This is a genomic window from Aquitalea sp. FJL05, assembly GCF_003852595.1.
GTDB classification, from domain to species: domain Bacteria; phylum Pseudomonadota; class Gammaproteobacteria; order Burkholderiales; family Chromobacteriaceae; genus Aquitalea; species Aquitalea aquatilis.
In genome coordinates, this window is the sequence record NZ_QAJS01000009.1 from 422,464 (window position 1) to 479,076 (window position 56,613).

At 61.1% G+C, this 56,613-nt stretch carries 52 protein-coding genes (2 of these 52 cut by a window edge); 30 read left to right on the top strand and 22 right to left on the bottom strand.

Going from position 1 to position 56,613, the window contains the following annotated elements; translation table 11 throughout:
• Window positions 1-979 carry the 3' end of a fimbria/pilus outer membrane usher protein gene (locus tag DBR44_RS10040; protein WP_233578455.1) on the top strand. The gene continues 1,550 nt to the left of window position 1, outside the view, so the window shows 979 of its 2,529 coding nt (coding positions 1,551-2,529); its start codon lies beyond the left edge, outside the window; its stop codon occupies window positions 977-979.
• Window positions 980-1,048: 69 nt separating this feature from the next.
• Complete coding sequence (locus DBR44_RS10045; protein WP_124643927.1) at window positions 1,049-2,011, top strand: fimbrial protein; 963 nt, start codon at window positions 1,049-1,051, stop codon at window positions 2,009-2,011.
• A 108-nt stretch (window positions 2,012-2,119) separates the two neighbouring features.
• Here DBR44_RS10045 and DBR44_RS10050 read toward each other — a convergent pair whose 3' ends face one another.
• Both DBR44_RS10050 and DBR44_RS10055 read right to left on the bottom strand, forming a co-directional pair.
• Window positions 2,120-2,410, bottom strand: a complete 291-nt coding sequence (locus tag DBR44_RS10050) for a hypothetical protein (protein WP_124643928.1) — start codon at window positions 2,408-2,410, stop codon at window positions 2,120-2,122.
• Between the two features lie 271 nt (window positions 2,411-2,681).
• On the bottom strand, window positions 2,682-3,149 hold the full coding sequence (locus DBR44_RS10055; protein ID WP_124643929.1) for a MarR family winged helix-turn-helix transcriptional regulator: 468 nt from the start codon (window positions 3,147-3,149) through the stop codon (window positions 2,682-2,684).
• A 33-nt stretch (window positions 3,150-3,182) separates the two neighbouring features.
• On the opposite strand from DBR44_RS10055, the gene DBR44_RS10060 reads away from it, so the two are divergent.
• Window positions 3,183-3,920, top strand: coding sequence for a siderophore-interacting protein (locus DBR44_RS10060; protein ID WP_124643930.1), 738 nt, complete (start codon window positions 3,183-3,185; stop codon window positions 3,918-3,920).
• A 67-nt stretch (window positions 3,921-3,987) separates the two neighbouring features.
• Here the strand turns inward: DBR44_RS10060 and msrB are convergent, their stop codons facing one another.
• From msrB to DBR44_RS10080, 4 genes are all read right to left on the bottom strand, one after another.
• A complete protein-coding gene (msrB, locus tag DBR44_RS10065; RefSeq protein ID WP_124643931.1) occupies window positions 3,988-4,386 on the bottom strand; it encodes a peptide-methionine (R)-S-oxide reductase MsrB in 399 nt (132 codons plus the stop codon).
• A 67-nt stretch (window positions 4,387-4,453) separates the two neighbouring features.
• On the bottom strand, window positions 4,454-5,089 hold the full coding sequence (locus DBR44_RS10070) for a histidine phosphatase family protein (protein WP_124643932.1): 636 nt from the start codon (window positions 5,087-5,089) through the stop codon (window positions 4,454-4,456).
• Between the two features lie 29 nt (window positions 5,090-5,118).
• Window positions 5,119-6,486, bottom strand: a complete 1,368-nt coding sequence (locus DBR44_RS10075) for a deoxyguanosinetriphosphate triphosphohydrolase (RefSeq protein ID WP_124643933.1) — start codon at window positions 6,484-6,486, stop codon at window positions 5,119-5,121.
• 90 nt (window positions 6,487-6,576) lie between these two features.
• Window positions 6,577-7,746 (bottom strand): sorbosone dehydrogenase family protein, encoded by a 1,170-nt coding sequence (locus tag DBR44_RS10080; RefSeq protein ID WP_158613590.1) that lies wholly within the window; start codon window positions 7,744-7,746, stop codon window positions 6,577-6,579.
• Between the two features lie 197 nt (window positions 7,747-7,943).
• Here DBR44_RS10080 and DBR44_RS10085 point away from each other — a divergent pair, with 197 nt between their 5' ends.
• Window positions 7,944-8,489, top strand: a complete 546-nt coding sequence (locus DBR44_RS10085) for a hypothetical protein (RefSeq protein WP_124643935.1) — start codon at window positions 7,944-7,946, stop codon at window positions 8,487-8,489.
• A 13-nt stretch (window positions 8,490-8,502) separates the two neighbouring features.
• On the opposite strand, the gene DBR44_RS10090 is transcribed toward DBR44_RS10085, so the two are convergent.
• Complete coding sequence (locus DBR44_RS10090; protein WP_124643936.1) at window positions 8,503-9,141, bottom strand: hypothetical protein; 639 nt, start codon at window positions 9,139-9,141, stop codon at window positions 8,503-8,505.
• A gap of 562 nt (window positions 9,142-9,703) precedes the next feature.
• On the opposite strand from DBR44_RS10090, the gene pflB reads away from it, so the two are divergent.
• The 4 genes from pflB (at window position 9,704) to DBR44_RS10110 (ending at window position 13,934) form a co-directional block, all read left to right on the top strand.
• Complete coding sequence (gene pflB / locus DBR44_RS10095; protein WP_124643937.1) at window positions 9,704-11,962, top strand: formate C-acetyltransferase; 2,259 nt, start codon at window positions 9,704-9,706, stop codon at window positions 11,960-11,962.
• A gap of 64 nt (window positions 11,963-12,026) precedes the next feature.
• Window positions 12,027-12,800 (top strand): pyruvate formate-lyase-activating protein, encoded by a 774-nt coding sequence (gene pflA, locus DBR44_RS10100; RefSeq protein WP_124643938.1) that lies wholly within the window; start codon window positions 12,027-12,029, stop codon window positions 12,798-12,800.
• A gap of 127 nt (window positions 12,801-12,927) precedes the next feature.
• Complete coding sequence (locus tag DBR44_RS10105; protein WP_124643939.1) at window positions 12,928-13,197, top strand: hypothetical protein; 270 nt, start codon at window positions 12,928-12,930, stop codon at window positions 13,195-13,197.
• Window positions 13,198-13,358: 161 nt separating this feature from the next.
• Complete coding sequence (locus DBR44_RS10110) at window positions 13,359-13,934, top strand: lysophospholipid acyltransferase family protein (protein WP_124643940.1); 576 nt, start codon at window positions 13,359-13,361, stop codon at window positions 13,932-13,934.
• Window positions 13,935-14,004: 70 nt separating this feature from the next.
• On the opposite strand, the gene DBR44_RS10115 is transcribed toward DBR44_RS10110, so the two are convergent.
• The 4 genes from DBR44_RS10115 to DBR44_RS10130 all read right to left on the bottom strand — a co-directional run bounded on the left by DBR44_RS10115 (window position 14,005) and on the right by DBR44_RS10130 (window position 16,579).
• Complete coding sequence (locus DBR44_RS10115) at window positions 14,005-14,760, bottom strand: hypothetical protein (protein ID WP_124643941.1); 756 nt, start codon at window positions 14,758-14,760, stop codon at window positions 14,005-14,007.
• A gap of 79 nt (window positions 14,761-14,839) precedes the next feature.
• The gene (locus tag DBR44_RS10120) at window positions 14,840-15,394 is read right to left on the bottom strand and encodes a DUF1415 domain-containing protein (RefSeq protein ID WP_124643942.1); all 555 of its coding nucleotides are present in this window, start codon (window positions 15,392-15,394) and stop codon (window positions 14,840-14,842) included.
• Between the two features lie 137 nt (window positions 15,395-15,531).
• Complete coding sequence (locus DBR44_RS10125) at window positions 15,532-15,735, bottom strand: cold-shock protein (RefSeq protein WP_045845074.1); 204 nt, start codon at window positions 15,733-15,735, stop codon at window positions 15,532-15,534.
• Between the two features lie 226 nt (window positions 15,736-15,961).
• Entirely contained in the window at window positions 15,962-16,579 is a 618-nt protein-coding gene (locus tag DBR44_RS10130) for an HD family hydrolase (RefSeq protein ID WP_233578458.1), read from the bottom strand.
• A 139-nt stretch (window positions 16,580-16,718) separates the two neighbouring features.
• On the opposite strand from DBR44_RS10130, the gene DBR44_RS10135 reads away from it, so the two are divergent.
• Window positions 16,719-17,819, top strand: coding sequence for an HD domain-containing phosphohydrolase (locus DBR44_RS10135; protein WP_124643943.1), 1,101 nt, complete (start codon window positions 16,719-16,721; stop codon window positions 17,817-17,819).
• On the opposite strand, the gene DBR44_RS10140 is transcribed toward DBR44_RS10135, so the two are convergent.
• Window positions 17,816-18,676, bottom strand: coding sequence for a dienelactone hydrolase family protein (locus DBR44_RS10140; RefSeq protein ID WP_124643944.1), 861 nt, complete (start codon window positions 18,674-18,676; stop codon window positions 17,816-17,818). The two genes, DBR44_RS10135 and DBR44_RS10140, sit on opposite strands and share 4 nt — an antisense overlap.
• Window positions 18,677-18,842: 166 nt before the next feature.
• On the opposite strand from DBR44_RS10140, the gene DBR44_RS10145 reads away from it, so the two are divergent.
• On the top strand, window positions 18,843-19,991 hold the full coding sequence (locus DBR44_RS10145; RefSeq protein WP_124643945.1) for an HD-GYP domain-containing protein: 1,149 nt from the start codon (window positions 18,843-18,845) through the stop codon (window positions 19,989-19,991).
• Window positions 19,992-20,000: 9 nt separating this feature from the next.
• Here the strand turns inward: DBR44_RS10145 and DBR44_RS10150 are convergent, their stop codons facing one another.
• Complete coding sequence (locus DBR44_RS10150; RefSeq protein WP_124643946.1) at window positions 20,001-20,597, bottom strand: hypothetical protein; 597 nt, start codon at window positions 20,595-20,597, stop codon at window positions 20,001-20,003.
• 167 nt (window positions 20,598-20,764) lie between these two features.
• Here DBR44_RS10150 and DBR44_RS10155 point away from each other — a divergent pair, with 167 nt between their 5' ends.
• The 3 genes from DBR44_RS10155 to DBR44_RS10165 all read left to right on the top strand — a co-directional run bounded on the left by DBR44_RS10155 (window position 20,765) and on the right by DBR44_RS10165 (window position 24,358).
• Window positions 20,765-21,076, top strand: coding sequence for a pyrimidine/purine nucleoside phosphorylase (locus DBR44_RS10155; protein ID WP_124643947.1), 312 nt, complete (start codon window positions 20,765-20,767; stop codon window positions 21,074-21,076).
• Between the two features lie 527 nt (window positions 21,077-21,603).
• Window positions 21,604-23,193 carry an EAL domain-containing protein gene (locus DBR44_RS19755; RefSeq protein WP_233578460.1) on the top strand — a complete coding sequence of 530 codons (1,590 nt, stop codon included), beginning with the start codon at window positions 21,604-21,606 and terminating at the stop codon, window positions 23,191-23,193.
• A gap of 325 nt (window positions 23,194-23,518) precedes the next feature.
• Window positions 23,519-24,358: a hypothetical protein gene (locus DBR44_RS10165; protein ID WP_124643948.1), complete on the top strand. Its 840-nt coding sequence runs from the start codon at window positions 23,519-23,521 to the stop codon at window positions 24,356-24,358.
• Here the strand turns inward: DBR44_RS10165 and DBR44_RS10170 are convergent, their stop codons facing one another.
• Together DBR44_RS10170 and DBR44_RS10175 are read right to left on the bottom strand one after the other, a co-directional pair.
• On the bottom strand, window positions 24,359-25,156 hold the full coding sequence (locus DBR44_RS10170) for a response regulator (RefSeq protein WP_124643949.1): 798 nt from the start codon (window positions 25,154-25,156) through the stop codon (window positions 24,359-24,361).
• A 108-nt stretch (window positions 25,157-25,264) separates the two neighbouring features.
• A complete protein-coding gene (locus DBR44_RS10175) occupies window positions 25,265-26,266 on the bottom strand; it encodes a class 1 fructose-bisphosphatase (protein ID WP_103523166.1) in 1,002 nt (333 codons plus the stop codon).
• A 145-nt stretch (window positions 26,267-26,411) separates the two neighbouring features.
• Here DBR44_RS10175 and DBR44_RS10180 point away from each other — a divergent pair, with 145 nt between their 5' ends.
• Window positions 26,412-27,179: an ABC transporter substrate-binding protein gene (locus tag DBR44_RS10180; protein WP_158613591.1), complete on the top strand. Its 768-nt coding sequence runs from the start codon at window positions 26,412-26,414 to the stop codon at window positions 27,177-27,179.
• A 17-nt stretch (window positions 27,180-27,196) separates the two neighbouring features.
• Here DBR44_RS10180 and gcvA read toward each other — a convergent pair whose 3' ends face one another.
• Window positions 27,197-28,141, bottom strand: a complete 945-nt coding sequence (gene gcvA / locus DBR44_RS10185) for a transcriptional regulator GcvA (protein WP_124643951.1) — start codon at window positions 28,139-28,141, stop codon at window positions 27,197-27,199.
• A 180-nt stretch (window positions 28,142-28,321) separates the two neighbouring features.
• On the opposite strand from gcvA, the gene acnB reads away from it, so the two are divergent.
• Complete coding sequence (gene acnB / locus DBR44_RS10190; protein ID WP_124643952.1) at window positions 28,322-30,916, top strand: bifunctional aconitate hydratase 2/2-methylisocitrate dehydratase; 2,595 nt, start codon at window positions 28,322-28,324, stop codon at window positions 30,914-30,916.
• A gap of 201 nt (window positions 30,917-31,117) precedes the next feature.
• Window positions 31,118-34,300 carry a DNA translocase FtsK gene (locus DBR44_RS19760; RefSeq protein ID WP_233578463.1) on the top strand — a complete coding sequence of 1,061 codons (3,183 nt, stop codon included), beginning with the start codon at window positions 31,118-31,120 and terminating at the stop codon, window positions 34,298-34,300.
• Between the two features lie 61 nt (window positions 34,301-34,361).
• On the opposite strand, the gene DBR44_RS19940 is transcribed toward DBR44_RS19760, so the two are convergent.
• On the bottom strand, window positions 34,362-34,493 hold the full coding sequence (locus DBR44_RS19940; RefSeq protein ID WP_255424583.1) for a hypothetical protein: 132 nt from the start codon (window positions 34,491-34,493) through the stop codon (window positions 34,362-34,364).
• Window positions 34,494-34,715: 222 nt separating this feature from the next.
• Here DBR44_RS19940 and DBR44_RS10200 point away from each other — a divergent pair, with 222 nt between their 5' ends.
• Entirely contained in the window at window positions 34,716-37,583 is a 2,868-nt protein-coding gene (locus DBR44_RS10200) for a PAS domain S-box protein (RefSeq protein WP_124643953.1), read from the top strand.
• Here the strand turns inward: DBR44_RS10200 and DBR44_RS10205 are convergent.
• Entirely contained in the window at window positions 37,580-38,785 is a 1,206-nt protein-coding gene (locus DBR44_RS10205; protein WP_124643954.1) for a VWA domain-containing protein, read from the bottom strand. The two genes, DBR44_RS10200 and DBR44_RS10205, sit on opposite strands and share 4 nt — an antisense overlap.
• A gap of 106 nt (window positions 38,786-38,891) precedes the next feature.
• Between DBR44_RS10205 and DBR44_RS10210 the strand changes: the two genes are divergently transcribed.
• The 9 genes from DBR44_RS10210 to DBR44_RS10250 all read left to right on the top strand — a co-directional run bounded on the left by DBR44_RS10210 (window position 38,892) and on the right by DBR44_RS10250 (window position 50,365).
• Complete coding sequence (locus DBR44_RS10210; RefSeq protein WP_124643955.1) at window positions 38,892-40,322, top strand: coniferyl aldehyde dehydrogenase; 1,431 nt, start codon at window positions 38,892-38,894, stop codon at window positions 40,320-40,322.
• Window position 40,323: 1 nt separating this feature from the next.
• Window positions 40,324-40,839, top strand: a complete 516-nt coding sequence (locus DBR44_RS10215) for a hypothetical protein (protein ID WP_124643956.1) — start codon at window positions 40,324-40,326, stop codon at window positions 40,837-40,839.
• A gap of 8 nt (window positions 40,840-40,847) precedes the next feature.
• The gene (locus tag DBR44_RS10220; protein ID WP_124643957.1) at window positions 40,848-42,440 is read left to right on the top strand and encodes a GMC family oxidoreductase; all 1,593 of its coding nucleotides are present in this window, start codon (window positions 40,848-40,850) and stop codon (window positions 42,438-42,440) included.
• A gap of 152 nt (window positions 42,441-42,592) precedes the next feature.
• Window positions 42,593-43,915 carry a TolC family protein gene (locus DBR44_RS10225; protein WP_124643958.1) on the top strand — a complete coding sequence of 441 codons (1,323 nt, stop codon included), beginning with the start codon at window positions 42,593-42,595 and terminating at the stop codon, window positions 43,913-43,915.
• Window position 43,916: 1 nt separating this feature from the next.
• Entirely contained in the window at window positions 43,917-44,828 is a 912-nt protein-coding gene (locus DBR44_RS10230; protein ID WP_124643959.1) for an HlyD family secretion protein, read from the top strand.
• Window positions 44,829-44,830: 2 nt separating this feature from the next.
• On the top strand, window positions 44,831-46,774 hold the full coding sequence (locus tag DBR44_RS10235; RefSeq protein ID WP_124643960.1) for an ATP-binding cassette domain-containing protein: 1,944 nt from the start codon (window positions 44,831-44,833) through the stop codon (window positions 46,772-46,774).
• Entirely contained in the window at window positions 46,771-47,925 is a 1,155-nt protein-coding gene (locus tag DBR44_RS10240; RefSeq protein ID WP_124643961.1) for an ABC transporter permease, read from the top strand. The genes DBR44_RS10235 and DBR44_RS10240 overlap by 4 nt, the downstream gene beginning before the upstream one ends.
• Complete coding sequence (locus DBR44_RS10245; RefSeq protein WP_124643962.1) at window positions 47,922-49,082, top strand: ABC transporter permease; 1,161 nt, start codon at window positions 47,922-47,924, stop codon at window positions 49,080-49,082. The genes DBR44_RS10240 and DBR44_RS10245 overlap by 4 nt, the downstream gene beginning before the upstream one ends.
• Window positions 49,083-49,267: 185 nt before the next feature.
• Window positions 49,268-50,365, top strand: coding sequence for an NAD(P)-dependent alcohol dehydrogenase (locus tag DBR44_RS10250; RefSeq protein WP_124643963.1), 1,098 nt, complete (start codon window positions 49,268-49,270; stop codon window positions 50,363-50,365).
• 85 nt (window positions 50,366-50,450) lie between these two features.
• Here the strand turns inward: DBR44_RS10250 and DBR44_RS10255 are convergent, their stop codons facing one another.
• Genes DBR44_RS10255 through DBR44_RS10270 form a run of 4 tightly spaced genes read right to left on the bottom strand, consistent with a single transcriptional unit; the run spans window position 50,451 to window position 53,890 of the window.
• Complete coding sequence (locus tag DBR44_RS10255; protein ID WP_124643964.1) at window positions 50,451-51,098, bottom strand: TetR/AcrR family transcriptional regulator; 648 nt, start codon at window positions 51,096-51,098, stop codon at window positions 50,451-50,453.
• A 60-nt stretch (window positions 51,099-51,158) separates the two neighbouring features.
• Window positions 51,159-52,007, bottom strand: coding sequence for a mechanosensitive ion channel domain-containing protein (locus tag DBR44_RS10260; RefSeq protein WP_124643965.1), 849 nt, complete (start codon window positions 52,005-52,007; stop codon window positions 51,159-51,161).
• Window positions 52,008-52,023: 16 nt separating this feature from the next.
• On the bottom strand, window positions 52,024-53,634 hold the full coding sequence (locus DBR44_RS10265; protein WP_124643966.1) for a peptide chain release factor 3: 1,611 nt from the start codon (window positions 53,632-53,634) through the stop codon (window positions 52,024-52,026).
• 37 nt (window positions 53,635-53,671) lie between these two features.
• Window positions 53,672-53,890, bottom strand: a complete 219-nt coding sequence (locus DBR44_RS10270) for a hypothetical protein (protein WP_124643967.1) — start codon at window positions 53,888-53,890, stop codon at window positions 53,672-53,674.
• Here DBR44_RS10270 and DBR44_RS10275 point away from each other — a divergent pair.
• The 4 genes from DBR44_RS10275 to nusB form a co-directional block, all read left to right on the top strand.
• Entirely contained in the window at window positions 53,889-54,512 is a 624-nt protein-coding gene (locus tag DBR44_RS10275) for a riboflavin synthase subunit alpha (RefSeq protein ID WP_124643968.1), read from the top strand. The two genes, DBR44_RS10270 and DBR44_RS10275, sit on opposite strands and share 2 nt — an antisense overlap.
• A 169-nt stretch (window positions 54,513-54,681) precedes the next feature.
• The gene (ribBA, locus tag DBR44_RS10280; protein WP_124643969.1) at window positions 54,682-55,788 is read left to right on the top strand and encodes a bifunctional 3,4-dihydroxy-2-butanone-4-phosphate synthase/GTP cyclohydrolase II; all 1,107 of its coding nucleotides are present in this window, start codon (window positions 54,682-54,684) and stop codon (window positions 55,786-55,788) included.
• A gap of 96 nt (window positions 55,789-55,884) precedes the next feature.
• Window positions 55,885-56,352 (top strand): 6,7-dimethyl-8-ribityllumazine synthase, encoded by a 468-nt coding sequence (gene ribH / locus DBR44_RS10285; protein WP_103523180.1) that lies wholly within the window; start codon window positions 55,885-55,887, stop codon window positions 56,350-56,352.
• Window positions 56,353-56,401: 49 nt separating this feature from the next.
• On the top strand, window positions 56,402-56,613 hold the start of the coding sequence (gene nusB / locus DBR44_RS10290) for a transcription antitermination factor NusB (protein WP_059287032.1). The gene runs 235 nt beyond the window's last position; the window shows 212 of its 447 coding nt (coding positions 1-212); the start codon lies at window positions 56,402-56,404; the stop codon falls past the right edge of the window.

Sequence of the window (56,613 nt, forward strand, 5' to 3'; positions counted from 1 at the left end):
CACTCAGGATTACTGGAACCAGCCCGGGCGTGACCTGCTTTACCAGGCCGGCTATTCCAATAGCTACAAATGGGGCAGCTTCAGCGTGTCGGCTGGTCGCAGCAAGGACTCGCAGAACAACAACACCACCCAGTACATGCTCAGCGTATCGATTCCGCTGGGCAAGCAGCCCACTTCACCCTTGCTCACCGCCAGCCTCACCCGCGACAGCAAACACAATGGCAGCGAGCAGCTGTCGCTGAGCGGCTCGGCCGGCGAAATGCGCAATATCAGCTACAACGCCTATGCCAGCGCCAACCAGTTCAACGGCAAGGACAGCAGCACCGGCGGTGGTGGCAATCTGCAATATGCCACCTCGGTCGCTACCTTCTCGGCAGGGGCCAGCAGCATGGGCAACACCTCACAGCAATCGCTGGGGGTGAGCGGTGCGCTGGTGTTCCACCCCGGTGGGGTGACGGCAGCGCAGTCACTGGGCGAATCCATCGCGGTGATCGAAGCGCCTGGCGCGGAAGGTGCCATGGTCAATAACGTCAATGGCGTGCAGGTTAACCGCAAGGGCTATGCCGTGGTCACCAACCTGATGCCGTATCGGCAAAACGACATCACGCTCGACCCCAAGGGCATGAGTGAAGACGTGGAATTGCAGGAAACCTCCAGCAAGCTGGCACCGCGCTCCGGTGCCATCGCCATGGTGAAATTCCCCACCCAGCAGGGCAAGCCGATGATTGTCCGTTTGCGGCAGAGCAATGGCGACAATCTGCCGGTGGGCGCCAGCGTGCAGCAGGCCGACGGTACCGAGCTGGCCATGGTGGGGCAGGGTGGTCGCACCTTCCTGCGTGGTCAGGAAGGCAAGGCCCTGCGCGTGAGCTGGGGCGCACAGGCCCGACAGCAGTGCAGCTTCAGCTACACCAGTCCGGTGCAAGACGCCGGCGTCCGCAAGAACAAGGGCTATCTGCAGACAGAAGCGGTATGCCAGTAGTCACCCGACGGATCGGGCAGCCAGCCTTGAGGCATGGCATACGGCGATCCGTCCTTTACTGAAATGGTTATGAATATGCGCAAGTACCTGCAACAGACATTCGCGGCTCTGGGTTTGCTGCTGTTATTGCTGCCCAATGCCAGCCACGCGCTGGGTTGCTGGTTGAACCAGTCCGGTGGGCCGCTGAGCAGCACATTGACGCTGCCGAATAATGTGTATATCTCCTCGACTGCAGCCACCGGAACGGTCATCTGGCAGTCTCCGCTGCAAAGCATCTCGGTGTACTGCTCGCAGAGTGTGGGAGAGAACGTCTATTTCTGGGTCAACCCGACAAACCAGACGCTGGCGGCAGGCGTGCAGATCGGCATCATTTTCAATGGCGTCACCTATACCCAGACCAGTGGCGCCATCAATACCGGTATTTACATACCCAGTGGCGGGCAGGTCACCAGCAATCTGCAGTACTCCATCGTGATATTGAAGTCGTCCAATTCACCCAGCAGCGGTGTGGTCAACATCAATAGCTACCCGGTATTCCAGCTGGATGGCAAGGGCGGTCTGAATAATGTGCCGATTAATTTTAATCAGTTGCTGAACGGCAGTGTCACCTTTACTCCGGGTGGGACCTGCGCGCTGAGCGCTGCTGATGTCAACCGCAGCATCACCCTGCCCAATGCCTCGACCTTCAACTTCCCCGGCGTGGGCAGCACCTTTGGCCGGACCTATTTCACCATTACCGCCAGTAATTGTTCGACTGGCGTGCGTACTGCCACCTTCAATTTTTCCGGTACGCCCGACAGCAATATTGGCACCGAGTTTGCCAATAACGGTACGGCGAAAGGGGTGGCGGTCAATATGGCATCGGCTGGTGATGGGCTGAATATCGGTGCCAACTCCACCAACAATACCCGGGTGGTGAATGTGCAATCGCAGATGGCGCAACTGCCGGTTTATGTTGAGTACTACCGGACGGCAACCATGGTGCCCGGGACAGTACAGTCCATTGTCAGCGTCACCATGTTGTATCAATAGCGCGCAGGCCGGCGCTCTTGCCGGGCCGTGCAATATGAAAAAACCAGCAGCTGAAATCAGGCTGCTGGTTTTTTGCATTCTGGCGGACCGCCGCCGGGCAGGGCGGTTTCAGTTGTAGACGATATTGACGATGCCACTACCCGTTGCCGTGCCTTGCACTTTGCTCAGGGTCAGCGACTGGGTGTTGTCCATGCCGGAGCAGGACGGGCCGGAAGCTTGCTGGCGAGCTGCCTGATACAGGCGTGGCTGGCTGGCATAAGCCATGAGGGTGGCAGCAGGAATGGCGCAGGTGCTCTTGGTGATCTGCCCGGAAAAATCGATACGGCCGCCGTTGTCGGCACTGGCAACATTTGCTTGCAGGCAGGCCAGGGCAATCATCACGCCAATAATTTTCTTCATCACACACCTCCTGCACTCATCCGGGGTGGCCTATTTTGAATCGCAAAATGTGATTTAAAATAAAGCCATTCATTTGTAAGTAATTGTGCTTGCAGTGTAGAAGTGGCGCGCTTGAAAATCAATACTGGCAATAGTTGATTTATTTAAAACAAAAATCATCAAATAGGCGAATGGGTCGGGGAAGAGGGCTGGACAGCCAGCCGGCCACCGCCAGGCCTTGTCTGGCGGGGCTATCGGCAGCCGCTTGGCCACCGTCGCAGAGGGGGAGTGGCTAGTCGGGCTGGTCGAGATTGCTTTTGACCTGTTGCAATAACTGCAACAGCTCGCTGCGTTGCTGTGGACTGATGCCGTCCATGGCCTTGGCTGCCAGTTGGCGACCCTGCTGGCGCAAGGTGCTGTGCAGTGCCTGGCCGTCTGCCGTCAGCGTCAGGCGTACCGTGCGGCGGTCGCGCTCGTCGGCATGGGCTTGCAGTAGTCCGGCTTCCTTCAGGCGGGCAATCAGCCGGGTGAGCTGCGCCTTGTCACGGCCCGAGTGCAGGGCCAGGTCACTCTGGCTGGCTCCCGGATGACGGGAGAAATAACCCAGCACCTTGCCTTCCATATGCGTCAGGCCCAGCTCGTCTGCACGAATGGCAGCAAACTGGAGCGCGCGATATTGATGCATCAGCGTGTGAATGGATTCGAAAATCTGCTCGGCGGTGTCGTCAACTTGGTTGACAAGGTCAACTTTATTTTGCATATTAGGTGATATTGTCAATTAATTGGAGTGACTATGTCTAGCATTTTGCCGCAACACCGCATTGAACGGGTCAGATATGAACTGATCAAGCGCAAGGTAACGGTGAGCAAGGTCGAGCGCCCTGGCGACGGCTTTGCCCGTATCCGCTTTAGCGGGGAGGACCTGGCCGGTTTCCAGTCCCAGTCTTTTGATGACCACATCAAGTTCATCTTCAGCAATGCGCAGGGCGAAACCATACTGCGCGATTACACCCCCAGCCACTGGGATGCGGCGCAGGGTGTACTGGTGCTGGAGTTCGCCCTGCATGGCGATGGTGCAGCCGCCACTTGGGCGGCACAGGCTGTCGTGGGCATGAGTGCCATGATCGCTGGCCCCAAGGGCTCGATGATCATTCCCCAGCAGCAAGACTGGCACCTGCTGCTGGGCGACGATTCCGCCTTGCCGGCCATTCGCCGCCGCTTGTCCGAGCTGCCGGCATCCGCCCGTGCCGATGTCTTGCTGCTGCGCCCGTCCGGGCTGGCAGCTTGGTCCGTGCCGCGCCAGCAAGAATGGCAGCTGCAGCAAGTGACAGACCCAGCTGCTTTGCTGGCCGCCCTGCGCCACTGGCAAGCGCCTGCTGGCAATGGCTTTGCCTGGTGCGCCGGCGAGGGTGGGCTGATGCGTCAGGTGAGAAACATTCTGCTGGAAGAAAAAGCCCTGCCACGCGAAGGTGTACGAGTGGCCGCCTATTGGCGGCAGGGCGAGGCGGACTTTCACGAACGGCTGGTCTGAGACTAGCCCGTGGCATGGGCTACCGCCTGGCGTTGATGTGCCAAGCCCGGCAGCCCAGTTCCTGCATTCATGGCTTGGGGGTAAAGCTCAGGCATACCGAATTGATGCAGTAGCGTTCGCCGGTGGGTTCCGGGCCGTCGGGGAATACATGGCCCAGATGTGCATCGCACTGCGCGCAGCGTACTTCCACGCGAATCATGCCGTGCGAGGTATCGCGCAAACGGGTAATGCGGTCGCCAGCGGCTTCTTCCCAGAAGCTGGGCCAGCCGCAGCCAGCGTCAAATTTACTGTCTGAGTGGAATAACAGACTGCCACAGCAGATGCAGTGATAGTCGCCGTGCTCGGTGCGCTGGTAGTGTTCACCGCTGAAAGGGCGTTCGGTCCCGCCCTGGCGGGCGACGCGGTATTGCTCGGGGCTGAGGCGGGCGCGCCACTCGGCGTCGTTGTGCTGTTTGGGCGTGCTCATGGTATTTCCTTTGGCGGGGTGGCGTCAGTCTGTCGTGGCGTGCTGGCGAATCTGTCGCTGGTCTGCTTCAGACTTCATCCAGGCTGTTATCCAGATGTGCCTGATCAGCCCATTTTTCAATGTGCCAGTTGCCGTCCTGGTAGCTGACCCAGTTCAGCGCGGCATTGGGAATGGGGAAGTCGCGCGCGCCACTCAGGCCTTTGCCGCTGGCGGTGCGGTAAACCATTTCCAGCACGCCGCCATGGCTGACCACCAGGATCTGTTGCCCTACATATTGCTCTGCCAACTGCTGCATGCACTGCATGATGCGCTGCTGGAAGGTGTGCAGGCTTTCACCGCCTTGCAGGTCGAAATGCAGGTCACGCTCCTGATGCAGCCGGTAAACGTGCGGGATATGTTCGCGCGCTTCATCGAAGGTACGGCCCTGGAATGCGCCGTAATGCCGCTCCTTGAGGGCAGCATGGGTGTGCGGCGGTAGCGCCAGTTGCCGGCTGATGGCGGCGGCGGTCTGGCGGGCGCGGGTCAGCTCGCTGACATGCAGGGCGGCAAACTGCAGTTGCTGATGCTGCAAGGCGGCAGCCAGCTTTTCGGCCTGGGCCATGCCTTGCTGGTTGAGCGGAATGTCGAGGTGGCCTTGCAGGCGGCGTTCGCGGTTCCAGTCGGTTTCGCCGTGGCGAATCAGGCAGAAGCGGGTCAGGGGCATGGGTGGGCTCGCTGGCGGATTGTGGTGTGTCACAGGATGCCGACGCCGGAGATTTCCCGCGCCAGATTGGCGGCGTAGTTGTCCGTCATGCCGCCGACGAAGTCCAGTACCTTCATATAGGCCTGGTACAGGTTGTCATCCGGCTTGATGTGCTGTTCCAGCAAGCCCATCGCCAGGTGCTGGCGCGGCGAGAGCTGCTCGGCCCCCTTGTTGATGTAGGCATGCACGGCGGGGACCAGCACATCCAGTATGGTGGCCATGCAGGGGTAGGAGGCCAGCTCGGTCACCAGCTTGGTGCGGTGGCGGTAGACCTTGTTGCTGGCCAGCTCCTTGGCCTGGATCAGCGCTTCCTGCACCTCGGAGTCGGTCAGGTTGATCAGGTCTTTGGCGGGGAATTCACCAGCCAGCAGCGAGTTGTGATGCAGCATGAATTTTTGGGCCACTTCCGCCACGCAGCGCCCGATGGCGATGCCGCGCAGGGTGGCGCATTTCTGCTTGACGTCGTGGATGTCCCATACCCGCTCGTATTCGGTGAAGCGGGCAAACAGGCGCTCGAATTCGTGTACGTCCAGAATGCCGATTTCCACGGCGTCTTCCAGATCGAGAATGGCATAGCAGATGTCGTCGGCCGCCTCCATCAGGTAGGACAGCGGATGGCGGCCCCATTCCAGCGGGCCCTTGCGCGGCAGGCGTAGTTCTTCGGCGATGCGCTCGAAGTAGGGCAGTTCGGTGCGGTAGATGTTGAACTTGTCACGCGCCAGTGCCTTGGGGGCATCCGCTGTCCACGGATACTTGATCAGGGCACCCAGTGCGGCCGCAGTCAGCCGCATGCCGCCCTCGTGGCTGTACATTTCCAGCGTAGCCAGCATGCGCAGGCCGTGGGCATTGCCTTCGTAGGTCTGCACATCGCGCTGCTGGGCGGCATCCAGCGTCTGCAGGAAGTGGGCATTGCGACTGTCGCGGAACCAGTCGCGCAGTGCGTCTTCGCCGGTATGGCCGAAGGGCGGGTTGCCGATATCGTGCGCGAGGCAGGCTACTTGCACCACCGCGCCAATGTCGAATGGACCATAACCGGCAGGCATCACGCCGGCATGCTGCATCATCACCCCCACGCGGTTGCCCAGGCTGCGTCCCACGCTGGCCACTTCCACGCTGTGGGTCAGGCGGTTATGGGTGTGGTCGTTCTGTGCCAGCGGGTGGACCTGGGTTTTGCGGCCCAGCCGGCGAAAGGCGCTGGAAAATACCACCCGGTCGTGGTCGATGTGAAAATCGCTGCGCAGGCCGGCGCTGCCTTCGTCGGTGGCGGGGGTGTGGGTTGGCCTGATTTCACCCTGTACTACCTTGAAACGCTGGGTGGACAGCAAGGCTGTCCATTGCTGCTGCTGAGTCTGGGTCATGGCCGGCCTGCAAAAACGTGATGGATTGATGATAGGGGCTTTGGTGCGGTGCGGGAAGCCGCTGGCCCGGCAATTTCATGCGCTGCTTGTTTACTGCGCGGCATACAGGCGGATGACCTGGCCGTGCCGGTCATCGGTCAGATAGAGCGCTCCATCGTCCCCGGCACGCATTTCGACCGGCCCGCCCGGGCCTTTGCTGTCCTTCCAGTTGCTGATCAGCTCCAGTGGCTTGCCCTTGGGCAGGCCTTGCTTGTCTACCGGATAAGCCATCAACCGGTGGCCGTGCTGGCGGTAGCCATGAAAGCCGACAATCAGCCAGCCGGCAAAACGCGGCGGGGCCTGCGGCGATAGCCACCATGTCAGCCCCAGTGGCGCGGCATGGGCGGGCAGCAACAAATAGGGTGGCTGCGTAGTGCGGCAGTTGTAGCTGGGAAACTCCGGCGCGGCCACCTGCTTGTCGTAGCAGAAGGGCCAGCCATAGTGCTTGCCGGCCTGCAGCAGATTCAGCTCGTCGTGTGGCAATTCGTTGTCATTGGGCAGTTGTAGTTTCAGCTGAATGGCGTCGCGGCTGTTTTCAGCTTGCAAGACAATGCCACTGGCCGGATGCACACCCAAGGCCATGCTGTTGCGCAGGCCTCTGGCAAAGACGCCCAGATCGCTGACCTTGCCGTCTTTGTCCAGGTGATAACGCCAGACGACGCCGGCTTGGTCCTGCTCACTTTCCGGGCAGCGCTGCGCCGCCTGTTCGGCCGGGCTGGCGCTTTCGCAATTGTCCGATGAACTACCAATATTGACGTACAGATCGCCATTGCCGGCCAGGGCAAAGGTGGTGAGCGGGTGGCGCTGGCGCAGTGGCAGGGTGGCAACGGTTTCGCGCTCATCCGGCCGCTCGACTGTGAAGCGGACGATGCGGCCCACTTCGCCGACATAGATCTTGCCATCCGGCCCCTGTACTACCCCGTGCGGGCGGTCAAAGCCCTTGGCCACTACGCTTTGCTGCCAGCCGTTTGCGCTGGCGGCAAGTTGCAGCACCCGGCCTTGCGCGGCATCCCAGCGCACCATCTCCGTTACCAGCAAGTTGCCATTGGGCAAGATGGTCAGGCCGCGCGGCATTTTCAGGCCACGGGCAATCACTTCTGCGCACAGGCCGGGCAGGGCTTGCATGCCGGCGGCAGGTGGTCGGGCACACTGGGCGCTGGCCTGTGCTGACAGATAAAGCAGTAGCAGGGCGCTCAGGCTGGCGAGGCGGAGCTTGGGCATGGTATGACCTTTCACTGGTGCCGGGGCATGTCTGATTACAGGCGCTGCGCATTGTCTGGATGTCATGGCCGCTGCCTGTTTGCCGATTCTGACATGTCTGGCTGCGCGACGGGGTGTGCAATGGCGAGATAGGGCTTGCCGTGATTGTATTTGTAAATGATAATCATTGTTATTAACTGACGGTAAGGAGGCGTGTCATGCTGTGGTCCATCATTCAGCTTGCCGGAGTAGTCATCATGCTGCTGACGCGGCTGGCCTACCGTCCATTATTACAGCAGCGCACCTGCATGGTGGTGGGGCAGTGCATTTTGCGCTGGCCAGTGCTGGCTGGCATGCTGTTTGTGCCCTTGCTGGCCGCCGGCACCGGCTGGCAACGCTGGTGGCCGCTGGAACTGCCGCCGCTGGCGGCACCCGCCGGCAGTTTGTTGCTGGCTTACGCCTGCTGGTTGTTCTGGCGCAGCCAGCACGATCTGTTGCTGCAACCGGCTGGAGCCGCGCAGTGTCAGGGGGGTGTTTATCAACGCATCCGCCATCCGCTGTATGCCGCGCTGTGGCTGGCTGCGCTGGCTCAGTGGTTGCTGTTGCAGGACGGGGTGGCTGCCAGCGGCATGCTGGCCTTGCTGCTGAGCTATCGGGGCAGCGTGCGGCGTGAGGAGGGGGAAATGCTGCAGCGTGCGGGCAATGCCTATCGCCTGTACATGCAGAAAACCGGCCGCTTGTGGCCGCGCGGGCTGGCCGCCTGAGCGGCCACGGCACTTAGCGCTGGCCGGCCAGATTGCCCAGCATGGTGTTGATTTCTGCCGGACGGTATAGCGGTGGGCCACTGCGGTAAACGCTGAGTTTGCCCTGTTCGATCAGACCCACTTCCAGCTGTTTGCTGGCGGGGTCAAGCAGCAGATAGGCCATGTCCTCTCCCCCCTGATGCGGTTTGTTACCGCTGACAAACAATAGCTGGTCCTTGCCTAGCGGGCTGCTGACCTGCATGTTCTGCAGGAATACCGGCATCTTCTCACCCAGTAGCCGGCGGAGTGCTTCGGCTACCGCGCCTTTTTGATACAGGCCGATGTCCGCCGGATAACTGCCCACTTTTGCTTCCAGTTGCGGCCATTGCACGGCATTGGCCGATTTCCCCATCCCTTGTTGCACGGCAGATACCGCAAGGCCCAAGGCCGGATTGTCGGCCACCAGCTGGGCGGCCTGTTGCTTGGCCTCACCAGCAGCGGCACTCGCTTGTTGGCGCAGTGCTGCCAGCGGTGCGCTGGCTTCGTCCAGCTTGGCATGGGCGGTACTGATGGCGGCGGAAGCGGCTTGCTGCGCGGCATCGTTTTGCTGCTGGGTGCAGGCGCTGATCGCGAACAGGCTGGCGAGCAGGGTGGCAAGGTGAAATTTGTTCATGGTTATTCCTGATACTGTACTCATTTACAGAGCATTGTGCTGCTGCTTGGTTCCCGCCGTGGGCTTTTCCTTGCTGGCATGGGATAGGGGAGGTTGTCTGTTGTGACGCTGGATGGATAAGTGTTGTCGGGTCGGGTTTTGTTGATGAGTTTGGTAGTAAAACTACGCAATGCAGGCGGTCGCCTTGGTGGTTGAGATTGATATGTGAAATTCAATGTTTGAAAACGAACATTTTCTGATTTGTAATCATGAGTGCCTTCCTGTTGGATACTGGTAATTATCACGATATTTTGTGCTATAAACGGGTGCGGTTGCTGCGATGCATGCTGCAGTAATGCTTGAATGTTGACTGAGTTTGTTTTTTATCTTGTTGAAAAATATAAATAAAATTGCTTTGCCGGGTGTGGTGTTGCCAGATGGTAGATGACGCTTGCTGGTAGAATGTCCGGCTTCGCTGATCTGCCATGGCGGAGTTTGATTTACATCAATAAGCCGTTTTCGATAGTGAATGTAGTATTGTTTCTGTAGGGACAAGTTTCGGACTTCAATTCAGGAGGTAGTCATGGAAGCGATTGCTCACAATGCCGTACAGGCGGACCCGTGGCGGGGCTTTGCTGCCGGCAACTGGCAAAACCATGTCGATGTACGTCTGTTCATTCAGCTGAATTATCGGCCCTTTACCGGCGATGCCACTTTCCTGGCGGGTGCCAGCGAACGCACCCGCAAGCTGTGGGATGTGCTGGGTGAGCTGCTGCGTCAGGAGCGGGAAAAGGGTGTGCTGGATGTATCGGCTGATCGTGCTACCTCCATCACCGCGCATGACGCCGGTTATATCGACCAGTCGCTGGAACTGATTGTCGGCCTGCAAACCGACGCACCGCTGAAGCGCGCCATCATGCCCAATGGTGGCTTGCGCATGGTGGAAAGCGGATTGGCGGCTTATGGCTTCGAGCTGGACCCGGTAATCAAGGAAATCTGGGGCAAATACCGCAAGAGCCATAATCAGGGTGTGTTCGACACCTATACCCCCGATATTCTGGCGGCACGCAAGTCCGGCATCATTACCGGTCTGCCGGATGCCTATGGCCGCGGCCGCATCATCGGTGACTATCGCCGTGTAGCGCTGTATGGCACTGATTTTCTGCGCAAGGAGCGCCAGCAGCTGTTCCACGAGCTGGACGATGCCGTGTTCACCGAAGACGTGCTGCGCCAGCGTGAAGAGTTGTCCGAACAGTTCCGTGCGCTGGACGAGTTGCGCCAGATGGCGGCCAAGTATGGCTATGATATCAGCCGTCCGGCGGTCAATGCCCGCGAGGCGGTGCAGTGGACCTACTTTGCCTACCTGGCTGCAGTGAAAGAGCAAAATGGCGCGGCCATGTCGCTGGGCCGTATCGCCACCTTCCTCGACATCTATATCGAGCGTGACCTGGCCGCTGGTGTGCTGAGCGAGGAGCAGGCGCAAGAGCTGATTGATGATCTGGTGATCAAGTTGCGCATCGTGCGCTTCCTGCGCACCCCGGAATACGACCAGCTATTCTCCGGCGATCCGACCTGGGTGACCGAGTCCATCGGCGGCATGGGCGAAGATGGCCGTACCCTGGTGTCGAAAAACAGCTTCCGCTTCCTCAATACCCTGTACAACCTGGGGCCGGCACCAGAGCCGAACCTGACCGTGCTGTGGTCGACCAGCCTGCCACAGGGCTTCAAGGATTTCTGTGCTCAGGTTTCCATCGATACCAGCTCGATCCAGTACGAAAACGATGACAATATGCGCCCACTGTGGGGCGATGATTACGGTATCGCCTGCTGCGTATCGGCCATGCGCATCGGCAAGCAGATGCAGTTCTTTGGTGCGCGCGCCAATCTGGCCAAGGCCATGCTGTATGCCATCAATGGTGGCGTGGACGAAAAGAGCGGGGCGGTAGTGGCCTCCGGCTTTGAGCCCATCACGGCCGATGTGCTGGATTTTGACGAAGTCATGGCCAAGTTCGACAAGATGATGGACTGGCTGGCCTCGACCTATGTCAAGGCGCTCAACTGCATTCACTACATGCATGACAAGTACGCTTACGAGCGTATCGAAATGGCGCTGCATGACCGCGACATCCTGCGCACCATGGCCTGCGGCATTGCCGGCCTGTCGGTGGCGGCGGATTCGATGTCCGCCATCAAGCATGCCCGTGTCCACGTCATCCGCAACGAAGCCGGCCTGGCGGTGGATTATCGCATCGAGGGCGACTACCCGGCCTATGGCAACAACGATGATCGCGTCGACAGCATGGCAGTGTGGCTGACCGAAACCTTCATGAACAAGATCAAGGCTCAGCCGTGTTTCTACCGGAATGCCACGCCGACCCAGTCGGTGCTGACCATCACCTCCAATGTGGTGTACGGCAAGAAAACCGGCAATACCCCGTGCGGTCGCCGCGCCGGTGAGCCGTTTGCGCCGGGTGCCAATCCGATGAATGGCCGCGATGTGCATGGTTTCGTGGCTGCCGGTGCCTCGGTGGCCAAGCTGCCTTACTCCGCAGCGCTCGATGGCATCAGTTGGACGGCATCGGCTACTCCGGATGCGCTGGGGCACACCGCGCAAGATCGCATCGCCAATCTGTCGCATTGCCTGGATGGCTTTGCTGCTGCTGGTGGTTTTCATGTCAATGTCAATGTCTTCCGTCGCGAGACATTGCTGGATGCCATGGAGCACCCCGAGCTGTATCCGCAGCTGACGATTCGTGTGTCTGGTTACGCAGTCAACTTCGTCAAGCTCACCCGCGAGCAGCAACTGGATGTGATTAATCGCACCTTCCACGCCAGCCTGTAATCGCGCTGTCAGCCCGCTCGCCGACCACGGTCGCCGGGCGGGTTTTTCATGTCAGGAATGAATCATGTCTCAGCAGCACAGTGTTACGGCTCCATTCAGTCAGGGCCAGCTTTCCGGTTATGTGCACTCGACCGAGAGCGGTGCCGGCGTGGATGGCCCTGGCATGCGTTTTGTCTTCTTCATGTCCGGCTGCCAGTTCCGCTGTCAGTATTGCCATAACCCCGACACCTGGAAGCTGCATGCCGGTCGGCAGCTGACACTGGATGAGGCGCTGGCCGAGTTGGCTCCCTATGCTGGCTTTCTCAAGTTTGCCGGCGGCGTCACCATCTCCGGTGGAGAGCCCTTGATGCAGCCGGAGTTTGTTGGCGCGCTGTTCCATGCCATCAAACAGCGCTTTGGCCTGCATACTGCGCTGGATACCCAGGGCTTCCTGCATGAAAGTGTCAGTGACGACTGGTTGGCGGATGTGGATCTGGTGCTGCTGGATATCAAGCACAGCGATCCGCAGCGCTACCAGCTGATTACCGGCCAGCCGCTGCAGCCGACGCTGGATTTTGCCCAGCGGCTGAAGCGCCTTGGCAAGCCGATATGGCTGCGTTACGTGCTGGTGCCCGGTCTGACCGATGATCTGGACGATATCGCCCGGCTGGCTGACTATGCGGCCAGCTTGGGTGGCATGGTGCAGCGGGTGGAGGTGCTGCCATTTCACCAGATGGGCGCTGATAAATGGGCGCAGCTGGGGCTGGATTATCCTTTGGCGGATACCCCGGTGCCGACGGCGGCCCTGGTCGCTGCCGCACGCGAACAGTTTGCTGCACGTGGTCTGGTGGTGTGTTGATCCTGCCATGCGCCTTGATTGAAAGGCGCTGGCTATCTTTCCGAAACGTCTGATAGGTATTGTTTTACGGCTGCGGATAATACGACGGGTGAGTCATTGACCAACCCAGAGAAGATTGTCCGAAGTGATGAATAATGAATTTTCCAAAGCCGGCAAATATGGCGCAAACCTCTCGGCCCGGGTTATTAGCGAGCAGATCAGCACCCTGATCGACCGCCTGTCCAAGAAGGGTCAATGCATCGTGATCTGGGAAAAGGAGCGTCTGCTGTTCTGCTCCATGGATAGCCGCAATGCCCAGCGCTATCTGGCCAAGCCCACCTGTCTGGGCGTATACGATGCCGATGTCACCTTCTGGGATGTGCAAAAAGACCTGAAAGAAATATTGCAACGCGCCTAGCCTGCCGCTATTGGCGGCCTGCAGGCCGGCAAACAGCGTGATTCTGATTTACCCGCGTGGCCATATCCGGTACAGTCCGCGTTTTCCATCGTCAAGGCAGGCCTCTGACCGGAGGGCTGTCCGCCATCCGTAGCGCGGGTCCTGCCCTTATGCCGGACTCCATGCACTACACCATTTTCGATACTCCGCTCTTGCGCAGTTTCATGCGCGCTCTGTCCATTTTGCTGCTGCGCTTGCGTGGCTGGCGCATTGAGGGCAACTTTCCCGATCTGCCCAAATACGTATTGATTGCGGCACCGCATACCAGCAACTGGGATTTCCCGCTGACGCTGGGGGTTTGTTTCGCCTTGCGCGCCAAGCTGTACTGGATGGGCAAGCACACCTTGTTCTGGGGGCCACTGGGGCCGGTCATGCGCTGGTTGGGTGGTATTCCGGTCATGCGTAGCCGCAATAACTCGCTGGTACAGCAGATGGTGACGGTATACCAGCAGTCGGAGCAGCTGGTGGTGGCCATTCCGCCGGAAGGTACCCGCCAGCGGGTGAAAGAATGGAAAACCGGCTTCTATCACATTGCCTGCGGTGCGCAGGTGCCGATTGTGCTGGCTTATATGGATTATGAGCGCAAGGAGTGCGGCTTCGGGCCGGTGTTTTACCCCAGCGGGGACATCGCAGCTGACATACCGCGCATTCAGGCTTTTTATCGCGACAAGGTGGGCAAGCACCCGGATCAGCACTGATCTCAACCGCTGCGGAACCACGCCCGCCGGCTTTGTCCGGCGGGTTTTTTATTGTGGCGGCGTCAAGACTTCAGGGCGTGGCGGTGGGAATGGCGCTGCTGACTGCGGATACCGGCAGGAACTGCAGGAAGGGGCCGGCTACCAGGGACTGACCAAAATCGATGGCGCTGCGCCGCAGTTTTTCATCGGACAGTTCGGCCAGTAATTCCAGCCGCGCCATGATCTTGGCCATCTCGCGCTCAAACGAGAGGTTGCGTTGCTGGCTGTTTATCTCATTGGCCAGCAGCAAGGGGCTGCCGTCGGCATTCTGGCGGCGACCCAGCAGCCAGGAAGCGACTTCGACATTGTAGGCGGCGTTGGCCAGTTGTTGCGCGTCCAGGCCGTGCACCAGATAGAGTTCGGTGCGGCCGCCGTAGACGTCAATCAGCATGCTGCCCAGGCCAAAAATCAGCGTACCGGCGCGATCGCCACTGAATTGCGGGTCGAAGGCGGTAGTCAGTGCTGCGGTCGAGCGAACCTGTCCCAGTGCCGGCAGCTTGCTGTTGTTGCGGATGGCTGTCATGACCTGAGCGATGGCGGCGTCCCTGCTGGCGGCACCACTTTTCTGCCACTGGGATGGATTACGGCGATAGAGCTTGTCCAGCAAGGTGTGCAGGCTGGCCAGATTGTCGCGCATGGCCAGATTGGCAATGCGGTTGGCGGCGCTTTGCCCCAGCTCGGCCGAGCTGAAGCTGTCGCCCTGTACCGGTTTGCGTACCGGGGTGCTGCCACAGTGTGTTAGCAGCAGGCAGGCGAGCAGCGACAGGGCACAACGCAACATCTTCATAGTGACCTCGGTGGAGGGGGGATGTGTTGTTGTACCCTGTGACTGGCAGATGAGCAATAAGGCCCGGCTGCCTGGCCTGTCAGTGCTTGGGTGCGAACAGGGCTTGCCAGCCTTCGATGCCGAGCTTGGTGACGGTTTCGATATTGCGCTCGAAAATGGCCTCTGCTTCGGGGAATGCCTCGACAGCGCGATCGATGCTGGCTTCGCGGATCAGGTGCTGGGTGGGCCAGGGCGAGCGGTTGGTGTAGTTGCCAATATCATTGATGCCGGTGCCGCCAAACTGGAATTTGGGGTGGAAGCTGGCCACCTGCAGTACGCCGTCCAGTTCCAGTTCTTCGACGATGGCATCCGCGATGTCCTGGAATTCGTTGAAATCCAGAAAACGCTGCAGCACATAAGGATGAATCAGCAGCGTGGTGTCGATTTCATCCGGGCTGCTGTCAGCCAGCAGACGCAGCTCCTTGGCCAATTCTTCGGCCAGCTGGGCCGGTTCGGTGGCATCGCTGACCACGAAGCGGACCTGGTTCTTGACGTAGACCGATTTGGCAAAAGGGCAGAGGTTGAGGCCGATGACGGCTTTTTCCAGCCATTCGCGCGTGCTGGCGATGGCTTCGTCGTGGGTAGGCGTTTGCATGGAGACTGACTCTGGAATGACGGGATAGGAGTGAATGTTAAGGCATGCCGCGAGGCGGTGCACGCGATGTCTGGCGCGCTAAAACAAAAAAACCCGGACGAGTCCGGGTTTTCATCAGCGAGTAATCTTTAAGAAGATTACAGCGGCTGGATGTTGGAGGCCTGTTTGCCCTTCGGGCCATCAACGATGTCGAAGCTTACGCGCTGGTTTTCAGCCAGGGTGCGGAAGCCTTTAGCATTGATTTGGGAGAAGTGAGCGAATACGTCATCGCCACCTTCATCCGGAGTGATGAAGCCAAAACCTTTGGAGTCGTTGAACCACTTAACGGTACCGGTTGCCATTTTGTTTATCCTCAAAACGAGCAAGTTGATAAAACGCATGAAGTTCAAGGGAAATGGCGACTGAGGTACGGACTAAATGCCACTACGACAACTACACATCCACAACTTGAGCATCCTGCAGGCAGGCATACTGCCCATTGTTGCGAATGTTGGCAAGTATTTTCTGCGGCCAATGCGACCTGTTTGTAATGATACCCGGCGAAAAACATTGTATTGATTGTGGTTTCTATCCACGGGCTGTGTCAGCGGAGGCGAAGAAACCCTGCTGTTCCGCAGCGTCCAGTGCCTGTAGCAGCCACTCGCCGGCCAGCGGGCAACCATCGCTTACCTTGCTGACGGCCATGGCGAGCACCTGCTGTTTGCTGATGCCGTTTTCACGCCAGCTTTGGCCCTGGCGACTCAGGTTGAGCAGAATGGGCATCAGCCGGTCCATGGCGCGGGCAAAGCGGGCCTCGGCAGTCTGGCGGGCTTCAAATTCCTGCCACAGCGCTACCAGTCCGTTGGCCTGATCTTGCGGCAGCAGGCCGCAGATGCGGCGGATGGCGGCCAGTTCTTCTGCTTCGCGCGCCGCGCTGTCGGTCTCGGCATAGACGATGACATCGCCCGTGTCGATTTCGCCCAGGTCGTGAATCAGCAGCATGCGAATCACTTTGTCGACATCCAGCGGCACCGGCGCGTGCTGCGCCATGCTCAGCGCCAGCAGCGCGGCCTGCCAGCTGTGCTCAGCCGAATTTTCATAACGTTCCAGCCCCAGAGGTTTGGTTTTGCGCAACACGGATTTGAGCTTGTCGACTTCCAGAATGAAATCGATCTGTTTTTGCAATACGGCAAAAGAGGGGTTCACGGTGGCGACTCCGGCAAAGGATGAGCAGGGGGCGCTCATCATACGCCTGTGGTTTGGGCTTGCGCAGATGGATTGTGCCCGCTGGACGCTGTTTGATGATTTATAGTGCAATCACATCAGGCCACCATGTGAGCATGTCATGAGCGATGAAGTGCAACTGCAGTTTGTGCGGGAAGACGCGGAAGGCTTTCAGGACTTCCGCGACGTGCTGTCCGACTATGCACCGCAAATCGAGAAACTGGCTTCTCAGCTGGGGCAGAATCCGTCCTCGCCCGAGCTGGTGGGCGATCTCTTCCGTTTGATACATACCATCAAGGGCGATGCCGGGCTGTGCCGGGTGATGTTCGTGGTGCCGTTTGCTCATGCGCTGGAGGGCTTGCTGGCCCGGCTGCGCAGTGGCGAGCTGCTGTATCAGGAGGTGATGGGCGACGTGCTGCTGCTGGTGCTGGATCGCATCGAGCTGGTCATGGCGCAGATCGCCAGTGCGCGTCCGGTGGATGAGGGGCAGATGCATACCTTGCTGGAGGCCCTGTGTTCGCTGGAAAGCCTGCCACTGCCCTCGGTGCTGGCGACTTGTTCGCGGCTGGTGGCTGCCATGGTGGGCGTACAGGGCAAGAGTGAAGCGCCGGCGGTGGCCGAGGGCGCGAGGTCGGTTTTACAGTCGCGCCAGCAGGACATGTTGCTGTTTCGCACCCTGGCGCTGCAGCTGGAACAGCGCATGCCGGAGTTTCTCGGCCGCAGTGAGCGCAATCTCAAGCTGGCGCTGGAGTTGAATCGTCAGGCCGGTGGCTGGGTGGATGCCGAGCAGCTGGAGGCTGCGGTATACATGCACGATGTCGGCATGATGTTCTTGCCGGAGGCTGTATGGCTGAAACTGGGGCAGATCAATGACAACGAGCGCCGGCTGATGGCCTTGCACCCGGCCTGGGTGGCCGGCTTGCTGGGGCGCATGCCGGGTTGGGAAGAGGCGGCGCTGATGGTGCTGCAACACCACGAAACGCCGGATGGTGAAGGTTATCCTTATGGCTTGGCCAGTGGTGAAATCAGCCAGGGCGCGCGCATTCTGGCCTTGGTGGACGCGTTTGAGGCGGTGATGCTCAAGCATGCTCATCGTGGGCAACGCCGCTCCATGTTGCGGGCTGCGGCGGAGCTGAATGCGGCGGATGACCAGTTTGAACGGGCCTGGCTTGACCCGTTCAATCAGGTGATTCGCCGCATGCTGGAGCAGTCTCCCGCCTAGTCGGTACCGGCCGGCTTGCTGGCCTGCATGCCATGGCTGTCCAGCCAGGCTTGCAGTCGCTGCCAGCCATCTTGTGCTGCGGCCGCCTGGTAGGAAGAGCGGTAATCGGCGTTGAAAGCATGGCCGGCTGTTGGATACACCACAATTTGCGAGCCACTTTGCCCTTGCTGCAAGGCTTGCCGCATGCGCTCAACGCTGTCTTGCGGGATGCTGTTGTCTTGCCCTCCGTACAGGCCCAGAACCGGCACGGTCAGGCGGGCCGCCAGGTCGGTCGGCTGGGCTGGCGTCAGTGCATCATGTGTGCCTTCCAGTTTGCCATACCAGGCGATGCCGGCTTTCACGTGCGGATTGTGGCTGGCATATAGCCAACTGATGCGCCCACCCCAGCAAAAACCGGTGATGGCGACGCGGCTGGCATCACCGCCATGCGCGACGGCCCAGCCCAGTGTGGCGTCAAGATCCTGCATCACCTGTGCGTCGGGCACCTTGCTGACGATGTCCTTGATGATGCTGGCAATGTCCGGGCTTGCCGCCGGATTGCCCTGGCGAAAATACAGCTCGGGCGCCACTGCCAGATAGCCCAGCTTGGCCAGGCGGCGACAGATATCGCGAATGTGCTCGTGCACGCCGAAAATTTCCTGCACCACCAGCACAACCGGCAGGCTGCTGCTGGCGGCGGGGCGAGCGAAATAAACGGGGAGAATGCCATCGTCCAGCGGAATGCCGGCGAGGCCGCTATCCAGCGCCCGGCTGTCGGTGGCGATGCTGCCGGCCCTCACCGGCTGTACGGCCAGTGCAAAACCGGCGGCCAGCGCGCCCTGAATGAAAGCGCGGCGCGGCGGGTTGAAAGTATCCATGCGGGCATGCTCCGGTGAGTCCTGTCGACTACTGCAGTCAGGACTTGTGGTTTGCTGCGGGCTTGGCGACAATGCCGCTCCAGCGTCCGCCTGCGTCGTGGTTTGTCGGCGTTAAGGGCGTTGTTTGACTAAACTGCAGTCTAGATTCGGTTACCCAATTTTCCTCATGTCCCAGCCGCCATCCAAGATAAAGCTTCCCGGCAGTTTTCTGCGCGTGGGAGAGCAGCTTACCGTAGATGTATACGCCAAAAACGGCTTTCTGCTGCTGAAAAAAGGCCACTATGTGCTGACACCCGAACAGCGCGAGCGGCTGATGGATGTGGCACACGGGGACGTAGAGGAAGTGGCGGTCAGGCTGGAGCGGGAGCGGCTGGACCGGGCGGCGCAGCGCGAACGTGAAGCCGTTAGCATGACCCCCAAAAATCCGCTGGTGGAAGTCGGCTTCATGGCGGGGCGGCTGGAAGCCTTGATCTTGCATGGCCTAGCGGTGCCGGGGCTGGCCGGTCGGCTGGAAGAAATGGCCGAAGAGCTGTTGTTACTCACGCAGCGTTTTCGCGATGGCATGTTGGCCTCGCTGTTTCTGGTGCCTGTCCGCTCGCATAGCCTGAAGGTGGCTACGCTGCTGGCACTCCTGGGGCGGCGGCTGGGGCTGGAACCAGCCCGGCTGCATAGCCTGGTGTGCGCTGGTTTGTCGATGAATGTGGCCATTAGCCAGCTATTAAACCAGTTGGGGGTGCAGCGGCAGGCCCTGACGCTGAGCCAGCAGGAGGAGATCTATGCCCACCCGGTAATGGGGTCGGCCATTCTGCGCGAGGCGGGCGTGGTGGATGAGCACTGGCATTTGCTGGTGCAGACCCATCACGAACAGGACGATGGCCAGGGTTACCCTGCGGGCTTGCGTGGGGAGGAGATTCATCCGGATGCCCGTTTGCTGGCGCTGGTCGATAATCTGTGTGAGCACTTGCAACAGGATGCGGTGTTGCCATCACTGGTGATGGCCAGCCTGTTTCGCGGCGAGCTGGGGCAATTTGCGCCGTCGCTGGTGACCTTGTTGATCAAGGAAATGGGTATTTACCCGCCAGGCACATTCGTGCGGCTGGCCAGCAATGAAATTGCCGTGGTGACGCATAGTGGTGACAAAGCCAACCAGCCGCGGGTGGCAGCTTTGCGCAAGCTGGACGGCCCGCCCTATGCGGATGTGCTGCTGCGCGATACTCGCCAGTCTGGCTATCGCGTACTCGAGGCAGTGGCTGCCGCCAGTGCCGCCGTCAAGCCGGCCTATCTGACCCGCTTGTGGACTTCGCGACTGGGCTGATCTGGTATTTCAGGGTGCGCTCGTGCCTGTGTTGGCGGCGGCAGGCAGTTGCAAGGGCTTGATCTCCACGCGGCTCAGGTCTTGTACTTTCCATACCCGGTGCATGTGGCCGAAATCACGTTTCTGCTGATTGCTCAGCTTCATTTCTGGCCGCAGTGACAAGTCCAGAAACACCTCTCCCAGATAGACACTGCTGCCGGCACTGATGTCGAAGCCGGCATGAATCGGCATGCTGACCGAGTGCCACTGGCTGCTCCAGCCGGATTCTTCTATCCAGTTGCCCCAGGCGTCGGCCACCTGATAATGCCCCGGCGGCAAGGCAAACAATTGCAGACGACCGTCGACCGGGCTCATGCCTTCCTCGCCGAAGACGGTATCGGTATTCATGCTGGCGCGGCCATTGGCCACGGTCTGGCCCTGGCTGTCGACGATGTGCATGCCGGTATTGGCCGAGTCCTGGTCAAATGCGCGGGCGGTGAGCGATACGATGGCATAGCCATAGCCGGGGGGAGGGGTGATGCTGCCCTGCAGTCTGTCGGCCATGGTGGTGCAGGCGGACAGCAGACAGGCAGCAAGCAGCAGGCAGCTGCGCGAGAGGATGGCCATGGTTCCTGGCTCCTGAGTATGGGTTGGACTGGCGCTCAGTATGTCATGCGGCACGGTGTTGTTGCGGTTGGTAGCGACGCATTCATGCATCTTGCCGTCAGGGCGGATTCGGGTATGCTAGCCGATCATTTTATCGTTGATAACAAAAACACGAGCAAAGGATACCCATGGAACAGTTCGATAATGTCAGCGTGGCCAAGCGTGCCAATGTTTATTTTGACGGCAAATGTGTCAGCCACAGCATCACCCTGGCCGATGGCACCCGCAAGTCGGTAGGCGTGATTCTGCCGTCCAAGCTGCTGTTCAATACCGGTGCGCCGGAAATCATGGAGTTGCTGGAAGGGCAGTGCCGCATCACGCTGGCCGGCAGCAACGAAGCGGTAAGCTATCAGGGTGGCCAGAGCTTTAATGTGCCAGGTGACAGCTCCTTCCAGATTGAAGTGCTGGAAACCCTGCACTACGTGTGTCATTTCGGCTGAGCCGTGACGGTGGCATGAGGCAGCAGCTGCCTCGCTGGAAATGATTCGGCTATGCCGGCAGTCCTCGACTGCCGGCATTTTTGTTGCTGTGGCCCTGGGGCAGAGCGGTGTCGTCGTAGCGCTGCGCTGCAGTTGTAAGTGCTCAGTCGAGAATACTCGTCATATTTCACAGTTATACTGGGCGACGTGCTATTGCTTGGCGCGCATTGCTCAGGGGTGCCAACTACCAGGTCGTCGGGGATGCGCCGTGATGGTGTTTTTGTCGCGCAGCTGGCAGGCTGCGGTCTGTCTGATGTGTATTGTCGGGCAGCTTGCCGCGGACGCCGGTGCAGGATGACAGGACTTAAGCAAGCTGTTGTAAGCAAAACTATGCTTTTCCTGCCTTATCCGAAAGGATATCCTTGCAAGCCTTGTCCCGCTTGGGTTGGGGATAATAAGAGCTATGATGACAATAACCAGGCCAGGCGCTGTTAACCGGCGACCTGCCGTGATCAACCAGCCATGGGCATGGTGACTGGAACAAGTGGATGCTTAAAAAAGTCAGGACGCTATGGTCGCGTTACGCATTGTCACCCAAACCGGCGGTTGTTTATTCCGCTGTGCTTGCGTCATGCCTGCTGACTGGCTGGCTGCTGTCGCTGCTGGCGACCTGGCAGCAAGACCGCACCGCACTGCATGAACGGGTAGCCCTGCTGACGCAGCAACTGGAGCAGCAGATTGGCCTGGCCAATGGCGCGCTGGGCCGTATCGACGCCGTACCGGTTAGTGCTGCATGTGATCTGCCGCGTCAGATGCTGGCCTCGGTGGTGCAGTCCACTCCGCATGCCCGCTACGCCCTGCGTGTGGGGGCAGATGGCACGGCATGTACTTCCGATTTGTCGCGGCAAGATGTTCCACTGTTGCCGAGCGATGGCCGGGTGCTGTTGCTGAATGGCAGTCACGATGGCAAGGCCTCCTTGCGGCTGCAGCGCCATGGCTATGGTGTCAGCATGATCGAGCTGGGAGGAGATGCTTTCGTCGGTCTCTTGCAACAGGCAGCTCCCGGCGACATGCAGGCCGTCATGGTGATTGGCGAGCAATACCTGGCGGCCGATGGCAAGGTGCGGCCGCTGGATGACAGTATCGGCCAGGGCCTGAGCTATCGCATGTCTGCACCCAGCGGCCAGTTCAGCATCGTGATGCAGGAGTCCTGGCTGTCCGTGCTGGAGGGTTCGCTGCTGCGACGGCCGGACACCTTGCTGCTGGCGGTGCTGGCGGGGCTGCTGCTTGCGTGGTCCTTGCTGCGGCGCGAGGTGGCGCGCAACTCTACTGGCTGGGAAATCGCCCAGGGTATCCGCAACCGGGAATTCTTTACCCACTACCAGCCCATCGTGACGGCAGAGCATGGCGAGTGCGTCGGGGTGGAGGTGCTGGCCCGCTGGCGCCATCCGGTGCAGGGTGCCATCCGCTCTGATCTGTTCATCCCCGCAGCCGAAGATGCCGGGCTGATCGTGCCGCTAACCCGCTACCTGATCCGCCGTGTGACCAAGGAGTTGAAACAGGTTGCCTTGCCGCCCGGTTTCTTTGTCGGCATCAATATTGCGGCCGAACATCTGGGCATGCCGGACCTGGTGGAAGACTGCAAGATTCTGCTGGCGGTGCTGCGCGAGAAAAAAGCTGTACTGGTGCTGGAGGTTTCCGAGCGCTTTCCGCTGCCCGAGCATCAGGTCACCCACCGCGTGGTACAGGATTTGCGCCAGATGGGCGTGAAGCTGGCGCTGGACGATTTTGGCATCGGCCACGCCGACCGCAATTATCTCAGACGCTGGGGCTTTGACTACCTGAAGGTGGAGAAGGGTTATGTGTCGGCCCTGGGCAAGGACAGTTTCAAGACCAATATCCTGGATAGCCTGCTGCAGACCTCACATCAACTGGGTGTGCAGGTGATCGTCAAGGGCGTGGAAACCCAGGGGCAGCAAAACTACCTGTCGGTCAAAGGCTTCGAATTCCTGCAGGGCTTTTATTTCGGCAAACCGATGACGCTGAATCACTTCCGGCAGTGGCTGTACTCCGGCATTACCCAGGACCGCGTGCCGTCGTCCGTCGGCGTTGGCAGGGCGGAGGCGGCTGATCGTTAAGGGTAGCCAGATATTTGTTAAGGGTCAGACACCTTGTCTGGCCTCAGGCTGCTGACAACGTTATTCGGTGCGATTGCACTGGACCCGGCAAAGCCGGGCCTTTCTGCTAATTTATAGATTCCGCAGCCTTCCCATTTATTCCCCATCCCCCCGCCCTTGCCCTGCCAATTGAAGAAGGGCGCCTCGCTTTCTTTCCAGAAAGCGAGAGGGGGTTGGTTAATAATCTGGGGTCAGGCTGTCAGTACACATGGGCGAGTGCGTGGGCTGGCGGCAGGGCTGTACTTGCGCTTACAATGCGGCCCTTTTTTCTTGTCCGGGGCGGTTGATGGGGATGATCTACGCAGTGCAGCGCTATGCGGCCACACGGCCATGGGCCAAGCGGGTCGGGCAGCTGTATGGTCAGGCGGTGCATCAGGCGGCTGCGCAACAGCAGGTGCTGGAGCTGGTGCAGCGTGAGTTGGCGCGTGCCGCCCAGGTTTATCCGGCGGTCGCCGAGCGTACGGGGGCCGAGCAGCGGCTGGCCGATGCCTATGGGCAGTTTTGCCGCCATGGCAAGGTCATGGCGCATCTGGAAGACGGCTTGATGCAGGCGCTGAGGCATACCCGCGTGCCCGGAAATCTACCCGACCGGCTGCAACTGCCGGCGGCGGCATTTTACCTGCATGTTGATGGCGCAGAAGGTGGTGCATTCGTCATGCAGGTACCGGATCGCCAGGAAGTGGCCTTGCTGTTGTTGCGGGCAGACTTCTCGCTGGCCGGTGCCGACTGGCTGGCTGATGTGGAAGATAGCCTGGCCTTGCTGGTGAGCTATCCGGGCGAATTGGCGGAGCCGCTGGCAGCGGTGGCCGCACCGTGGCGTGGCTTGCTATCGGCCGTATTGAATGGCCTGGCTTTGATGACGCAGCCGCGACTGGCGCTGGTGCGGGGCTGGGAAGGCTCGGCTCCGCCAGCCAGTGTGGCACTGGCCATGCATCCAGCCTGTGCCAAGAGCCGACAGAAGGGGCGCAGCCAGCTCTTGCAAGCCGGCTATCAGGAGGTGAGTTATTGCCGGCTGGACGGCGCGGCAACCTTGCCCGAGCATTACGCCACGCCGGGCTACTGGCGACGGCAGGCGGTCAACGATGCGCAAGGCGGCTCGCGCCTGGTGTGGGTAATGCCGCGTTGATCAGCGTTGCGCCAGTTGCGTGCGCAGCACCTGGCGCACGGCCGAGGTTTCAAATGGCTTGCCCATGATGGCGGATACCCCGGCTGCCTCTGCTGCGGCCAGTCTTTCCATGTTTTCTTCGCTGGAAATCATGATGATGGGCACCGAACTCTGCATGCTGCTGGTGCGGATATAGCTGGCCAGCTCGCAGCCATCCATCATCGGCATGTTGTAGTCGGTCAGCACCAGATCGAACAGGGTGCTGTCTATCAGGGGCAGCGCGTCCTTGCCGCTCCAGGATTCGGTGATTTTTTCGAAACCCAGTCGTTCCAGTACGGTGCGGATGTGGCGGCGTGCCATCACGCTGTCGTCCACGACCAGAATGTTGAGATCGGCGTAGTCGAGGTCGCTGTCGGTGTCATTCTGGTTGGCCGCCAGAAAATCCAGGGTGTCGTTGATGACCTTGCGCAGCTGGGGCAGGTCGAAGGGCTTGGGCAGTATGCCCATCAGGCCGGCCTGGCGCATCGGGTCGATCAGTTCCGGATTGGTTTCGCTGGAAACCAGGATGAAGGGCAGGTCGCGCAGTTCTGTCAGGCCGCGCATGCGGAAAATCATTTCTCCGGCCGTCATGTCGGGTAGGTGGAAGGCGCTCATTACCACGTCCGGCTTGTATTTGCCGATGTATTCCAGCAGCGCTTCCCCGGTTTCGAATACTTCCATGCGCGTAATGCCGAGTTCGGACAGGGCGTTGCGGATGATTTGTGCCTGAACCGACGAGCTTTCTGCCAGGGCGACGATCAAGTGTTGGATGGCCAGCATGCGCTTTCCCGTTTTCTGTGTAGCTACATTCCAATATAGGCGCTTTGGCGGCGCTGTCATGGCCGGCAATGAAAAAACCCTGCCGTGGCGGCAGGGTTGACTGGTTTGTTACTGCTGATGGTAAGCGGTGATGCGTTCGACTTCTTCTTTGGAGCCGAGGAAGACCGCTACGCGCTCATGCAGGCCCTTGGGCTGGATTTCCATGATGCGCTGATAGCCGTTGGTGGCGGCGCCGCCAGCCTGCTCGATGATGAAGGCCATCGGATTGCCTTCGTACATGATGCGCAGTTTGCCGGCCTTGTCCGGATCGCGGGCATCCTTCGGGTACATGAAGATGCCGCCACGGGTGATGATGCGGTGCACTTCAGCCACCATCGAGGCCACCCAGCGCATATTGTAGTCCTTGCCCAGCGGGCCGGTCTTGCCGGCCAGCATTTCATCCACATAACGCTTAACCGGGGCTTCCCAGTGGCGCATATTGGACATGTTGATGGCAAATTCCTGGGTGCTTTCCGGTACTTGCATGTCGGAGTGGGTCAGTACGAAGGAACCGTGTTCACGATCCAGCGTAAAACCGTGCACGCCGCTGCCGAAAGTCAGCACCAGCATGGTTTGCGGGCCGTATACGGTGTAGCCGGCGGCGACCTGTTCGGTGCCCGGCTGCAGGAAGGCTTCCGGGGTGGGATGGTCGATGCCTGCCGGGCAGCGCAGGATGGAGAAAATGGTGCCGACGGAAATGTTGACATCGATATTGGATGAGCCATCCAGCGGATCGAACATCAGCAGGTATTCACCCTTCGGGTATTCGCCCGGGATATGGTAGGGCAGTTCCATTTCTTCCGACGCCATAGCGGCCAGGCTGCCGCCCCATTCGTTGGCATCCAGCAGGAAGTCGTTGGCGATCACATCCAGTTTCTTTTGTGCTTCGCCCTGGATGTTGCCGGTGCCGGCCTCACCCAGAATGCCGGCCAGCGCGCCCTTGTTGACAGAGAAGCTGATGGCCTTGCAGGCGCGGCCAACGGTTTCGATCAGCAAACGCAGTTCGGGCGGCAGGGTGCCGGCCTTGCGCTGTTGTTCGATCAGAAAGCGGGAAAGGGTGATGCGGCTCATGTCGTTCCTTGCGTTCGGTGGGTGTGCGGTACTGGCTGGGTTCAGGCGCAGCGGCTCAATCTCAGGCGGACATTATAACGAATATGCCTGCATCGTCATGCGCTAACAGCTATCAATAAACAGTCACCCAAGCGAGATGACTGCCATGCGGATTCTCTTGTTGCTGATTCTGTTGTCTGTTGTCCCGCCGGCTGCGGCCTTGACCATCTTCACCGAGGAGTGGCCACCCATCACCTTTCAGCACAATGGTGTGGCGGATGGTATGGCGGTAGAGGTGGTGCGGGAGATTCAAGCGCGCATTCATGACAATACGGCCATCGAGGTCGTGCCGTGGGCGCGCGGTTACCGCGAACTGGAAAGTACCCCCAATGTGCTGCTGTTTACCGTGGGGCGCAGCGATGCGCGTGAAAAGCTGATGACGCTGGTCGGGCCGGTGGCGGTGTCGCAGACCGTGCTGCTGTCGCGCAAGGGGGAAGCTGGCAATTTGTTGGCCTTGGGCTCCGGGCTCTACAGCCGGCCGGTGGGGGCGTACCGGGGCAGTATTTTCGCCGATGCGGCGGTGTCTGCCGGTTTTGTCGAGGTGGATCTGGCCCCCACGCCGCAGGTGTCGGCGCAGAAATTGCTGGGCGGGCGCTATGACCTGTGGGTGGAGGGCGGCTTCGTGGTGGCTTCGGTATTGAAGAGCATTCACCAGCCGGCCGATGCGGTGGAAGTGGTCAGGGTGCTGGAGTCGCTGGAACTTTATCTGGCCTTCTCACGTGGCACCTCGTCCCGCACCGTCAGGCGCTGGTACGAGGGCCTGGCAGCCATGAAGAAGGACGGGAGTTTTCGCCGTATCTACAATAAATGGCTGCCGCGTGACAGTGTGCCGCTGGAAATGCGCCAGTTGGGCCTGACGCCGCAGCAGCCCTGATACTGAATGGTGCGCTATCAGTCTTCCGGAAAAGCGTGGGCAATCATGTTGTCGTTGAGTCCGGCTGCCGGAAAGGGACGCATCTGCCCGGCTTCCTGCTCCAGCCAGCGGCAAAAGGACGCGACGGTGGAGTCGCCCGATGCGGTGCGCGGCACGATCCAGCAGTAATCACGTACTGGCACCACCGGGCTGGATAACGGGGCCACCAGTTGGCCGGAATCCACCAGCGACTGCGCCATCGGCAGTGGCCCCAGCACCACGCCCAGCCCATCCAGCGCGGCTTGCAGTGCCAGCGAGAAACGGTCGAAGTGCAGGCCGCATGCCGGTTTCAGCTCCGGCACGCCAGCCAGGGTGAGCCAGCGCTGCCAGGCCGTCGGCCGGGTGTCTGCATACAGCAGGGTGTGCTGTGCAAGGTCGGCCGGGCTTTCGATTGGAAAGCGTTTCAGCAGCGCGGGGGAGCATAGCGGCAGCTCGCACTCCTCCAGAAATGGTTTGGCGATATGGCCGGGCCAGTCGCCGGGGCCGCGGCGGATGGCGATGTCAAAAGGGCTGTCCAGCCGACTGATGTCGCGGTCGGAGGTCACCAGATGCAGCTCCACATCCGGGTAGCTTTCGCGGAATACGTGCAGCCTGGGCATCAGCCAGTGCATGGCCATGGTGGGCGTGGAGTTGATGGTGAGCCGGCGCTGGTTGTCCGGCTGCAGCAGCTGGGAAGTGGCGTTGGCGATGAGGTCCAGCCCGTCCTGCACCTGGATCAGGTAGCGCCAGCCGGTATCGGTCAGTTTTACCCGTCCGCCGGCGCGCTCGAATAGCCGCACGCCCAGCCATTCCTCCAGCTGCTTGATCTGCTTGCTCACAGCACCGTGGGTTACGAACAGCTCGTCGGCTGCCGAGGAAAAGCTTTCCAGCCTTGCTGCAGCCTCGAATATCCGCAGCGCGTTGAGTGGGGGGTAAGTGCTCATGGTGTGAGTATAACTCACAGGCGATGTTTCGATTACTCGTTTGTCACTGGCGGTCAGACGGCGTAATCTTCCAGCAATCAAAACGGGGTAGAACCGTATTGCCCCGGACGGTTGCCGCCAGTTGATCCTGCACTGGCGGTTGACTCATTGCAAACAACCCAAGCAAAAAGGTCCCAAGCTATGCTCGAAGCCTACCGTCAGCATGTTGCAGAGCGCGCCGCCATGGGCATTCCGCCCCTGCCGCTGTCCGCCACGCAAACCGAACAACTGGTCGAACTCCTGAAAAACCCGCCCAAGGGCGAGGAAGATCTGCTGGTCGAGCTGATCACCTTCCGCGTACCGCCGGGTGTGGATGATGCCGCCAAGGTCAAGGCTTCCTTCCTGGCTGCCGTCGCCGAAGGCACGGTAGCATCGCCGCTGGTGTCCCGCGCCAAGGCCACCGAACTGTTGGGCACCATGCTGGGTGGTTACAACGTCAAGCCGCTGATCGACCTGCTGACTGATGCCGAAGTGGGCGCCATCGCCGCCGAAGGCCTGAAGAAAACCCTGCTGGTATTCGATTTCTTCCACGACGTGCAAGTACTGGCCGAAGGCGGCAACGCCAACGCCAAGGGCGTGCTGCAAAGCTGGGCCGATGCCGAATGGTTCACCAGCCGTCCGGAAGTGGAAAAGAAAATCACCGTTACCGTATTCAAGGTGCCGGGCGAAACCAATACCGACGATCTGTCGCCGGCACCGGACGCCTGGAGCCGCCCGGATATCCCGCTGCACTATCTGGCCATGCTGAAGAACACCCGTCCGGGTGCTGCCTTCGTGCCGGAAGAAGATGGCAAGCGCGGTCCGATGCAGTTCATCGAAGACCTGAAGAAAAAAGGCCATCTGGTTGCCTACGTGGGCGACGTGGTGGGTACCGGTTCTTCCCGCAAGTCCGCCACCAACTCCGTGGTATGGGCTACCGGTCAGGACATCCCCTTTGTACCGAACAAGCGCTTTGGCGGCGTAACCCTGGGTGGCAAGATCGCACCGATCTTCTTCAATACCCAGGAAGACTCCGGCTCGCTGCCGATCGAAGTGGAAGTTTCCGCGCTGGAAATGGGCGATGTGATCGACATCTACCCCTATGACGGCAAGATCGAAAAGAACGGCGCAACCGTTGCCAACTTCCAGCTGAAGTCCGAAGTGCTGCTGGACGAAGTGCGCGCCGGTGGCCGTATCAACCTGATCATCGGCCGTGGCCTGACCGCCAAGGCGCGCGAAGCACTGGGTCTGGCTCCGTCCACCACCTTCCGTCTGCCGAAAGATCCGGTCAACTCCGGCAAGGGTTTCTCGCTGGCACAGAAGATGGTTGGCCGCGCCTGTGGTCTGCCGGAAGGCCAGGGCGTGCGTCCGGGTACCTACTGCGAACCGAAGATGACCACCGTGGGTTCGCAAGACACCACCGGCCCGATGACCCGTGACGAGCTGAAGGATCTGGCCTGTCTGGGCTTCTCCGCCGATCTGGTGATGCAGTCCTTCTGCCACACTGCCGCTTATCCGAAGCCGGTGGATGTGAAAATGCACAAGGAGCTGCCGGCCTTCATCTCCACCCGTGGCGGTGTTGCACTGCGTCCGGGCGATGGTGTGATTCACAGCTGGCTGAACCGCCTGCTGCTGCCGGATACCGTGGGTACCGGTGGTGACTCGCACACCCGCTTCCCGATCGGCATTTCCTTCCCGGCCGGTTCCGGTCTGGTGGCTTTTGCTGCTGCTACCGGCGTGATGCCGCTGGACATGCCGGAATCGGTACTGGTGCGCTTCAAGGGCGAACTGCAGCCGGGTGTCACCCTGCGTGACCTGGTGAATGCCATTCCGCTGTACGCCATCAAGCAAGGCCTGCTGACTGTGGCCAAGGCTGGCAAGAAAAACATCTTCTCCGGTCGCGTGCTGGAAATCGAAGGCCTGCCGAATCTCAAGGTTGAACAGGCATTCGAGCTGTCCGACGCTTCGGCCGAGCGTTCTGCTGCCGGTTGCACCGTGCATCTGAACAAGGAGCCGATCGCTGAATACATGCGCTCCAACATCACCCTGATGAAGACCATGATTGCCGACGGCTACGCCGACCCGCGCACCCTGGAACGCCGCATCAAGAAGATGGAAGACTGGATTGCCAACGGCGAACTGCTGAAGGGTGATGCCGACGCCGACTACGCCGCCGTGATCGAAATTGATCTGGCCGACGTGAAGGAGCCGATCGTGGCCTGCCCGAACGACCCGGACGACGTGAAATTCATGTCCGAAGTCGCCGGCACCAAGATCGACGAAGTGTTCATTGGCTCCTGCATGACCAACATCGGTCACTTCCGTGCCGCTTCCAAGCTGCTGGAAGGCAAGCGCGACCTGCCGGTCAAGCTGTGGCTGGCGCCGCCGACCAAGATGGACGCGCAGCAACTGACCGACGAAGGTCACTATGGTGTGTTCGGCATGGCCGGTGCCCGCACCGAAATGCCGGGCTGCTCGCTGTGCATGGGTAACCAGGCGCAGGTGCGCGAAGGGGCTACCGTGATGTCCACTTCCACCCGTAACTTCCCCAACCGTCTGGGCAAGAACACCAATGTGTTCCTGGGTTCGGCTGAGCTGGCCGCCATCTGCTCCAAGCTGGGCAAGATTCCGACCGTGGAAGAGTACAAGGCAAACATCGGCATCATCAATGAAAGTGGTGCCGAGGTTTACCGTTACCTGAGCTTCGACAAGATCAAGGATTACCAGGACATCGCGGCTACTGTGGCCAGCAACTGACCGGTTTGAACCTTGAACAGGAACCCCGCCATGTGCGGGGTTTTTTTTGTTTATGCCGCCATTTGCGCAGTGCGGCAATGCGAAGCGCGGTTAAAACCGGGTACAATCGGCGCTTTGAATTGCCCCCTGCTGTGCGGCGCGATACTGGCTTTGGGCCGGGTGTCCGCCGCTGCGGCAGAATGAGGAAAGAGGTTGCTGATCGTGTGGTTTGTGCTTGGGCTGATGATGTTGGGTGTGGCGGCAGGGGTGACCTGGCGCAAGCTGGGAGCCGAGCACCCCTGGCGTGCGCGGGTGTCGCTGCAGCGTGAGCGCCTGCTGAAAAAGCTGGATCGCGTGCTGGGCGCGGGTCATGACGAAGAACTGGACATCGCGCCAGCGGCATTTCGCGAACGCCGGCGTGAGCCGGTGGCCATCCGCTTTGATGCCGCCGCGCCGGATGATGAGGCGGACCTGCTGCCGCCATCACGCAGCGAGCCGGAGACTGCCCCGATTGTTGCCAAGTCTCAGCCGGTAGCAGTTGCCGCCGCAGTGCCGGTGCAGCCGGTCAGCGCGTCTCCGCGTGTGCAGACCAAGCCGGCCATGCCTGCCGCCGATCTGCCGCATGTCGAGCTGGAGCGTAGCTACCGCAAGCTCAAGACCAAGCCGCCAGCCGGATCGTCCAGTCAGCCGCGTGGCGAAAATCTGCCGGTCATCGGGCTGGACGAGCTGCAAAATAATCTGCATCACGGTTCGCGTCGTCGCCAGGCCCAGCGCCAGTCGCTGGGCGGTCACCCCGAGCCGCGCCAGCTGCCGGTGATTGATCCGCATGAAGTGCGTGCCCAGGTCAACGCCCTGCACAGCAAACGGCGCAGTCATGAGGCCCCGGTAGTCAAGCCGGCGGTGGTGTTGCAGCCGGTGCATCCTGCGCCACGCAAGATCATCACCCAGCCTATCCCGCCACGGGTCAGCCCGCCGCCGCCCGAGCCGGCCATCGTGCGGCACGAACAACAGCCCCGCAGCAATGCTTATGAAGGCTGGATCCGCCCGCCCGTGCCGCGCCCAGCGGCGGCCAAGCCGGCCCCGGACCTTGAACCGGCCGCTGTGCTGCCCGGCCTGTCGCTGGCCGATATTCCCGATGCGCCTTTGTCTCCCCGCGTGGCAGAGTCTGCTGCACCTGCACCTGCACCTGCACCTGCAGCCATGCCGGATGCCACACCGTCGGTGCTGCCGTCGCAGCAGCTGGCGGTGAGCGATACGCTCCCGGCCGCAGCCACTGTAAGTGAGCCTGCTGCCAGCGCCGAGCCGCCTGACCTGCTGCCCGTTTTGCCACAGGCGGAGGAGGGCTCAGCCGCAGGCCTGTCTGCCATCAGTCTGTCTGCTGCAGCTGTCGCTGTCGCTGTCAGCGAAGCGCTGCCCGCGGTCGAGCCGGAAGCCAGTAGTGTAAGTCCGCTAGCGCAGCCCCTTATCCAGCCGGCGATGCCTGCTGCCTTGGCCGTGACGATGGCTGCCTCAACTCCTGTGGTGGCGCCGGTTGCGCCACTGCTCGAGCCTGAGCGCCAGCCGTGGCGCTGGCCCGAGCAAAGACAGCAGGCGGTGCCGCCGGATAGCCTGGTCCGGCCGGCAGAGCTGGCCGCCCCGGCTGCAGCTGAAGCGGTCTTGCCGTGGTCGATGATTCGTGAGAACGCTCCCACGCCCACCCCGGCCAGCAAGCCGGAAAGCAATCTGGTGTGGCATCTGCTGGACGAGACTGATTTGCCGCAAACTGCCCCAGCTACGGCCAACAGCGAGGTGGCTGCGGTAGTGGCTGCGCCGCTGGCTGTGGTGTCGGAGCCTGCTGCGACAAGTAGCGCAGACGCTGCGCTGCCATGGAGCTTGCCACCAGCCGTCGCCCATCGTTCCAGCCTGCCGGTGATTTACGGTGAAGACTGCCTGCCGGGTCTGGACTTGCTGCGCCCGGCCGAAGAAGCCACCACGGTGGTATCGGAAGACGAATTGCTGGAGCGCGGCATCCTGATCGAGGAAAAGCTGGCCGAATTCAAGGTCAAGGTCAGCGTGGTGGATGCCTATGCCGGCCCGGTGATTACCCGTTACGAGGTCGAGCCTGCTGTTGGCGTGCGTGGCAACCAGGTGGTCAACCTGATGAAAGACCTGTCGCGGGCACTGGGGCTAGCCTCCATCCGGGTGGTGGAAACCATTCCCGGCAAGACCTGCATGGGGCTGGAACTGCCCAATGCCAAGCGCCAGATGATCCGGCTGTCAGAGATTTTCTCGGCCGATGTGTTCCAGCAGCCGGCCTCGCGCCTGACCATGGCGCTGGGCAAGGACATTACCGGTCAGCCGGTGGCCATTGATCTGGCCAAGGCACCGCACCTGCTGGTGGCGGGTACCACCGGCTCGGGCAAATCGGTGGGCGTCAATGCGATGATCCTGTCGATGCTGTACAAGGCCACGCCGGACGAAGTGCGCTTCATCATGATCGACCCCAAGATGCTGGAGTTGTCGGTATACAACGATATTCCGCACCTGCTGGCCCCGGTGGTGACCGACATGAAGCTGGCCGCCAATGCGCTCAACTGGTGTGTGGGTGAAATGGAACGGCGCTACCGGCTGATGAGCGCGCTGGGCGTGCGTAATCTGGCGGGTTACAACGACAAGGTGCGCGAAGCCGAGGCGGCTGGCCGCCGGCTGACCAACCCCTTCAGCCTGACACCGGAAACACCGGAGCCGCTGAATAATCTGCCCTTCATCGTGGTGGTGGTGGACGAGTTCGCCGACCTGATGATGGTGGCCGGCAAGAAGATCGAAGAACTGATTGCCCGTCTGGCGCAGAAGGCGCGGGCGGCGGGTATTCATTTGATTCTGGCCACCCAGCGCCCCTCAGTGGATGTGATTACCGGTCTGATCAAGGCGAACATCCCGACACGGATTGCCTTCCAGGTGTCCAGCAAGATCGACAGTCGGACCATTCTGGACCAGATGGGCGCGGAAAGCCTGCTGGGTCAGGGGGACATGTTGTTCCTGCCGCCGGGCAGCGGTTATCCGCAACGGGTGCATGGCGCTTTTGTCACCGATGACGAAGTGCATGCCGTGGTGGATTTCCTCAAGCAGTGGGGCGAGCCGGATTATGTGGAAGGCCTGCTCACCGGCGAAACCGAGGCGGATGAAGAGTCTGCTGCGGCCACCGCCAAGACCCAGGCGGCAACCGAGAGCGACCCGCTCTACGATGAAGCGGTGGAAATCGTGCTGAAAACGCGCAAGCCGTCGATTTCAGCGGTGCAGCGTCATTTGCGCATAGGCTATAACCGTGCGGCGCGGCTGATCGAGCAGATGGAAGCCGCCGGCATTGTCAGTGCCATGGAAAGCAATGGCAACCGTACGGTGCTGGTGCCGCAGCGCGAGTTCTGACACAGGCCGCCCCATGCAAAAAGGCAGCCGTGGCTGCCTTTTTGCTTGCGCGGGTATCCGCTTAGCGTGAAGACCGGCGACGTGGCTGCTCGTCTTCCTTGCGGATGCGGATGGGGATCAGCTCGCGCTTTTTCTCCAGCGGGGCGGTCAGCATGCCCAGCACGATGGCAAAGGCAGCGATCATAAGGATCATCAGTATGGTTTCCATGGCGGGCTTCCCTCGGCTAGGTGAGGTCTTGTTGGGCTGACCTCTGCCTTCATTGTTGGTGCAACTGGCTGATTGCTCAAGCTAAATATGCGGGTATTGCCATTTTTTTCAAGCAAAGCGCAGTAATTTCATAGCACTTTGCGGAGCAATCCAAACATCATCTATAAAGTAAAGCATGAATCAGCCTATCGATGCCGGGAGACGGTCTTGAGCTTGTCATCATCTTCGGTTGCGCCACAGGGCCAGCCGCCACCGGCTGGCCTGTTGTTGTCGATGCTCAATGCTGCCGACAGCGCGCTGATGGCGCTGAGTGCAGATGGCCTGATCATCCTGTTCAATCATGCGGCAGAAAAGCTGCTGGCCTATCGGTCTGATGAATTGTGCGGGCAGGCCCTGCCCAGCGTCCTGCTGGAGCCGGACTTGCTGGAGCAGGAGCGTTGCCAGCTGGCGGCCCGGCTGGGGCGCGAGGTGGCGGCTGTCGAGATTTTCACTGCCGAAGTTCAGCCCGGCCGCAGCCTGACGCGGGAATGGCCGCTGCGTGGCAAGGATGGTCGGCTGCATACCGTCAATCTGTCCATCACGGCCATGGTTGAGCCGGGTGCTGCCGGCGGCTATATGGTGGTGATGCAGGACGTGACCGAGCTCAAGCGCCTGCAACAGTTGATGACGCGCCAGCATGCGCTGTTTGCCAATGGCCCGATGGTGGCGTTCGCCTGCCATGCACAGCAGCCGCGGGTTGTGGTGGAAGTCAGCCCCAATGTGGCATCGATTCTGGGTTATTTCCCCGAGGACATTCTGCTGGAGCCTGACTGGTGGCTGCAGCATCTGCATCCGGACGAACTGAGTGGACTGGCCGATGGCGGCTGGCGGCTGGGGCAGGAGCACGGCTTTAGCAGCCGGCGCTATCGTTTCTGGCATGGCGCAGGTTACTGGTGCTGGCTGGAAGAGCAGGTGCAGCAAGTGACCGGTGATGTGGTGCAGGGTTACTGGATGGATGTCAGCAACCAGGTGGAGGGTGAAGACCGGCTGGCCAAGATCGCCACCAATATCCCCGGCATGATCTATCAGTTCTGGTCCGATCCGCAGGGGCAGGGCAGGTTTTCCTATGTCAGCGACGGGGTGCTGACCATCTTTGGCGTCACTCCAGCCCAGGTCAAGCAGGATGCCGATCTGGTCTGGCAGCGCGTGTTTCCGGATGACCGGCAGCGCGTGCGGGAAGAGGGTGAGTCGGCGCTGCGCTATCAGTTGCCGTGGATCAGCGAGTTTCGTGTCCTGCTGCCGGATGGCCGCTTGATCTGGGTAGAGGCCCGCGCCACACCGGAATTGCAGGATGACCAGTCGGTACGCTGGCACGGCCTGATTTCGGAGATTACCCAGCGCAAGCGTACCGAGGAAGCCTTGCGTGAAAGCCAGGAGCGGCTGGACATGGCCATGCGCGCGGCCAATATCGGGCTGTGGGACTGGCATGTGGCGCTGGGACGGCTGGATTTTAACCAGCAGCTGGTCAGTATGGTCGGTTACGACTATCACGAGCTGCATGACAACCCGGGGCAATGGCAGGCACTGGTGCATCCGGACGACCTGCCCACCGTGCGGCACAATATCCGCGCCCTGCTCAAGCGCGAGGCCAGTCAATACCAGATCCAGTACCGGCTGTTGCGGCGCAATGGCGAGGTGCTGTGGATTCTGGACAAGGGCCAGGCCACCGAGGTGGATGGCAATGGCAATGTCTGTCGCATCGTTGGCACGGTGCAGGACATCACCACTCACAAGCAGGCGCAAAAACTGCTGGAGAACAGCGAGGCGCATTTTCGCATGCTGTTCCAGAATCACGGCGCGGTGATGATCCTGGTTGATCCGGCCAGTGGTGTGATCGTGGATGCCAACTCATCGGCCGAGCGCTTTTATGGTTATCGCCGCGCCGAGCTGGTGGGCATGCCGATGAGCAATATCAACCAGATGGAAGAGGCCAGGATACGCGGCACCATGGGCGTGGCCCTGCAGCAGGCACACAACCATTTCACCTTCACCCACCGCCTGGCCAATGGCCAGCTGCGCACGGTGGACGTGCATTCCTCACCGGTGGATTCTGGCGGACGCACCCTGCTGTTTTCCATCATCCATGACATTACCGCACGCCGGCAGGCCGAAGAGGCGCTCGCCACCCTGCAGCGGCAATTGCTGGCCATCATCGAAAATTTCCACGGTGCCATGCTGCTGGAGGACCAATACGGCGAAGTAGTGCTGGTAAACCAGCAGTACTGCCAGCTGTTCCTGCCCGGCTATACACCGGAACAGCTGCAGCACGAGGGGCGTGCGCAGGTGGCGGCCATGGCGGCGCAGCAGTTTGCCGACCCGCAACGGCTGCTGCAAAGGCTGGAGGAGCTACAGCGCTCACGCGAGGTGGTGCTGGGCGAAGAGTGGCCGCTGGCCGACGGCCGCATACTGGAGCGCGACCACGTGCCCATCTTCATCGAGGGGCGCTTGCGCAGTGTGCTGTGGGTATACCGAGACATCAGCAGCCGCAAGCAGCAGGAGGAGTCGCTACGGCTGCTGGCCACCACCGATGCGCTGACCGGCATCGCCAACCGGCGCAGCTTCATGGAAAAGCAGGAGGAGGAGTTTGTCCGCTTCCAGCGTTTCAGCAATCCGGTGGCAGTACTGATGCTGGATATCGATCACTTCAAGCAGGTTAACGATAGCTGGGGCCATGCCGTGGGCGACCGTGTGCTGCGCGACTTTGCCGGCATCTGCCAGCAGGTGGTGCGCAAGGTCGACGTGCTGGGCCGGCTGGGCGGCGAGGAGTTTGCCGTCCTGCTGCCTGGCTGTGGCATGGCCGGGGCGCTGGCGCTGGCGGAACGATTGCGCCAGGCCGTGCGCGCCCACCGGGTTGCGCTGGATGCCGGCGAACTGCAGGTGCGGGTGAGTATCGGCGTCAGCTGTTTTGCCCGCGACCAGCAGGAGGCCAGTGTGGCACTGGCGCTGGCCGATCAGGCCTTGTATGAGGCCAAGCTGGCTGGTCGCGATCAGGTGCGTGCCTTCGACGGCAACGGCCAGCGTTTCCCCGCTGATTAGACTGGGGGCAGGGCGCTGGCGGGCATGGTTTTCTTCAGTGCCCGCATGGCCTGGTCCACCCCTTGCAGGGTGAGCGGGTACATGCGTTCTTGCAGCAGGCGGCGCATCATCTGCAGCGACTGGGTGTAGTCCCAGATTTGCTCGGCCACCGGGTTGAGCCATACCGCATGGCGAAACTGCTGTAGCAGGCGGCGCATCCATACTTCGCCGGACTCCGGATTCATGTGCTCCACACTGCCGCCCGGGTAGCTGATTTCATACGGGCTCATGGTGGCGTCACCGACAAAGATCAGCTTGTAGTCGCTGCCAAAGGTGTGGATCAGCTCATGAGTGGACAGGCTGCTGCCCTGACGGCGGCGATTGTCTTTCCACACCGTTTCGTAGACGCAGTTGTGGAAGTAGTAATACTCCAGGTGCTTGAATTCGCTTTTGACCGCGGAAAACAGCTCTTCCACCGCCTTGATGTGGTCGTCCATCGAGCCGCCCACATCGAACAGCACCAGTACCTTCACCGTGTTGCGCAGCTCGCGCAGCATTTTCAGGTCGAGCAGGCCGGCATTGCGTGCCGTGGCGGTGATGGTGCCGTCCAGGTCCAGTACTTCTTCCGCTCCCTCGCGGGCGAATTCGCGCAGGCGGCGCAAGGCCAGCTTGATATTGCGGCTGCCCAGTTCTGCCGCATTGTCGAAATTGCGGAATTCCCTTTTGTCCCACACCTTTACCGCCCGGCGGTGGCGCGAGCCATCCTGGCCAATGCGTATGCCTTCCGGGTTATAACCATAGGCACCAAACGGGCTGGTGCCGCCGGTGCCTATCCATTTGTTGCCGCCCTGATGGCGTTCTTTTTGTTCTTCCAGGCGCTGGCGCAGCGTTTCCATCAGCTTGTCCCAGCCCAGTGCCTGCAGCTGCTGCTTTTCTTCTTCGCTGAGAAACTTCTCTACCTGCTTGCGCAGCCAGTCTTCCGGGATCTCGGTCTGCAGATCATCCAGTACCAGCGCCTTGCCCTGAAAGTAGTGGCCGAATACCTGGTCGAAGCGGTCGTAATGCTTTTCGTCCTTGATCAGCGTAGTACGCGCCAGGTAATAAAAGGCGTCCAGGCTGCCAAAGGCCACCTGCTGTTTCAGCGCTTCCAGCAGGGTCAGGAATTCCTTGAGCGATACCGGCAGGCCGGCGTCGCGCAGGGCGGTAAAGAAATCGATCAGCATGGTCAGTCCACGGAGAGTGACAAGGAAATTTCCCGGTGCTATTCTGGCTTTAGAGTCGTGGCTCTAAACGACCGTTTGCCGGATGGAACAACACGAGGATAGCACAATGAATGTCATGCCAATGCCGCAGGCAAGCGCTGCCGGCTTGCCGGATGCCCATGCCGCCTTGCGCCGCGCTGCGGCTGCCGAGCGTTTCCCTGCACTGGCCCGCCGGCTGGGCTGGCTGAATACGCTGGAGCAGCTGATCCAGCAAAACCGGGATGCTCTGATCGCGGCCATCAGCAGCGATTTTGGCCAGCGCAGCAGCGTGGAAACCCGGCTGGGCGAGCTGTTTCCCAGCCTGGAAGAGTTGCGCAGTGCGCGCAGTCAGCTGCGGCGCTGGATGAAGCCGCAGCGGCGCGGGGTGTCGTTGTGGTTTCGCCCGGCGCGCAATCGCGTGCTGCCCCAGCCGCTGGGCGTGGTGGGCATTGTGGTGCCGTGGAATTACCCGCTGTTTCTTGCCCTGGGCCCTTTGATTGGCGCACTGGCGGCGGGTAACCGGGTGATGATCAAGATGTCGGAATTCACCCCTGCCACCGGTCAGTTGCTGGCAGAGCTGGTGGGGCGTTACTTCGAGCCGGATCTGATCCGCGTGATCAATGGCGGGCCGGAATTGGCGCAGGCTTTTACCCGCTTGCCCTTCGACCATTTGCTGTTCACCGGCTCCACCGAGGTCGGCCACCATGTGATGCGTGCTGCGGCTGACAACCTGACTCCGGTCACGCTGGAGCTGGGGGGCAAGTCGCCGGCACTGGTGGCGCGCGATGCCGATTTTGCCCGGGCGGCGGAGTCGATTGTCGCCGGCAAGCTGTTCAATGCCGGCCAGACCTGTGTAGCCCCGGACTATGTGCTGGTCAATGCCAAGGACCGCGACCGGCTGCTGGCCATGCTGGATGCCGCCGCGCCGCGGGCCTATCCCACGCTGGCCAATAATCCCGACTACAGCAATATCATCAACCAGCGCCATTACCAGCGGCTGCAGAGCTGGCTGGACGAGGCGCGTGCGGCCGGTGCCGACATCCGCCAGATCAACCCCGCCGCCGAGGATCTGTCCGGCACCCGCAAGCTGCCGCTGACTCTGGTGCTGAACTGCCCGGCCGATTGCGCTCTGCTGCGCGAGGAAATATTTGGCCCGATCCTGCCGGTGGTCTGTTACGACAATTTCGACGAGGCCCTCGATTACATCAACGCCCGGCCACGACCGCTGGCCCTGTATCTGTTCGACAGCGACCCGCTGCGTATCGAAAAAACCCTGCATCAGACCATTTCCGGCGGGGTCTGCATCAATGAATCCGTGCTGCATGTGATACAGCACGATATGCCTTTTGGTGGTGTCGGGGCTTCCGGCATGGGGCATTACCATGGTTATGAAGGTTTCCTCACCTTCTCCAAGCTCAAACCGGTGTTCGAGCAGAGCCGCTGGTCGGGTAGCTGGATGACCCGGCCACCCTATGGCCGCACCGTGCAATGGCTGCTCCGCTTGATGATGCGAGGCTGAGATGATCACCCGACGCCAATTGATCAAGACCGGCATGGCCGGTAGCGTGGTATTGCTGGCGGCCGGCTTCCTGGCCGCCCCGCAGCCGGATCTGCCCACGGCCAGCCAGGACCACCATGTATTTCTGCAAGCGGGTGACGAGCAGATTATCCGCAGCCTGGCTCCGGTGATGCTGGGCATGGCCGGCCTGCCGCTACCGGACATCGTGCGCGGGGTGGATGTGGCCATCCGCAATCTGCTGCCTGCCGTGCAGCAGGAGCTGCGCCAGCTGTTCGACCTGTTGGGCAATCGCTGGGGCCGGCGCTGGCTGGCTGGTGTGCACGGCCCGTGGGTACAGGCGACGCCGGATGATCTGGCCGCTTTTTTGCGGCGCTGGCAGCAAAGCCCGCTCTTGCTGCTGCGCTCCGGTTATCAGGCCCTGCATGCGCTGATCAATGCTGCCTGGTTTGGTAACCCGGCGAGCTGGGCTGCGCTGGGCTATCAGCAACCGCAACAGGTCATGGGGCTACTGCCATGAGTGACAAGATGAGTTTGCCCGATCCGGTGGCCGAGGGCGTGGCCAGCGGCTGGCGGGTGCTGGATGGTGCGGCGCAGACGCAGGATCTGCAACTGACTTGCGATGTGCTGATCATCGGCACCGGTGCCGGTGGCGGCATGACGGCCGAAGTGCTGGCCCAGGCCGGGCTGGATGTGCTGATGGTGGAAGAGGGGGCGCTGCGTACCTCGCGCGATTTCCGTCTGCTGGAAGCCAAGGCCTATCCCGAGCTGTATCAGGAATCCGCTAGCCGCAAGACCGCTGACAAGGCCATCAATATCCTGCAGGGGCGCACGGTGGGTGGCAGTACCACGGTCAACTGGACCAGCGCCTTTCGCACGCCGCCGGATACGCTGAACTGGTGGGGCGAGCGCTATGGCCTCAAAGGCTTGAATCCGCCAGCCATGGCACCGTGGTTTGACATGGCCGAGGCCAGGCTGGGCATCGCCGACTGGCAGACCGATCCCAACCCCAATAACAGCGTGCTGGAACGTGGCTGCCAGGCGCTGGGGCTGAAGCATGGCCGTATCCGTCGCAATGTGCGCGGCTGCTGGAATCTGGGCTATTGCGGCATGGGCTGCGCCACCAATGCCAAACAGTCGATGCTGGTGACCACCATTCCCGGTGCCTTGCAGCACAAGGCCGGGCTGTTGTCGCGGGCCAGGGTCGAGCGCCTGCTGCCGGCGGCGGATGGCAAATCCTTGCTGGGGGCCGAGGGCCGCCTGCTGGCTGCTGATGGCCACAGCTTGAATGGCCGCCAGTTCAGCATCAAGGCCAGGCATGTGGTGCTGGCCGCCGGTGCCATTGGCAGTCCGGCCATTCTGCTGCGCAGCGAGCTGGGCGGGGGGCAGGTGGGCAAGCGCACCTTCCTGCACCCGGTCGTCATCAGCGGTGCGGTGATGCCGCAACGCATCGAGCCGTATAACGGTGCCCCGCAAACCGTGTATTCCGACCACTTCATGCACACCCAGCCGCTGGATGGCCCACTGGGTTACAAGCTGGAAGTGCCGCCGGTGCATCCCTTGCTGATGGGCGTCACCCTGTCCGGCTTTGGCCAGGAAACAACCAGCCTGATGCAGCAGCTGCCACATCTGAACGTGATGCTGGCCTTGCTGCGCGACGGCTTTCATCCGGACAGCCAGGGTGGCCAGGTGCGCTTGCGCAAGGATGGCTCGCCGGAGCTGGATTACCCGCTGAATGATGTGCTGTGGGATGGCGTGCGGCGCAGCTGGCTGACCATGGCCGAACTGCAGTTCGCCGCCGGTGCGCGCCAGGTGCTGGTGCTGCACGAGCAGGCGAGCCTGCAAAGCAGCTGGCAGGCCACGCGCGAACAGATCATGCAGCTGCCGCTCAAGCCCTTGCTGGCGCGGGTGGTCAGTGCGCATGTCATGGGCGGTGTGGCCATGAGCAGTCAGCCTGAGCAGGGCGTGGTGGATGAATATGGCCGCCACTGGCAGCTGCGCAATCTCAGCGTGATCGATGGTTCGGTCTTTCCCACCAGTATCGGGGCCAATCCGCAACTGTCCATCTATGCGTTTGCCCTGCGTGCCGCACATCAGTTACGGGATGCGCTGAAAGCCTGATTTTTAGAGTAAAAGACCAAAAATAGCTGCTTTTGTCAGCTTTTTTGGTCTTTTTTTGCGTTTTATCGCCAGCGGGCTGATGCAGCGCAAGCGCCATCACTGTCATCGCAATACAATCTATTCATCTTGATGAATGAGTGTTCATTACTGCAATGACATTTTTTTCGGGTTCGCGCTGTGGGCTGCTAAGCCTGCTGATCGCAACGGCTTGTGCCCAGGCAGAATCGTTGCAACAAGCCTGGCTGCAGGCCGAGCAAAGCAGCAACAGCTTGCGTGCCGAGGCGCGCAAAGTAGGGGCGGCGCATTTGCAGGAGCAGGTGGCGCAGGCGGCAGCCGGCCCCACGCTCAGTGTCGATGCCGGCTGGAGCCGGCTGGACCACACCCCGACGGCACGGCTGGATGTCAGCCCGCTCACCCAGGGACTGGGGGCGCTGGCCGCCCGCTTGCCGGCCGCGGTGGATGTGCCACTGACCGATGAGGATGTGCGCTTTGCCAATGCCCGCCTCAGTCTGCCGGTTTACACCGGCGGCAAGCTCGATGCGCTGCAGCAGTCGGCGGCCGCAGCCACCAGTGCCAGCCGCTATGGGCAGGAGCAGGCGCGGCAGGCACTGCGCTTGCAGGTGGCCGAAGCCTATTTCAATGTGCTGCGCGCCGGCCATGCGGCCACGGTGGCTGCGCAGTATCTGGCCAGCTTGCAGGCCTATCAGCGTGATGTGAACAATTTTTTCCGCAAGGGCGTGGTAGCGCGGGGCGATGTGCTGGGGGCCGAACTGGCGGTGGCCGAAGCACGGCAAAAGCAGATTGCGGCACAGCAGGCGCAAAGCCTGAGCCAGGCGGCCTATAACCGCTTGCTGGGACGCGCGTTCAGTCAGCCGGCACTGCCGGATGAAGTCACATTGCAGACCGAGCAGCGCCCGCTGGGGCAGCTCAGCGATCTGGCCTTGCGCCAGCGCCCGGAACTGGCCGCCTTGGCCGAGTGGTCGACCTCCCTGCAGGCCAGCGCCCGCAGCGTACGGGCGGAAAGCCTGCCGCAAGTGGGGGCCTATGCCGCCTACAGCTATCTCAATAATCCCTATCTGGTGAACAAGGGCGTCGGCTCGGTCGGGCTGGGCGTGAGCTGGACGCTGTTTGACAGCGGCCTGATCCGCGCCCGCGCCGGCAGCATCGGCGAACAGGCCATGGCGGTGGAGGATCAGCTGCACGAAGCGCAGTCGCTGGTGCGGCTGGAAGTGGAGCGCAGCCACAGCCAGCAAATCGAGGCTGCAGCGCGGATCACGGTGGCACAGGCGGCCTTGCAGTCGGCGGACGAGTATCTGGCCATCCAGCGCGATCGCTACCGCAACGGCCTGGCCAATCAGACCGAAGTGCTGGTCGCCGAAGCGCGGCGGGCGGACAGCCAGCGCAATCTTTTCAATGCCCGCTATGACCACGCCCTGGCGGTAGTGGCGCTGCAACGGGCTATCGGTGAGTTGTGACATGAACAAGAGCAAGCTGGTATGGGCCGGTCTCGGGCTGGCATTGGTGGGGGCGGTGGCTTATGGCGTGTGGCAGTCGCGCGACCGTGGCTTGGCGGATGGCCTGCTGCAGGCCAATGGCCGGCTGGAGGGCGATAGCGTGCTGGTGGCCGCCAAATATCCCGGCCGGCTGGCCGAGGTGCGGGTGCATGAGGGCGATGTGGTCAGCAGCGGCCAATTGCTGGCCCGCCTGAGTTCGGACGAGCTGACGGCACGGCTGGCGGCTGCCCGTGCCGCGCTGGCTGCGGCCCAGGCGCAGCAGCAACGCGCCAGTGCCGTTGCCGCCCAGGCTGACAAGGATGCCGCCCGTTTTGCCGACCTGCTGGCGCGCGGCTCGGTGGACCGCATGCATGCCGAGCAGATGCAGCTGGCTGCCGTGAGCGCACGCAGCCAGCGCACCCAGGCGTCCGAGCAGATTCATCAGGCCGCCGCTGCCGTGGCCGAAGCCTCGGCGGTGCTGCAGGAGCTGCAACTGAAAGCACCATCGGGCGGCATGGTCAGTACCCGCCTGCGCGAACCGGGCGAGATGCTGGCGGCCGGTGGCGCGGTGGTGGAAATCGTCGATCTGAACCGGCTCTATCTCAAGGTTTATGTGCCGGAAAACCAGATCGGCAAGATCAGGCTGGGCTTGTCGGCGCAGATCTATACCGATGCCTTCCCACAGCAAGCTTTTGCCGCCACGGTCAGCCATATTGCCGCCCGTGCCGAATTCACCCCGAAAGAGGTGCAGACGCCGGATGAGCGGGTCAAGCTGGTGTATGCGGTCAAGCTGTCCTTGGCCGACAACCCGGCATGGCGACTCACTCCCGGCTTGCCGGCCGATGCCGTCATCCGCTGGAAGGACGGCGTGGCCTGGCAAGCGCCGCGCTGGTAGCCATGAGCGACACCATCATCCGCGCCAGCGGCTTTGGCAAGCGCTATGCCGGCCATCTGGCAGTCAGTGGCCTTGACCTTGCCGTGCAGCGCGGCGAGCTGTACGGGCTGATCGGCCCGGACGGTGCCGGCAAATCCAGCCTGATGAAGGCGGTGGCCGGTGTGTTGTCCTACGAGCAAGGCCAGCTGGAGGTATTCGGCCAGTTGCTCGACAGCGAACGCAGCGCCGAAGTCATCAAGGGCCGCATCGGCCTGATGCCGCAGGGGCTGGGGCAGAACCTGTATGGCGATCTGTCGGTCGAGGAGAATGTCGATTTCTTCGCCCGACTGCGGCTGGTGCCGCACGCAGAGGCCGCCGCGCGCAAGGAGCAGCTGCTGGCCATCACTCGCCTGGCCGCCTTTCGCCAGCGGCCGATGAAGCAGTTGTCCGGCGGCATGAAGCAGAAGCTGGGCTTGGTGTGCACGCTGATCCACGCCCCGCAGCTGATCATCCTGGACGAGCCCACCACCGGGGTCGATCCGGTATCGCGCCGTGATTTCTGGTCCATCCTGGCCGAGTTGATCGCCAGCCAGGGCCTGACCGCGCTGGTGTCCACCGCCTATATGGATGAAGCCAGCCGCTTTACCCGCATGAGCGTCCTGCACCAAGGACAAAAGCTGGCCGAGGGCAGCCCGGCGGAGATTCTGCAGCGCGCACCGGGCAGCATCGTGCTGTGCCGTGTCGAGCCGCAACTGGAAGCCATGCGCCGCCTGAGCGCCATCGGCGGGCAATGCGAGGCGATGGGGCCAGCCATTCGGCTGTTTCTGCCCGGTTTGACGGCAGAGCAGGCGCGCACCCGGGTGAACACCTTGCTGGCAGGTCTGGACTGTCAGCAGCTGGATGTGATGGAGCCAGAGCTGGAAGACGTGTTCGTGGCCCTGCTGGCCACACCTGGTCCGGACAGCCAGCAGGCACAGACCCTGGCTGCGCTGGCCGCGCCGCGCCAGCCGCTGGACAGCAGCGCGCTGGCCATTGAGGCCAAGGGATTGAGCAAGCGCTTTGGCGATTTTGTTGCTGTGGGTGATGTCAGTTTCCAGGTGCAACCGGGTGAAATTTTCGGCTTGCTGGGTGCCAACGGCGCCGGCAAGACCACCGCCATCAAGATGCTGACCGGCATCCTGCCGCCCAGCAGTGGCAGCGGGATGGTGGCCGGGGCTGACATGAAGCAGGCCGGCGCGCTGATCAAATCGCGCATCGGTTATATGTCACAGGCGTTTTCGCTGTATCTGGACCTGAGCGTGGTGGAAAACATCCGCCTGTATGCCGGCATCTACGGGCTGGATCGCCAGCAAACCGCGCTGCGGCTGGCGTGGATTCTGGACATGGCCGGCCTGCATGGTCACGAAAACGATCTGGCCAGCACTTTGCCCATGGGCTTGCGCCAGCGGCTGGCCCTGGGCTGCGCCCTGGTGCACCAGCCACGGGTGCTGTTTCTGGATGAACCCACCAGCGGGGTCGATCCGCTGGGCCGCCGTGCCTTCTGGGACATTCTGTTCCGCCTGTCGCGGCTGGACGGGGTGGCCATGCTGGTGACCACCCACTATATGAGCGAGGCGGAGCATTGCGACCATCTGGCCTTGATGTTTGCCGGCCGCGTGGTGGCGGATGCCTCGCCCCATGCCATGAAGCAGCAGCTGCAGGCCGAGGTTGGCCAGCTCTACCAGGTCCGCGCTGACAACGCCGCCGCACTGGTGGCAGCGCTGCGCCAGGCAGGCTTTGCCAATGTGTCGCCGTATGGCACGGCCTTGCATGTGCTGACGCCGGACGTGGAGCGGCTGGGCACGGTATTGCGTGGATTGGGGGTGGCGCAGCCGCCGCAGTCCCACCCCATCAGCATGGAAGATGTGTTCGTGCAGCGGGTCAGTCAGCTGGAGGCACAGAAGTCCGCACAGAAAGGCAGCGCATGAATCTGCAACGTGTATGGGCCATCGCCGGCAAGGAGTGGCGCGAAATCGTGCGCGACCGGCTGTTTTTCTCGCTGGCCTTTGTGGTGCCGGCGCTATTGATGCTGCTGTTCGGTTATGGTCTGTCGCTGGATGTGGAAAACATCCCGTTTGCCGTGGTCGATCACGACCGCAGTGCTGCCAGCCGTGATTATGCTTACCGCTTTATCGACTCGCGCTATTTCCGCTTTCACGGCTACGTCGGCGACGAGCGCATGGCCGGGCAGCTGATCGGCTCGGGCGAGGTGCGGGTGGTGCTGGTAATTCCGCCGCAGTTTGGCAAGCGCCTGGCGCAGGGCCGGCCAGCTGCCATCCAGACGCTGGTGGATGGCAGTTTTCCCAGCCGCGCCATGACCACCAAGGGCTATGTCAGCGCCATCAATGCCGCCTTCAGTCTGGCAGCGGTGGCGCAGGCGGTATCGCATGCCACCGGCCTGTCGCAGCAGGACGCCCTGGCGCAGCTAACGCCTATCGCGCTGGAGTCGCGCTATCTGTACAACCAGAGCGTGTCCAGCATCTGGTCGCTGGCCCCCAAGCTGATCATGGTGATCCTGATGCTGTCGCCGCCTTTCCTCACCGCGCTGGGCGTGGTGCGGGAAAAGGAAAACGGCTCCATCTTCAATATCTACGCCTCCAATGTCAGCCGCGGCGAGTTTCTGGTGGGCAAGCTGGCACCTTATGTGGCCATTTCCAGCGTCAACATCCTGCTGCTGTGGCTGCTGGCGGTGTTGTTGTATCAGGTGCCGTTCAAGGGGAGCTTGCTGTTTTTCCTGCCCGCCACGCTGGTGTACGTGCTGTGCACCACCGGTATCGGCCTGCTGGTATCGGTGCTGGTGCGTACCCAGGTGGCGGCGATGATTGTCACCATGGTGGTGACCATGATTCCGGCCGTGCTGTATTCCGGCCTGATCATTCCCATCGTGTCGCTGGGGTCCGGTGCCCGGCTGGTGGCTCAGCTGATGCCAGCCATGTATTACACCGATATCGTGGTGGGCTGTTTTCTCAAGGGGGTGGGGCTGCTGTCGCTGTGGCGGCCGCTGGCCGTGCTGGCTGGCTATGCCTGCCTGCTGTTTGCTATTGGTTATCGACTATTCAGCAAGAGGCCGAATACATGAAATGGCTGCCATCTGGCTGGCAACTGCACTGGCGGCGCTTTGCCGTGATGCTGGTCAAGGAGTTGAAGCAACTGGGGCGGGACCGGGTATTGCTGGCCTTCATCGTCTACGCCTTTACCGCCGATATCTTTCTGGCGGCTTCCGGTGTGTCCTTGTCGCTGAATCATGCCGCCACGCTGGTGCAGGATCAGGACCGCAGCCCGCAGTCGCGTGAATTGTTGTCCCGTTTCCAGCAGCCCTATTTCCGCATGGATGGGGCGGTGGCGCAGGATGCCGCCGCGCTGGCGGCGCTGGATCAGGGCCGTGCCATGCTGGTGTTGTCGGTGCCGCCGCAATTCGGCAAGCAACTGGCCAACGGTCAGTCCACCAGCGTGGCCATGCAGGTGGATACCACCAATTCGGTACTGGGTTTTCTGGCCACCAGCCATGCCCAGCAGATTGTCAGCCAGTACGGGCTGGAGTCGGCCATGCGGCGGCTGGGGCTGGACGACAAGGCAGCGGCCAGCCTGCCAAAAGTGCAGAACGATATCCGCGTCTGGTACAACCCGAACCAGCAGGACAGCTGGTTCATGGGCGTGGCCGAGATGCTGAACATCGCCACGGTGTTTGCCGTGCTGCTGCCGGCTGCCGCGCTGGTGCGCGAGAAGGAGCGAGGCACGGTGGAGCAGCTGATCGTGTCGCCACTGACGCCGTTCGGCATCCTGTTTCCCAAAGTGGTGTCGATGACTGGCGTCATCTTGTGTGGCGTGGCGCTCAGCCTGTTCCTGATCCTGATTCCGGTGTTTGCCATTCCGGTAAAGGGCAGCCTGCTGCTGTTTTTTGCCTTGTCGGCGCTATACGTGTTTACCACGGCCGGGCTGGGGCTGTTTGCCGCCACCATTGCGCGCAATCTGGCACAGGCGGGGATGTTGTCCATCCTGATTCTGGCACCCATGCTGTTTCTGTCCGGTGCCTGGACGCCGCCGGAAGCCATGCCGGTGTGGCTGCGCGGGCTGATGTATGCCTCGCCCTTGCACTACTATCTGGACATCGCTTTCGGCGTGCTGCTGAAGGGGCAGGGGCTGGCGGAATTGCAACCGGCGATCCTGGGCATGAGCGGCATCGGCCTGCTGGTGTTTACCGGTGGCCTGCTGCTGTTCAGAAAACAATTCGACTGAGCCGGACCGGCTGTTTTGTCGGGCCAGGGGAAACCACTAGGGGAAACCACCAGAGGAAACCAATAGTGGCGCGGCTTGCCTGAGAGTGATAGCCGCCCGAGCATGGGCGGTGACACTGCTGTGCGCTGGCAGCCCTGCCGGTGTGCGGCACTGCGTGCATTGCATCTCTCATACAGGAGATATCCATGAGCAGCATGATGAAAGCAGCAGTTTTTGTGGCGCCGGGCCGGATTGAAATCGCCGAAAAGCCCATTCCGGACGTAGGTCCCAACGATGCGCTGATCCGCATCACCACCACCACCATCTGCGGTACCGATGTGCACATCCTCAAGGGTGAATACCCGGTAGCACCGGGCCTGACCATTGGCCACGAGCCGGTGGGCATCATCGAAAAACTGGGCAGCGCAGTCAGCGGCTATCAGGAAGGCCAGCGGGTGATTGCCGGGGCCATCTGTCCCAATTTCAATTCCTATGCGGCGCAGGATGGTGTGGCTTCACAGGATGGCAGTTATCTGATTGCCTCCGGCAAATGCGGCTGCCACGGCTACAAGGCCACGGCCGGTTGGCGCTTTGGCAACCTCATCGACGGCACCCAGGCCGAGTACGTGCTGGTGCCGGATGCCCAGGCCAATCTGTCGCCCATTCCGGATGGCCTCAGCGACGAGCAGGTGCTGATGTGCCCGGATATCATGTCCACCGGTTTCAAGGGCGCGGAAAACGCCAATATCCGCATTGGCGACACCGTGGTGGTGTTTGCCCAGGGGCCGATTGGCCTGTGTGCCACGGCGGGAGCACGCCTGCTGGGGGCTACCACCATCATCGCGGTGGATGGCAATGATCACCGTCTGGGGATTTCGCGGCTGATGGGGGCGGATATCACCCTCAATTTCACCCAGTGCGACGTGGTGGACGAAGTGATGAAGCTGACCGGCGGGCGCGGGGCGGATTCCGCCATCGAGGCGCTGGGCACCCAGCACACCTTTGCCTCGGCCTTGCGCGTGCTCAAGCCCGGCGGCACCTTGTCCAGCCTGGGTGTGTATTCCAGCGACCTGACCATTCCGCTGGGGGCGTTTGCCGCGGGCCTGGGCGACCACAAGATCAATACCGCGCTCTGTCCGGGTGGCAAGGAGCGCATGCGCCGGCTGATGGGGGTGATTGCCTCGGGCAGGGTGGACCTGGGGCCGCTGGTGACCCATCAGTACGCGCTGGATGATATCGAGGCCGCTTACGACCTGTTTGCCCACCAGCGCGACGGTGTGCTGAAGATCGCCATCCGTCCCTGAGTCTGCACCAGCCAGGCTGGCTGGCTGAAACAATAAAGGCCGTCGTCCCGTGGGGCGGCGGCCTTTTGGCTTGTGCTGGCAGGAGTTAGCGGCCGGCGTGGCGTTCGCTCAGCTGCTGGAAGGGGGTCATGAAATCCGGCTGCACATAGGGCTTGAGCAGTGCCATGACCTGGCGCACGCCGCGATGACCAGAGGCTTCGGTAATGGGCGATTTGGGACGCGAGGTTTGCTCGAAGGCAAACCAGAATTTCACCACCAGCCAGATATTGATGCTGACCGCTTCGATATCGTCTTCGTCCATCTTCAGCAGGCCCAGGCGGATGAATTCGCGGAAGTGCTCGCCCAGAATGCCCTTGAGTTCGGTATTGACGAACTGGTGATACTCCGACTGCAGCTGCGGGCTGCGCGCCAGCATGCCGGGCAGGTCGTAGAACATGAAACGGAACTGCCACATCGCCAGAAAGGCGGTGTCCAGATAATTGACCAGATCGGCCACCGTCATGTCGCGCGCTTCCGGTACGGCCAGCCGTTCATTGATGAAGTCGCGGTACATCAGGAAAATCTGGTAGACGATCTCTTCCTTGTTGCGGAAGTGGTAGTACAGATTGCCCGGACTAATGCCCAGATGCGCGGCGATATGGTTGGTGGTGATGTTGCGCTCGCCCTGTTCGTTGAACAGTTTCAGACTTTCCAGAATGATGCGGTCGTAGGTTTTGATGCGAGGTTTGCTCATGGGGCACCGGACAATGGGGCAAGTCGGGATTATAACTGCTGTTTGGAGTTCTAGCTCTAATTATTTGGCCGGAATGTCCGGATAGCACTGTTCCATGAACTGGTGAATGATGGCCTGCTCGATACGTTGCCTTTCCTTGGCCGGAATGGCGATGCGCAAGATCAACTGATAGCGTTTTTCATCCACCGCCTGCATGCCGATGCGCGGTTCTACCGATGGCGTGTCCACCAGATAGCGCTCGGCCATGCGTTCCATGTGGACGCGCGCCGCCTCAACATGCTGCTGGCAGTGCTGCTCGGCGGCTTCCAGCAGCAGGCGCTGGGCGCGGGTAGGCGGGATGTGATAGCCCATGGGGATGTTGATGATGTGCATCACATAATCGCCCATGTAGTTTTCCCGGATCACCGCATTGGACAGCAACAGGCTGTTGGGAAAGGTCAGGGCGCGCCCGGTCATCTGGTGCGCATTGTGCTGCGGTCCGATCTCCATCACCGTGGTCGACAACAGGCCGATGTCCACCACGCGGCCGCGTATCGTGCCAACCTCGATATGGTCGCCCAGGCTGTAGCTGTTGGAAGCGTGGCGCACCACAAAGCCGGACACGCACAGGATCAGCTCCTTGGTGGCCAGAATCAGCGCCGCGGCAAAGGCCAGCATCGAGACGGCGATGGTTTGCAGCTCGTTGGCCCAGATCATGCCGATGCCGGCCAGGCCGGCAATGAACAGGAAGTTGCGGGTGGAAATCGACCAGCGCCGTCTTTCCTCCACCGGCACGCTCACATTGCTGGACAGGATGCGGCCCACCACCACGCGGATCAGCAGCAATACAGCGACCAGCATCAGCGAGCGCACGATCTCGTGAGAGTAATCGGTGCGCAGCTGGCGGATCAGTTCGAGCAGATCTTGCATGGTGGCGCTGGCCTTTCTAGTCGTTCAGCTTGACGGCGTGCTCACGGGTTTCGTGGAACACGATGTCAGGCCAGCGCTCCTGCGTCAGTTGCAGGTTGACGCGATTGGGGGCCAGGTAGGCCAGGTTGCCGCCGGCGTCGGTGGCGATGTTCATCTGCAGGGTCTTGATGAATTCGTCCAGCTTCTTGCGGTCGCTGCAGGTAAACCAGCGCGCCGACCAGATGCTGGCGGATTCGAACATGGCATCCACGCTGTACTCGGCGGCCAGCCGGCTGGCTACCACTTCGTACTGCAGCACGCCGACCGCGCCCAGAATCAGGTCGCCGCCGCTGTGCGGCTTGAATACCTGGACCGCGCCTTCTTCGCCCAGCTGTTGCAGGCCTTTTTGCAGCTGCTTGAGTTTCAGCGGGTTCTTGATGCGTACCGAGCGGAACAGCTCCGGCGCAAAGAAAGGAATGCCGGTAAAGGCCAACTCTTCGCCCGAGGAGAAGCTGTCGCCAATCTGGATATTGCCGTGGTTGGGGATGCCGATGATGTCGCCGGCAAAGGCTTCTTCCACGATTTCACGGTCGTGCGACATGAAGGTCACCACGCTGGAAGCCGAGATTTCACGGTTCAGCCGCAGATGCTTCATCTTCATGCCACGTTCAAACTGGCCGGAACACACGCGCAGGAAGGCAATGCGGTCGCGGTGCTTGGGGTCCATATTGGCCTGGATCTTGAACACGAAGCCGGAGAACTTGCCTTCGGTCGGTGCCACGTCACGCACGGTGGCGTCACGCAGCTGCGGTGCCGGCGCCCAGTTGATCAGTGCATCCAGAATCTCGCGCACGCCGAAGTTGTTGATGGCCGAGCCGAAGAATACCGGGGTCAGTTCGCCGGCCAGGAATTCTTCCAGATTCCATTCATTGGAAGCGCCCTTGACCAGTTCGATCTCCATGCGCAGGCCTTCCATTTCCAGCGGAAACAGTTCGTCCAGGCGCGGATTATCGATGCCCTTGATTACTTCGATATCGGTAATCAGCTTTTCGCTACCGGCTTCGAACAGGATGACCTCGTCGCTCAGCAGGCTGTACACGCCGCGGAAGGTCTTGCCCATGCCGATAGGCCAGGTGATTGGCGCGCAGCGGATCTTCAGCACGTTTTCCACTTCGTCCAGCAACTCCAGCGAATCGCGCACTTCACGGTCGTACTTGTTCATGAAGGTGACGATGGGCGTGTTGCGCAGGCGGCAGACATTGAGCAGCTTGATGGTTTGCTCTTCCACGCCTTTGGCGGCATCGATCACCATCAGGGCGCTGTCCACGGCGGTGAGTACGCGGTAGGTATCTTCCGAGAAGTCCTGGTGGCCCGGGGTGTCCAGCAGGTTGACGGTGTGCTCGCGGTAATCGAACTGCATCACCGAGGAAGCCACGGAAATGCCGCGCTGCTTTTCGATTTCCATCCAGTCCGAGGTGGCAAACTTGCCGCCCTTCTTGCCCTTTACCGTACCGGCCATCTGGATGGCGCCCGAAAACAGCAGCAGCTTTTCGGTCAGCGTGGTTTTACCGGCGTCAGGGTGGGAAATGATGGCGAAGGTGCGGCGGCGCGCCACTTCCTCGGCAATGCGGGACAATTCTGCGGACATGGAGTAGGAACAGGCTTGACTTAAGAAGGCGGTGATTTTACAGGATAGCGGCGCGCAACAAAACCTCGCAGACTGCAAATTTCTGCCATCGTTTTGACAAAAGCTTTTCTTTTGACATCAGCAAGATAGCTTTGCCGGCGTGGCCGGGCCTTGCGCCAAGGCTTGAAAGCGGGTCGGCACTCGGCGGCGATTTGGTTATCATGGGTGTTTTGACGGCTGCAGCAGCGGCCGGGCGGTCCAGAACAGGAGCAAGCATGTTTACCGGTATCGTGCAGGGTATGGCCGAGGTGGTGGCCATCGAGGAAAGACAGGATTTCCGTCGCCATGTGCTGCGGCTGCCGCCGTCCATGCTGGGCGGTATCGAACTGGGGGCATCGATTGCCCATAACGGCTGCTGCCTGACCGTAACCGAGGTGCAGGACGACCGGGTGGCTTTCGACCTGATGGCCGAAACCCTGCGTCTGACCAATCTGGGCCGGCTGCAGGTGGGCGACAAGGTCAATGTGGAGCGGGCAGCCCGCTTCGGTGATGAAATCGGCGGCCATGCCATGTCTGGTCACATCATCTGCCTGGCGCAGGTGGACGAGGTCATCCGCAGCCCGAACAACTGCACGGTGTGGTTCACGCTGCCGGCAGCGTTCGGCAAATATCTGTTTGCCAAGGGCTATATCGGTATTGATGGCTGCAGTCTGACCATTGGCAGCGTCGAAGGCAGCCGTTTTTGCGTACACCTGATTCCGGAAACGCTGGAGCGCACCATCATCCAGTTCCGGCAGGTGGGGGACGCCATCAATATCGAGGTCGATCCGCAAACCCAGGCCATTGTGGACACGGTGGAGCGGGTGCTGGCACAGCGCCATGGCGCAGGACTGGTTTGAAAAAAGTGGCGAATCGGCTTGTATAGGCTGCCGATTGCCTCCATGTTGTGAAAATACAGCGCGGGGCGGATGCCCCGCTCACGGTCTGGGCAGGACTACCGCCAGCCGTCAGGATTTGCAGTCTGCCCGGCTCAGCCGCGCAGTGCCCTCTATATAAAGGATGTAGCAAATGGTTATTTCTCCGGTGCAGGACATCATTGCCGACATCAAGGCCGGCAAAATGGTGGTGCTGGCTGATGCGGAAGATCGCGAAAACGAAGGCGATATCGTGATGGCGGCCGAGTTCGTCACCCCGGAAGCCATCAACTTCATGGCCAAGCATGCGCGTGGCCTGATCTGCCTGACGCTGAGCGAGCAGCGCTGCAAACTGCTGGAGCTGCCGATGATGGCGGCCAATAACGGCACCTCTTTCGGCACCAATTTCACCGTTTCCATCGAAGCGGCGGAAGGCGTGACCACCGGTATCTCCGCCGCCGACCGCGCCAAGACCGTGCAGGCTGCGGTGGCGCGCAATGCCAAGGCCAGCGATCTGGTGCAGCCGGGCCACATTTTCCCGCTCAAGGCACAGAATGGCGGCGTGCTGATTCGCGCCGGTCACACCGAAGCGGCTTGCGACCTGCCGATGCTGGCCGGGCTGGAGCCGGCCGGGGTGATCTGCGAAATCATGAACGACGACGGCACCATGGCACGCATGCCGGAGCTGCTGGCGTTCGCCAAGACCCACGGCCTGAAAGTCGGCACCATTGCCGACCTGATCCACTACCGCAGCCGTACCGAATCGCTGGTGGAAGAAGTGGGGCAGCGCCCGGTGGAAACCCCGTTCGGTGCTTTCGACTTACATGTGTTCCGCGATGTCACCACCCGCGAAACCCATCTGGCGCTGGTCAAGGGTCAGCTGGATGAGGCGGAGGAAACCCTGGTGCGCGTGCACGAGCCGCTGTCCATCATGGATGTGCTGGACCCGACTTCGCGGCCGCACTCCTGGACCGTGCCGGGTGCGCTGGAAGCCATCGATGAAGCCGGCAAGGGCGTGGTCATCCTGCTGTATCGCGATGAAACCGGCGATGACCTGCTGCAGCGTGCGCTGGGTCAGAATGTGAAACGCTCACCCTGGGACGGCAAAACCTTTGGCGTGGGTGCACAAATGCTCAAGGCGCTGGGTGTGGGCAAGATGAAGCTGATGTCGCCGCCGTTGAGCGTGCCGTCGATGGCCGGTTTTAATCTGGAAGTCACCGGCTTTTGCCAGCCGGAACACTTTCATATCGAAATCGGTTAAAATAGCCGGTTTTCCGTCATGACTCCCTCTGGGTGCCGGTAGCTGCCGGTGGCACAGAGGGCTTATCTGATCCGAATTTCAGCAGCGAGGACTCCCATGCTTGAAGCTATCCAGCGCATTTCTTCCGATTTCAACGGCCGCGGCCTCAAGGTCGGCATCGTCCAGGCGCGTTTTACCGAGGAAGTGTGCCACGGGCTGCGTGACGCCTGCCTGGCCGAGCTGAAGGTGCTGGGTGTGGCTGCGGATGACGTGGTGCTGGCCACGGTGCCGGGGGCGCTGGAAGTGCCGCTGGTACTGCAAACCATGGCCAAGAGCGGCAAGTTCGATGCGCTGGTGGCACTGGGTGCCATCATCCGTGGCGAAACCTACCACTTCGAGCTGGTTTCCAATGAATCCGGTGCTGGTGTGACCCGTGTTGGTCTGGATTTCGACATCCCCATTGCCAACGCCATCCTCACCACCGAGAACGACGAGCAGGCCGAAGTGCGCATGCTGGAAAAAGGCCGTGACGCAGCACGCGTTGCGGTGGAAATGGCCAATCTGCATAAAACGCTGCGCGGTTGATCATCCCTTGGGGATGATGCCGCTCACTTGTTCTTTTTAGGAAACCGACATGAAAACCGCCCGTCGCCGTGCCCGCGAATTTGCCGTTCAGGGCATCTATGAATGGGAATTGAATCCGGATCGTCCGGCTTCGCTGATTGAAAAACACCTGCGCGAAAACGAATACTTCGCCAAGGCGGACGAAACCCTGTTTCGCGCCGTGCTGTACGGTGTACTGAAAGACGTTGCCGTGCTGTCCGGCCGCATTCGTCCCTATTACGA

Coding starts and splice junctions, on each gene's coding strand:
- DBR44_RS10090 (WP_124643936.1), bottom strand. CDS start 9,141: ATGAACAAATTTCACCTTGCCACCCTGCTCGCCAGCCTGTTCGCGATC.
- DBR44_RS10250 (WP_124643963.1), top strand. CDS start 49,268: ATGAGCAGCATGATGAAAGCAGCAGTTTTTGTGGCGCCGGGCCGGATT.
- DBR44_RS10240 (WP_124643961.1), top strand. CDS start 46,771: ATGAATCTGCAACGTGTATGGGCCATCGCCGGCAAGGAGTGGCGCGAA.
- DBR44_RS10055 (WP_124643929.1), bottom strand. CDS start 3,149: ATGCAAAATAAAGTTGACCTTGTCAACCAAGTTGACGACACCGCCGAG.
- DBR44_RS10050 (WP_124643928.1), bottom strand. CDS start 2,410: ATGAAGAAAATTATTGGCGTGATGATTGCCCTGGCCTGCCTGCAAGCA.
- DBR44_RS10135 (WP_124643943.1), top strand. CDS start 16,719: ATGAGCGATGAAGTGCAACTGCAGTTTGTGCGGGAAGACGCGGAAGGC.
- DBR44_RS10105 (WP_124643939.1), top strand. CDS start 12,928: ATGAATAATGAATTTTCCAAAGCCGGCAAATATGGCGCAAACCTCTCG.
- DBR44_RS10245 (WP_124643962.1), top strand. CDS start 47,922: ATGAAATGGCTGCCATCTGGCTGGCAACTGCACTGGCGGCGCTTTGCC.
- DBR44_RS10045 (WP_124643927.1), top strand. CDS start 1,049: ATGAATATGCGCAAGTACCTGCAACAGACATTCGCGGCTCTGGGTTTG.
- DBR44_RS10265 (WP_124643966.1), bottom strand. CDS start 53,634: ATGTCCGCAGAATTGTCCCGCATTGCCGAGGAAGTGGCGCGCCGCCGC.
- DBR44_RS10275 (WP_124643968.1), top strand. CDS start 53,889: ATGTTTACCGGTATCGTGCAGGGTATGGCCGAGGTGGTGGCCATCGAG.
- DBR44_RS10110 (WP_124643940.1), top strand. CDS start 13,359: ATGCACTACACCATTTTCGATACTCCGCTCTTGCGCAGTTTCATGCGC.
- DBR44_RS10145 (WP_124643945.1), top strand. CDS start 18,843: ATGTCCCAGCCGCCATCCAAGATAAAGCTTCCCGGCAGTTTTCTGCGC.
- DBR44_RS19755 (WP_233578460.1), top strand. CDS start 21,604: ATGCTTAAAAAAGTCAGGACGCTATGGTCGCGTTACGCATTGTCACCC.
- DBR44_RS10140 (WP_124643944.1), bottom strand. CDS start 18,676: ATGGATACTTTCAACCCGCCGCGCCGCGCTTTCATTCAGGGCGCGCTG.
- DBR44_RS10270 (WP_124643967.1), bottom strand. CDS start 53,890: ATGCTTGCTCCTGTTCTGGACCGCCCGGCCGCTGCTGCAGCCGTCAAA.
- DBR44_RS10080 (WP_158613590.1), bottom strand. CDS start 7,746: ATGCCCAAGCTCCGCCTCGCCAGCCTGAGCGCCCTGCTACTGCTTTAT.
- DBR44_RS10255 (WP_124643964.1), bottom strand. CDS start 51,098: ATGAGCAAACCTCGCATCAAAACCTACGACCGCATCATTCTGGAAAGT.
- DBR44_RS10175 (WP_103523166.1), bottom strand. CDS start 26,266: ATGAGCCGCATCACCCTTTCCCGCTTTCTGATCGAACAACAGCGCAAG.
- DBR44_RS10085 (WP_124643935.1), top strand. CDS start 7,944: ATGCTGTGGTCCATCATTCAGCTTGCCGGAGTAGTCATCATGCTGCTG.
- DBR44_RS10210 (WP_124643955.1), top strand. CDS start 38,892: ATGAATGTCATGCCAATGCCGCAGGCAAGCGCTGCCGGCTTGCCGGAT.
- ribH (WP_103523180.1), top strand. CDS start 55,885: ATGCTTGAAGCTATCCAGCGCATTTCTTCCGATTTCAACGGCCGCGGC.
- pflA (WP_124643938.1), top strand. CDS start 12,027: ATGTCTCAGCAGCACAGTGTTACGGCTCCATTCAGTCAGGGCCAGCTT.
- gcvA (WP_124643951.1), bottom strand. CDS start 28,141: ATGAGCACTTACCCCCCACTCAACGCGCTGCGGATATTCGAGGCTGCA.
- msrB (WP_124643931.1), bottom strand. CDS start 4,386: ATGAGCACGCCCAAACAGCACAACGACGCCGAGTGGCGCGCCCGCCTC.
- DBR44_RS10220 (WP_124643957.1), top strand. CDS start 40,848: ATGAGTTTGCCCGATCCGGTGGCCGAGGGCGTGGCCAGCGGCTGGCGG.
- DBR44_RS10115 (WP_124643941.1), bottom strand. CDS start 14,760: ATGAAGATGTTGCGTTGTGCCCTGTCGCTGCTCGCCTGCCTGCTGCTA.
- DBR44_RS10230 (WP_124643959.1), top strand. CDS start 43,917: ATGAACAAGAGCAAGCTGGTATGGGCCGGTCTCGGGCTGGCATTGGTG.
- DBR44_RS10155 (WP_124643947.1), top strand. CDS start 20,765: ATGGAACAGTTCGATAATGTCAGCGTGGCCAAGCGTGCCAATGTTTAT.
- DBR44_RS10070 (WP_124643932.1), bottom strand. CDS start 5,089: ATGCCCCTGACCCGCTTCTGCCTGATTCGCCACGGCGAAACCGACTGG.
- DBR44_RS19940 (WP_255424583.1), bottom strand. CDS start 34,493: ATGATCCTTATGATCGCTGCCTTTGCCATCGTGCTGGGCATGCTGACC.
- pflB (WP_124643937.1), top strand. CDS start 9,704: ATGGAAGCGATTGCTCACAATGCCGTACAGGCGGACCCGTGGCGGGGC.
- DBR44_RS10225 (WP_124643958.1), top strand. CDS start 42,593: ATGACATTTTTTTCGGGTTCGCGCTGTGGGCTGCTAAGCCTGCTGATC.
- DBR44_RS10120 (WP_124643942.1), bottom strand. CDS start 15,394: ATGCAAACGCCTACCCACGACGAAGCCATCGCCAGCACGCGCGAATGG.
- DBR44_RS10180 (WP_158613591.1), top strand. CDS start 26,412: ATGCGGATTCTCTTGTTGCTGATTCTGTTGTCTGTTGTCCCGCCGGCT.
- DBR44_RS10215 (WP_124643956.1), top strand. CDS start 40,324: ATGATCACCCGACGCCAATTGATCAAGACCGGCATGGCCGGTAGCGTG.
- acnB (WP_124643952.1), top strand. CDS start 28,322: ATGCTCGAAGCCTACCGTCAGCATGTTGCAGAGCGCGCCGCCATGGGC.
- DBR44_RS10205 (WP_124643954.1), bottom strand. CDS start 38,785: ATGCTGATCGATTTCTTTACCGCCCTGCGCGACGCCGGCCTGCCGGTA.
- DBR44_RS10235 (WP_124643960.1), top strand. CDS start 44,831: ATGAGCGACACCATCATCCGCGCCAGCGGCTTTGGCAAGCGCTATGCC.
- DBR44_RS10060 (WP_124643930.1), top strand. CDS start 3,183: ATGTCTAGCATTTTGCCGCAACACCGCATTGAACGGGTCAGATATGAA.
- DBR44_RS10075 (WP_124643933.1), bottom strand. CDS start 6,486: ATGACCCAGACTCAGCAGCAGCAATGGACAGCCTTGCTGTCCACCCAG.
- DBR44_RS10260 (WP_124643965.1), bottom strand. CDS start 52,007: ATGCAAGATCTGCTCGAACTGATCCGCCAGCTGCGCACCGATTACTCT.
- DBR44_RS10170 (WP_124643949.1), bottom strand. CDS start 25,156: ATGCTGGCCATCCAACACTTGATCGTCGCCCTGGCAGAAAGCTCGTCG.
- DBR44_RS10125 (WP_045845074.1), bottom strand. CDS start 15,735: ATGGCAACCGGTACCGTTAAGTGGTTCAACGACTCCAAAGGTTTTGGC.
- DBR44_RS10150 (WP_124643946.1), bottom strand. CDS start 20,597: ATGGCCATCCTCTCGCGCAGCTGCCTGCTGCTTGCTGCCTGTCTGCTG.
- DBR44_RS10165 (WP_124643948.1), top strand. CDS start 23,519: ATGGGGATGATCTACGCAGTGCAGCGCTATGCGGCCACACGGCCATGG.
- ribBA (WP_124643969.1), top strand. CDS start 54,682: ATGGTTATTTCTCCGGTGCAGGACATCATTGCCGACATCAAGGCCGGC.